49 protein-coding genes (2 of these 49 only partly in view) are annotated in these 57,204 nt (G+C 67.8%); 27 read left to right on the forward strand and 22 right to left on the reverse strand.

Features of this window, described 5'->3' with window-relative positions:
- The 12 genes from KIH07_RS08320 to KIH07_RS08375 form a co-directional block, all read left to right on the forward strand.
- Positions 1-1,248, forward strand: the 3' portion of a protein-coding gene (locus KIH07_RS08320; RefSeq protein WP_226491525.1) for a UDP-N-acetylmuramoyl-tripeptide--D-alanyl-D-alanine ligase. Its footprint begins 192 nt before the window's first position; only the last 1,248 of its 1,440 coding nucleotides appear in the window; its start codon lies beyond the left edge, outside the window; the stop codon is at positions 1,246-1,248.
- The gene (gene mraY, locus KIH07_RS08325) at positions 1,238-2,416 is read left to right on the forward strand and encodes a phospho-N-acetylmuramoyl-pentapeptide-transferase (RefSeq protein ID WP_226491526.1); all 1,179 of its coding nucleotides are present in this window, start codon (positions 1,238-1,240) and stop codon (positions 2,414-2,416) included. Before KIH07_RS08320 ends, mraY begins: the two co-directional genes overlap by 11 nt.
- A gap of 4 nt (positions 2,417-2,420) precedes the next feature.
- The gene (locus KIH07_RS08330) at positions 2,421-4,286 is read left to right on the forward strand and encodes a Mur ligase family protein (RefSeq protein WP_226491527.1); all 1,866 of its coding nucleotides are present in this window, start codon (positions 2,421-2,423) and stop codon (positions 4,284-4,286) included.
- Positions 4,287-4,339: 53 nt separating this feature from the next.
- Positions 4,340-5,593 carry a putative lipid II flippase FtsW gene (ftsW, locus tag KIH07_RS08335; RefSeq protein WP_226494652.1) on the forward strand — a complete coding sequence of 418 codons (1,254 nt, stop codon included), beginning with the start codon at positions 4,340-4,342 and terminating at the stop codon, positions 5,591-5,593.
- A 168-nt stretch (positions 5,594-5,761) separates the two neighbouring features.
- Positions 5,762-6,841, forward strand: a complete 1,080-nt coding sequence (gene murG / locus KIH07_RS08340) for an undecaprenyldiphospho-muramoylpentapeptide beta-N-acetylglucosaminyltransferase (protein WP_226491528.1) — start codon at positions 5,762-5,764, stop codon at positions 6,839-6,841.
- On the forward strand, positions 6,838-8,247 hold the full coding sequence (gene murC / locus KIH07_RS08345; RefSeq protein WP_226491529.1) for a UDP-N-acetylmuramate--L-alanine ligase: 1,410 nt from the start codon (positions 6,838-6,840) through the stop codon (positions 8,245-8,247). Before murG ends, murC begins: the two co-directional genes overlap by 4 nt.
- Complete coding sequence (locus KIH07_RS08350; protein WP_226491530.1) at positions 8,244-9,218, forward strand: D-alanine--D-alanine ligase; 975 nt, start codon at positions 8,244-8,246, stop codon at positions 9,216-9,218. The genes murC and KIH07_RS08350 overlap by 4 nt, the downstream gene beginning before the upstream one ends.
- Positions 9,219-9,228: 10 nt before the next feature.
- Entirely contained in the window at positions 9,229-10,023 is a 795-nt protein-coding gene (locus tag KIH07_RS08355) for a cell division protein FtsQ/DivIB (RefSeq protein WP_226491531.1), read from the forward strand.
- A gap of 13 nt (positions 10,024-10,036) precedes the next feature.
- On the forward strand, positions 10,037-11,266 hold the full coding sequence (gene ftsA, locus KIH07_RS08360) for a cell division protein FtsA (RefSeq protein WP_226491532.1): 1,230 nt from the start codon (positions 10,037-10,039) through the stop codon (positions 11,264-11,266).
- A 250-nt stretch (positions 11,267-11,516) separates the two neighbouring features.
- Positions 11,517-12,731, forward strand: a complete 1,215-nt coding sequence (gene ftsZ, locus KIH07_RS08365) for a cell division protein FtsZ (protein WP_226491533.1) — start codon at positions 11,517-11,519, stop codon at positions 12,729-12,731.
- Between the two features lie 196 nt (positions 12,732-12,927).
- Positions 12,928-13,851, forward strand: coding sequence for a UDP-3-O-acyl-N-acetylglucosamine deacetylase (gene lpxC, locus KIH07_RS08370; RefSeq protein ID WP_226491534.1), 924 nt, complete (start codon positions 12,928-12,930; stop codon positions 13,849-13,851).
- Positions 13,852-13,861: 10 nt separating this feature from the next.
- A complete protein-coding gene (locus tag KIH07_RS08375; protein WP_226491535.1) occupies positions 13,862-14,038 on the forward strand; it encodes a hypothetical protein in 177 nt (58 codons plus the stop codon).
- 121 nt (positions 14,039-14,159) lie between these two features.
- Here KIH07_RS08375 and ruvC read toward each other — a convergent pair whose 3' ends face one another.
- The 7 genes from ruvC to KIH07_RS08410 form a co-directional block, all read right to left on the reverse strand.
- Complete coding sequence (ruvC, locus tag KIH07_RS08380; RefSeq protein ID WP_226491536.1) at positions 14,160-14,708, reverse strand: crossover junction endodeoxyribonuclease RuvC; 549 nt, start codon at positions 14,706-14,708, stop codon at positions 14,160-14,162.
- Entirely contained in the window at positions 14,705-15,697 is a 993-nt protein-coding gene (locus tag KIH07_RS08385) for a phosphatidate cytidylyltransferase (RefSeq protein WP_226491537.1), read from the reverse strand. The genes ruvC and KIH07_RS08385 overlap by 4 nt, the downstream gene beginning before the upstream one ends.
- Positions 15,698-15,752: 55 nt before the next feature.
- Positions 15,753-16,370 carry a lysophospholipid acyltransferase family protein gene (locus KIH07_RS08390; RefSeq protein ID WP_226491538.1) on the reverse strand — a complete coding sequence of 206 codons (618 nt, stop codon included), beginning with the start codon at positions 16,368-16,370 and terminating at the stop codon, positions 15,753-15,755.
- 7 nt (positions 16,371-16,377) lie between these two features.
- Positions 16,378-17,163 (reverse strand): transglycosylase domain-containing protein, encoded by a 786-nt coding sequence (locus tag KIH07_RS08395; protein WP_226491539.1) that lies wholly within the window; start codon positions 17,161-17,163, stop codon positions 16,378-16,380.
- 119 nt (positions 17,164-17,282) lie between these two features.
- A complete protein-coding gene (locus KIH07_RS08400) occupies positions 17,283-18,152 on the reverse strand; it encodes an energy transducer TonB (protein WP_226491540.1) in 870 nt (289 codons plus the stop codon).
- A gap of 25 nt (positions 18,153-18,177) precedes the next feature.
- Positions 18,178-20,268, reverse strand: a complete 2,091-nt coding sequence (locus KIH07_RS08405) for a ribonuclease catalytic domain-containing protein (RefSeq protein ID WP_226491541.1) — start codon at positions 20,266-20,268, stop codon at positions 18,178-18,180.
- 41 nt (positions 20,269-20,309) lie between these two features.
- Positions 20,310-20,930, reverse strand: a complete 621-nt coding sequence (locus tag KIH07_RS08410) for a YqiA/YcfP family alpha/beta fold hydrolase (protein ID WP_226491542.1) — start codon at positions 20,928-20,930, stop codon at positions 20,310-20,312.
- A 23-nt stretch (positions 20,931-20,953) separates the two neighbouring features.
- Here KIH07_RS08410 and rodA point away from each other — a divergent pair, with 23 nt between their 5' ends.
- From rodA to KIH07_RS08440, 6 genes are all read left to right on the forward strand, one after another.
- The gene (gene rodA, locus KIH07_RS08415) at positions 20,954-22,108 is read left to right on the forward strand and encodes a rod shape-determining protein RodA (protein WP_226491543.1); all 1,155 of its coding nucleotides are present in this window, start codon (positions 20,954-20,956) and stop codon (positions 22,106-22,108) included.
- The gene (locus KIH07_RS08420; protein ID WP_226491544.1) at positions 22,105-23,127 is read left to right on the forward strand and encodes an NAD(P)-dependent oxidoreductase; all 1,023 of its coding nucleotides are present in this window, start codon (positions 22,105-22,107) and stop codon (positions 23,125-23,127) included. Before rodA ends, KIH07_RS08420 begins: the two co-directional genes overlap by 4 nt.
- A 101-nt stretch (positions 23,128-23,228) precedes the next feature.
- A complete protein-coding gene (gene tldD, locus KIH07_RS08425; RefSeq protein WP_226491545.1) occupies positions 23,229-24,689 on the forward strand; it encodes a metalloprotease TldD in 1,461 nt (486 codons plus the stop codon).
- 214 nt (positions 24,690-24,903) lie between these two features.
- A complete protein-coding gene (locus tag KIH07_RS08430; protein WP_226491546.1) occupies positions 24,904-26,037 on the forward strand; it encodes a 3-deoxy-7-phosphoheptulonate synthase in 1,134 nt (377 codons plus the stop codon).
- Between the two features lie 157 nt (positions 26,038-26,194).
- A complete protein-coding gene (locus KIH07_RS08435) occupies positions 26,195-27,253 on the forward strand; it encodes a hypothetical protein (protein WP_226491547.1) in 1,059 nt (352 codons plus the stop codon).
- Positions 27,254-27,335: 82 nt separating this feature from the next.
- The gene (locus KIH07_RS08440; RefSeq protein WP_226491548.1) at positions 27,336-27,656 is read left to right on the forward strand and encodes a hypothetical protein; all 321 of its coding nucleotides are present in this window, start codon (positions 27,336-27,338) and stop codon (positions 27,654-27,656) included.
- Positions 27,657-27,695: 39 nt separating this feature from the next.
- Here KIH07_RS08440 and mpl read toward each other — a convergent pair whose 3' ends face one another.
- Positions 27,696-29,195 carry a UDP-N-acetylmuramate:L-alanyl-gamma-D-glutamyl-meso-diaminopimelate ligase gene (gene mpl / locus KIH07_RS08445; RefSeq protein WP_226491549.1) on the reverse strand — a complete coding sequence of 500 codons (1,500 nt, stop codon included), beginning with the start codon at positions 29,193-29,195 and terminating at the stop codon, positions 27,696-27,698.
- 91 nt (positions 29,196-29,286) lie between these two features.
- Here mpl and KIH07_RS08450 point away from each other — a divergent pair, with 91 nt between their 5' ends.
- The 7 genes from KIH07_RS08450 (at position 29,287) to KIH07_RS08480 (ending at position 35,857) form a co-directional block, all read left to right on the forward strand.
- A complete protein-coding gene (locus tag KIH07_RS08450; protein WP_226491550.1) occupies positions 29,287-29,910 on the forward strand; it encodes a hypothetical protein in 624 nt (207 codons plus the stop codon).
- Positions 29,907-30,428 carry a TlpA family protein disulfide reductase gene (locus KIH07_RS08455; RefSeq protein ID WP_226491551.1) on the forward strand — a complete coding sequence of 174 codons (522 nt, stop codon included), beginning with the start codon at positions 29,907-29,909 and terminating at the stop codon, positions 30,426-30,428. The genes KIH07_RS08450 and KIH07_RS08455 overlap by 4 nt, the downstream gene beginning before the upstream one ends.
- 282 nt (positions 30,429-30,710) lie before the next feature.
- Positions 30,711-31,175 (forward strand): acetyl-CoA carboxylase biotin carboxyl carrier protein, encoded by a 465-nt coding sequence (gene accB, locus KIH07_RS08460; protein ID WP_226491552.1) that lies wholly within the window; start codon positions 30,711-30,713, stop codon positions 31,173-31,175.
- A 15-nt stretch (positions 31,176-31,190) separates the two neighbouring features.
- A complete protein-coding gene (gene accC / locus KIH07_RS08465; protein ID WP_226491553.1) occupies positions 31,191-32,540 on the forward strand; it encodes an acetyl-CoA carboxylase biotin carboxylase subunit in 1,350 nt (449 codons plus the stop codon).
- Positions 32,530-33,459, forward strand: a complete 930-nt coding sequence (gene prmA, locus KIH07_RS08470) for a 50S ribosomal protein L11 methyltransferase (RefSeq protein ID WP_226491554.1) — start codon at positions 32,530-32,532, stop codon at positions 33,457-33,459. The genes accC and prmA overlap by 11 nt, the downstream gene beginning before the upstream one ends.
- 107 nt (positions 33,460-33,566) lie before the next feature.
- The gene (locus tag KIH07_RS08475) at positions 33,567-34,943 is read left to right on the forward strand and encodes a DUF3426 domain-containing protein (protein WP_226491555.1); all 1,377 of its coding nucleotides are present in this window, start codon (positions 33,567-33,569) and stop codon (positions 34,941-34,943) included.
- A gap of 17 nt (positions 34,944-34,960) precedes the next feature.
- Positions 34,961-35,857 carry a carbohydrate kinase family protein gene (locus KIH07_RS08480; protein WP_226491556.1) on the forward strand — a complete coding sequence of 299 codons (897 nt, stop codon included), beginning with the start codon at positions 34,961-34,963 and terminating at the stop codon, positions 35,855-35,857.
- A gap of 104 nt (positions 35,858-35,961) precedes the next feature.
- Here the strand turns inward: KIH07_RS08480 and KIH07_RS08485 are convergent, their stop codons facing one another.
- The 8 genes from KIH07_RS08485 to KIH07_RS08520 form a co-directional block, all read right to left on the reverse strand.
- The gene (locus tag KIH07_RS08485; RefSeq protein ID WP_226494653.1) at positions 35,962-36,516 is read right to left on the reverse strand and encodes a histone; all 555 of its coding nucleotides are present in this window, start codon (positions 36,514-36,516) and stop codon (positions 35,962-35,964) included.
- Between the two features lie 229 nt (positions 36,517-36,745).
- Positions 36,746-37,900, reverse strand: a complete 1,155-nt coding sequence (locus KIH07_RS08490; RefSeq protein ID WP_226491557.1) for a ribonucleotide-diphosphate reductase subunit beta — start codon at positions 37,898-37,900, stop codon at positions 36,746-36,748.
- 142 nt (positions 37,901-38,042) lie between these two features.
- Positions 38,043-40,958 carry a ribonucleoside-diphosphate reductase subunit alpha gene (locus KIH07_RS08495; RefSeq protein WP_226491558.1) on the reverse strand — a complete coding sequence of 972 codons (2,916 nt, stop codon included), beginning with the start codon at positions 40,956-40,958 and terminating at the stop codon, positions 38,043-38,045.
- 450 nt (positions 40,959-41,408) lie between these two features.
- Positions 41,409-42,029 carry a 1,6-anhydro-N-acetylmuramyl-L-alanine amidase AmpD gene (gene ampD, locus KIH07_RS08500; protein WP_226491559.1) on the reverse strand — a complete coding sequence of 207 codons (621 nt, stop codon included), beginning with the start codon at positions 42,027-42,029 and terminating at the stop codon, positions 41,409-41,411.
- A complete protein-coding gene (locus KIH07_RS08505) occupies positions 42,019-43,527 on the reverse strand; it encodes a sigma-54-dependent transcriptional regulator (RefSeq protein ID WP_226491560.1) in 1,509 nt (502 codons plus the stop codon). The genes ampD and KIH07_RS08505 overlap by 11 nt, the downstream gene beginning before the upstream one ends.
- Before the next feature lie 15 nt (positions 43,528-43,542).
- Positions 43,543-45,342: a sensor histidine kinase gene (locus tag KIH07_RS08510; RefSeq protein WP_226491561.1), complete on the reverse strand. Its 1,800-nt coding sequence runs from the start codon at positions 45,340-45,342 to the stop codon at positions 43,543-43,545.
- A gap of 21 nt (positions 45,343-45,363) precedes the next feature.
- Positions 45,364-45,612: a PP0621 family protein gene (locus KIH07_RS08515; protein ID WP_226491562.1), complete on the reverse strand. Its 249-nt coding sequence runs from the start codon at positions 45,610-45,612 to the stop codon at positions 45,364-45,366.
- Between the two features lie 14 nt (positions 45,613-45,626).
- Entirely contained in the window at positions 45,627-46,427 is an 801-nt protein-coding gene (locus KIH07_RS08520) for an inner membrane protein YpjD (protein ID WP_226491563.1), read from the reverse strand.
- A gap of 178 nt (positions 46,428-46,605) precedes the next feature.
- On the opposite strand from KIH07_RS08520, the gene ffh reads away from it, so the two are divergent.
- Both ffh and KIH07_RS08530 read left to right on the forward strand, forming a co-directional pair.
- Positions 46,606-47,976: a signal recognition particle protein gene (gene ffh, locus KIH07_RS08525; protein ID WP_068167292.1), complete on the forward strand. Its 1,371-nt coding sequence runs from the start codon at positions 46,606-46,608 to the stop codon at positions 47,974-47,976.
- A 46-nt stretch (positions 47,977-48,022) separates the two neighbouring features.
- Positions 48,023-48,649 (forward strand): hypothetical protein, encoded by a 627-nt coding sequence (locus KIH07_RS08530; RefSeq protein ID WP_226491564.1) that lies wholly within the window; start codon positions 48,023-48,025, stop codon positions 48,647-48,649.
- 42 nt (positions 48,650-48,691) lie between these two features.
- On the opposite strand, the gene mdoH is transcribed toward KIH07_RS08530, so the two are convergent.
- From mdoH to miaB, 6 genes are all read right to left on the reverse strand, one after another.
- Positions 48,692-50,656, reverse strand: coding sequence for a glucans biosynthesis glucosyltransferase MdoH (mdoH, locus tag KIH07_RS08535; protein ID WP_226491565.1), 1,965 nt, complete (start codon positions 50,654-50,656; stop codon positions 48,692-48,694).
- Positions 50,653-52,224, reverse strand: a complete 1,572-nt coding sequence (locus KIH07_RS08540; protein ID WP_413465721.1) for a glucan biosynthesis protein G — start codon at positions 52,222-52,224, stop codon at positions 50,653-50,655. Before KIH07_RS08540 ends, mdoH begins: the two co-directional genes overlap by 4 nt.
- Positions 52,225-52,415: 191 nt before the next feature.
- Positions 52,416-53,837: a sigma 54-interacting transcriptional regulator gene (locus KIH07_RS08545; RefSeq protein WP_226491566.1), complete on the reverse strand. Its 1,422-nt coding sequence runs from the start codon at positions 53,835-53,837 to the stop codon at positions 52,416-52,418.
- 61 nt (positions 53,838-53,898) lie between these two features.
- On the reverse strand, positions 53,899-54,591 hold the full coding sequence (locus KIH07_RS08550; RefSeq protein ID WP_226491567.1) for a hypothetical protein: 693 nt from the start codon (positions 54,589-54,591) through the stop codon (positions 53,899-53,901).
- Positions 54,581-55,999 (reverse strand): sensor histidine kinase, encoded by a 1,419-nt coding sequence (locus KIH07_RS08555; RefSeq protein ID WP_226491568.1) that lies wholly within the window; start codon positions 55,997-55,999, stop codon positions 54,581-54,583. Before KIH07_RS08555 ends, KIH07_RS08550 begins: the two co-directional genes overlap by 11 nt.
- A gap of 49 nt (positions 56,000-56,048) precedes the next feature.
- A protein-coding gene (gene miaB, locus KIH07_RS08560) for a tRNA (N6-isopentenyl adenosine(37)-C2)-methylthiotransferase MiaB (RefSeq protein ID WP_226491569.1) crosses the window boundary here: on the reverse strand, positions 56,049-57,204 show its 3' portion. It continues 182 nt past the right edge of the window; the window shows 1,156 of its 1,338 coding nt (coding positions 183-1,338); its start codon lies off the right edge, out of view; it ends in the stop codon at positions 56,049-56,051.

Genomic DNA, 57,204 nt, shown 5'->3' on the forward strand with positions numbered 1-57,204 from the left:
GCCATCGCCCACACCGGGTTGGTGCAGGCCGGCCTGCCCGGCGTGGAAGTGCCCGACACGCGGCTCGCCCTGGGGGAACTGGCGCGCCTGTGGCGCGAGCAGTTCAGCCTGCCGCTGATCGCCGTGACCGGCAGCAACGGCAAGACCACGGTGACGCAGATGGTGGCGGCCATCCTGCGCGCGGCCGCGGGCGACGCCGCCCATGCCACGCAGGGCAATCTGAACAACGACATCGGCGTACCGCTCACGCTGCTGCGCCTGCGCCCGGACCACCGCCTCGCGGTGATCGAGCTGGGCATGAACCACCCCGGCGAAATCGCCTACCTCGCCGCGCTCACCCGGCCCACCGTGGCGCTGGTGAACAACGCCCAGCGCGAACACCAGGAATTCATGGCCACGGTGGAAGCGGTGGCGCGCGAAAACGGCCAAGTGATCGCGGCCCTGTCGGGGGACGGCGTGGCGGTGTTCCCCAGCGACGACGACCACACCGGGGTCTGGCGCGAACTGGCCGCGGGCCGGCGCGTGATGACCTTCAGCGACGGCGACGCGTCGGCCGACGTGCATGCCCTGCAGGCCGACTGGCGCGACGGCGCCTGGGCCCTGCGCCTGGCCTCCCCCGCCGGGGAGCTGGCCTGCCGCCTGCGCATCGCCGGGCGGCACAACGTGCGCAACGCGCTCGCGGCCACCGCGTGCGCCCTGGCTGCGGGCGTGGCGCTGGCCGACATCGGTCGTGGGCTCGACGCCTTCGAGCCGGTGGGCGGACGCTCGCGCGCGCTCTCGTTGCCGCTGGCCGACCGCGCCGTGACCCTGATCGACGACACCTACAACGCCAACCCGGACTCGGTGGTCGCGGCCATCAACGTGCTGGCCGAGCTGCCCGGCCCGCGCCTGCTGGTGCTGGGGGACATGGGCGAGGTCGGAGAGCAGGGCCTTGCGTTTCACCTCGAAGTGTTGCGCCATGCGCAGGCCTGCGGCATCGAGACCGTGCACTGCGCCGGCGACTGGATGCACAAGGCCTGCGCCGCGCTGCGCGCCGCGGGCGAGCCCGTGCCCACGCACTGGGACGACGTTGCCGCCCTGGCCGGCCATGTGAGCGCGGCCGTGGTTGCGCCCGGCGCATCGGCGCTGCGCAGCGTGCTCGTCAAAGGCTCGCGCTTCATGCGCATGGAGCGCGTGGTCCAGGCCCTGCAGGCGCTGGCCAGCGCACCCCCAACACAAGAACAAAAGGACGCATCGCATGCTGCTTAGCCTGGCCCTGTGGCTGCAAAGCCTGGGACCCGAGTTCGGGTTCCTGCGGGTATTCCAGTACCTCACCTTCCGTGCGGTCATGGCCGCCATGACGGCGCTCATCGTCGGTCTGGTGGCGGGTCCGTATTTCATCCGCCGCCTGGCCGCGCTCAAGATCGGCCAGCCGATCCGTGAGTACGCGATGCAGACCCACCTGAGCAAGGGGGGCACGCCCACCATGGGCGGGGTGCTGATCCTGTTCTCGATCGCGCTGTCCACCCTGCTGTGGTTCGACCTGTCCAACCGCTTCGTCTGGATCGTGCTGCTGGTCACCCTGGGCTTTGGCGCCATCGGCTGGGTGGACGACTGGCGCAAGGTGGTGCGCAAGGACCCGGAAGGCATGCGCTCGCGCGAAAAGTACCTCTGGCAATCCGTCATCGGGCTGGTGGCGGCGTTCTACCTCGTGTTCAGCGTGTCCGAAACCAGCAACCTGCGTGTGCTGGGCCTGTTCATCGACTGGGTGGCCTCGGGGTTCACCGTGGACCTGCCGCCCCAGGCCGGCCTGATGGTGCCGTTCTTCAAGGAAATCAGCTACCCGCTGGGGGTGTTCGGCTTCGTGCTCATGACCTACCTGGTGATCGTGGGTTCGAGCAACGCGGTCAACCTCACCGACGGCCTGGATGGCCTGGCCATCATGCCGGTGGTGATGGTGGGCTCGGCGCTGGGCGTGTTCGCCTACGCCACCGGCAGCGCCGTGTTCTCGCGCTACCTGCTGCTGCCGCACATCCCCGGGGCGGGGGAACTGCTGATCTTCTGCGCGGCCATGGCCGGCGCGGGCCTAGCCTTTTTGTGGTTCAACACCCACCCGGCCCAGGTCTTCATGGGCGACGTGGGCGCCCTCGCATTGGGCGGCGCGCTCGGCACCATCGCCGTGATCGTGCGCCAGGAAATCGTGCTCGCCATCATGGGCGGCATCTTCGTGGTCGAAGCCCTGTCGGTGATGCTGCAGGTGACGTATTTCAAGTACACCAAGCGCCGTTTCGGCCAGGGCCGCCGGCTGTTCCAGATGGCACCGCTGCACCACCACTTCGAGAAAAAGGGCTGGAAGGAAACGCAGGTCGTGGTGCGCTTCTGGATCATCACCATGCTGCTGTGCCTGATCGGCCTGTCGACCCTCAAGCTTCGTTGACCCCATGTTGAACCTGAAAGACCAACACGTTCTCATCCTGGGCCTGGGCATCTCCGGCCTGGCGATGGCGCGTTGGTGCGTGCGCCACGGCGCTCACGTGACCGTGGCCGACACGCGCGACAACCCGCCGCATCTGGCAGCGCTGGGCATCGAGTGTCCGCAGGCCAGCTTCGTGGCCGGCCCGTTCGACGAAGCGCTGATCGCGCGTGGCGCCTGGAACCTGATCGCCCGCAGCCCGGGGCTGGCCCCCGTTCAACTGACCACGCTGCGCGAATGGGCCCAGTCGCAGGCGGTGCCGTTCGTGGGCGAACTCGATCTGTTTGCCCGGGCGCTGCGCGACCTGTCGGTGCGCGAACCACGGCCCTACCAGCCCAAGGTGCTGGCAATCACCGGCACCAACGGCAAGACCACCGTGACCTCGCTCACCGGCCTGCTGCTGCAGCGCTGCGGCCTGCGCGTGGCCGTGGCCGGCAACATCGGCCCGGCCCTGCTGGACGTGCTGGCCGCGGCGCTGGAAGCCGAAGCAAAGGCCCAAGCCGAGGCTGCGGCGGCGGAGGAACCGCAGTCCATCGCCGTCGCGGCCGAGCCGGCGCCCGCGCCGGACGGGAGCGACGGGTCGACCGCCGAGGTCCAGGCTGAGCTGCAGCCCGCCGACGAAGACGAGCCGCTGCCGGTCGCCGAAGAGGACGACGCGCCTACCCAGCTGGTGCCACCACCCCCCGAGCCGCCCCAGCCACCGCATCTGCCGGCGGTGTGGGTGCTCGAACTCTCCAGCTTCCAGCTCGACGGCACGGCCGGTGGCGCCTGGGACGCCGTGCCCACGGCCGCCACGGTGCTCAACATCACCGAAGACCACCTGGACTGGCACGGTTCCCTCGCCGCCTACAGCCAGGCCAAGGCCGCCGTGTTCGGCAACCGTGCGCTGATGCTGCTCAACCGCGACGATGCCCAGGTTATGGGCATGAAGCCGGGCGACGTGACGGTGAAGATCGGTGGCCGCAACCGCCAGCAGCCGGCCCGGCCCTACGCCACGTTTGGGCTGGATGCGCCCACGCGCGCGGGCGACTGGGGCATCGAGTCGGTCAACGGCATGACCTGGCTGGTGCGCGCGCTCGCGCTCGACGAGACCCGCAAGCCGCGGCGCCGCGTCGCCGGGCCGCCCCAAGGCGCGGCAGCCCCCTCGGGGGGCAGCGCCGTACGCGAAGCGACCAGCGTGGGGGCCGGAGTCTCTGCCCAGGAAGAGGACGAGATCTATTACCAGCGCTTGATGCCGGTCGATGCGCTGCGCATCCGGGGCCGCCACAACGCGGCCAACGCGCTGGCCGCGCTGGCCCTGGCCACCTCCACCGGGGCCGCGCTGGCGCCCATGCTGCACGGGCTGCGCGAGTACCGCGGCGAGCCGCACCGGGTGGAGCCGGTGGCCATCATCGACGAGGTCGAGTATTTCGACGACAGCAAGGGCACCAACGTGGGTGCCACGCTGGCCGCCGTGCTCGGGCTCGGCGCCGAGCGGCGCCTGGTGGTGATCCTCGGGGGCGACGGCAAGGGGCAGGACTTTGCGCCACTGGCCGAGCCGCTGGCGCGCCACGCGCGCGCCGTGGTCTACATCGGCCGCGACGCGGCCCGCATCCGCGAAGCGGTGAGCGATGCGCTGGAGCAGGCCCAGGTGGCGCAGCTGGACGCGACCACCCTGCCCGAGGCGGTGGGCCTGGCTTGCGCGCAGGCCCGCCCGGGCGACGCGGTGCTGATGTCGCCCGCCTGCGCCAGCCTGGACATGTTCGACAACTACGTGCACCGCGCCCGGGTGTTTGTCGAAGCGGTGGCGCAGCTGGCCAGCGAACGCGGCATGAGCCTGGAGGGGGGCGTATGAAGGCGACATCGCTCACGCCCTGGCAGCGCCTGCGTGCCGGCCTGGTCTCGGCCATGCCGCGCCTGATCGGCCGCGACCTGGCCGGCGCCCTGGCTGGTGGGTCGGCGCGCGACGGCCTGCCGGTGCGCCTGTCCAACCGCACCTATGCCGGCACGCGCAACGTGGCGGTGCGCGAACTCGGTTTCGACCAGCCGCTGCTGTGGGTGGTGATGGCCCTGATGGCCTGGGGTCTGGTGATGGTGTATTCGGCCTCGATCGCCTTGCCCGACAACCCGCGCTTTGCCAACTACGCCCACACCCACTTCGTGTTGCGCCACGGCCTGTTCATCCTGATCGGGCTGGTGGCCTCATTGATCGTGTTCCAGGTGCCCATGCAGAGCTGGGAGCGGTTCGCGCCCTGGCTCTTTGCCCTGTCGCTGCTGCTGCTGGTGCTGGTGCTGCTGCCTTTCATCGGCAAGGGCGTCAACGGCGCCCGGCGGTGGTTCTCGCTCGGGCTCATCAGCTTCCAGCCCTCCGAGCTGGCCAAGCTCACCGTGTTGCTCTACGCCGCCAATTACATGGTGCGCAAGATGGAGGTCAAGGAGCGCTTCTTCCGCGCCGTGGCGCCGATGGCGGTGGCCCTGGGCGTGGTCGGCATGCTGCTGCTGGCCGAGCCCGACATGGGGGCTTTCATGGTGATCGTGGTGATCGCCATGGGCATCCTGTTCCTGGGCGGTGTGAACGCGCGCATGTTCTTCCTGATCGCGCTGGTGGTGGTGGGCGCGTTCGCGCTCATGGTCATGATGAGCGAGTGGCGCCGCGAGCGCATCTTCGCCTACCTCGATCCCTGGAGCGAGGCCTATGCGCTCGGCAAGGGCTACCAGCTTTCCCACTCGCTGATCGCCTTTGGCCGTGGCGAAATCTTCGGTGTCGGCCTGGGCGGCAGCGTGGAAAAGCTGCACTGGCTGCCCGAGGCCCACACCGACTTCCTGCTCGCGGTGATCGGTGAAGAGTTCGGCCTGATCGGGGTGCTGATCGTGATCGGTCTCTTCCTCTGGCTCACGCGCCGCATCATGCACATCGGCCGCCAGGCCATTGCCCTGGACCAGGTGTTCGCCGGCCTCGTGGCCCAGGGGGTCGGGCTGTGGATCGGCTTTCAGGCCTTCATCAACATCGGCGTGAACCTGGGTGCCCTGCCCACCAAGGGCCTGACCCTGCCCCTGATGAGCTACGGCGGCTCAGCCATCCTGCTCGAACTCGTCGCCCTGGCCATCGTGCTGCGCGTGGACTATGAAAACCGCCAGATGATGAAAGGGGGCCGTGCATGAAGCAGCGGTTTCACCAAAACCGCCAGGCAGACGCGCAGCGGCTGCAGATGCGGAACGCATCGATGATGAAAGGGGGCCGTGCATGAAGCAGCGGTTTCACCAAAACCGCCAGGCAGACGCGCAGCGGCTGCAGATGCGGAACGCATCGATGATGAAAGGGGGCCGCGCATGAGCAAGACTCCCTGTGCCCTCATCATGGCCGGCGGCACCGGCGGCCACATCTTTCCCGGTCTGGCCGTGGCCGAAGCGCTGCGTGAGCGCGGCTGGCGCGTGCACTGGCTGGGCGCGCCCGACAGCATGGAGAGCCGGCTCGTGCCACCGCGTGGCTTCACGCTGGAGACCATCGCCTTCGGTGGCGTGCGCGGCAAGGGCGTGCTCACGCTGGCCCTGCTGCCGTTGCGCCTGCTGCGCGCGTTCTGGCAGGCGCTGCAGGTGGTGCGCCGCGTGAAGCCCGATGTGCTGGTGGGCCTGGGGGGCTACATCAGCTTCCCGGGCGGCATGATGGGCGTGCTCGCGGGCAAGGCCCTGGTGCTGCACGAGCAGAACTCGGTGGCGGGCATGGCCAACAAGGTGCTCGCGGGGGTGGCCGATCGCGTGTTCACCGCTTTCCCCAAGGTGTTCAGGAAAGCCGAGTGGGTGGGCAACCCGCTGCGCGCGCCGTTCCTGCGGCAGCCGCCACCCGAAGCGCGGTTCGCCGGGCGCAGCGGGCCGCTGCGCCTGCTGGTCGTGGGCGGCAGCCTGGGCGCACGGGCGCTCAACGACACCGTGCCGCAGGCGCTGGCCCTGATCCCCTCGGCGCAGCGCCCGCAGGTGATCCACCAGAGCGGGGAAAAGCAGATCGAAGCGCTGCGCGCGAATTACGCCGCGGCCGGGGTGCGGGCCGAGCTCACGCCCTTCATCGACGACACGGCCCAGGCCTTCGCCGACGCCGACCTGATCGTCTGCCGCGCCGGCGCCAGCACCGTGACCGAGATCGCCGCCGTGGGCGCGGCCGCGCTGTTCGTGCCCTTTCCGTCGGCGGTGGACGACCACCAGACCACCAACGCGCGCTTTCTGGTCGACGCGGGCGCGGCCTGGCTGGTGCCGCAAAACGAACTCACACCGCTGCAGCTGGCGCAGACGCTGCAGACCGTGCGGCGAGAAACCTTGATGGAGATGGCGAACAAGGCCAAGACGATGGAAAAAACAGAAGCCGTGGCGGCCGTGGTGTCCGCCTGCGAAACCCTGGCAAAGGTGGGTCAACCATGAAACACGCCATTCGCCACATCCATTTCGTCGGCATCGGTGGCAGCGGCATGAGCGGCATCGCCGAGGTGCTGCTCAACCAGGGCTTCCGCATCTCGGGCAGCGACCTGGGCGAGAGCACGGTCACGCGCCGGCTGGTGGCGCTGGGAGCCGAGGTCTTCATCGGCCACGATGCGGCCCACATCGAAGGCGCCGACGCCATCGTCACCTCCACCGCGGTGAAGGACGACAACCCCGAAGTGATCGCCGCGCACGCCAGGCTGGTGCCGGTGGTGCCGCGCGCGGTGATGTTGGCCGAGCTGATGCGCATGAAAAAGGGCGTGGCGATCGCCGGCACACACGGCAAGACCACGACCACCAGCCTGGTGGCCAGCGTGCTGGCCGCGGCCAACCTGGACCCGACCTTCGTGATCGGCGGGCGCCTCAACAGCGCGGGCGCCAACGCGCAGCTGGGTTCGGGCGAGTACATCGTGGTCGAGGCCGACGAGTCCGACGCCTCGTTCCTGAACCTGCTGCCGGTGCTCTCGGTCGTGACCAACATCGACGCCGACCACATGGACACCTACGGCCACGACTTCGGCCGCCTCAAGGCCGCCTTCGTGGAGTTCCTGCACCGCATGCCGTTCTACGGCGCTGCGGTGGTCTGCGTGGACGATGCCTCGATCCGCGAGATCCTGCCGCAGATCGCGCGCCCCATCACCAGCTACGGCTTTGCCGAAGACGCGCAGGTGCGCGCCACCCAGGTGCGCGCGGTGGGCGGGCAGATGCACTTCACCGTGCAGCGCCGCAACGGCGTGCAGTTGCCCGACCTGGACGTGGTGCTGAACCTGCCGGGCGAACACAACGTGCTCAACGCGCTGGCGGCCATCGGCATCGCGGTGGAGCTGGGCGTGCCGGACGCGGCCGTGCTGCAGGCGCTGGCCGAGTTCAAGGGCGTGGGCCGGCGCTTCCAGCGCTACGGCGAGGCCGCGCTGCCCGGTGGCGGGCACTGCACCGTGGTGGACGACTACGGCCACCACCCGGTGGAGATGGCGGCCACGCTGGCCGCGGCGCGTGGGGCCTTCCCGGGCCGCCGGCTGGTGCTGGCCTTCCAGCCCCACCGCTACAGCCGCACCCGCGACTGTTTCGAGGATTTCGTGAAGGTGATCAACCAGGCCGACGCCGTGCTGCTGGCCGAGGTGTACGCCGCGGGCGAGGCGCCGATCGTGGCGGCCGACGGGCGTTCTCTGGCCCGTGCGCTGCGCGTGTCGGGCAAGCTCGAACCGGTGTTCGTGGACGACATCGCCGCCATGCCGCAGGCGATTCTGGACAACGCGCGCGACGGCGATGTGGTGCTGTGCATGGGCGCGGGGTCCATCGGCGCGGTGGCGGGGCGGGTGGTGGAAATGGCTCAGGAGGTTCGGACATGAATGCGATGGTGAACACGGCCCTGGCGGCGCAGGCCCTGGGCAAGGTGGCGGTGCTGATGGGCGGGCGCTCGGCCGAGCGCGAGGTCTCGCTGATGTCGGGCACCGGCGTGCTGGCCGCGCTGCGCTCCAAGGGCGTCGACGCGCACGCCTTCGACCCGGCCGAGCGCGACCTGGACGAGCTCAAGCGCGAAGGCTTCGCGCGCTGCTTCATCGCGTTGCACGGCCGCTTTGGCGAAGACGGCACGGTGCAGGGCGCGCTGGAGTTGCTGGGCATTCCCTACACCGGGCCGGGCGTGATGGCCTCGGCGGTGGCCATGGACAAGCTCATGACCAAGCGCATCTGGATGGCCGAAGGCCTGTCCACCCCGGCCTGGCGCCAGGTGCACAGCGTGGAAGAAACGCAGGCGGCGTTTGCCACGCTGGGCTCGCCCATGATCGTCAAACCCGTGCGAGAGGGCTCCACCATCGGCCTGACCAAGGTGACCGAGCTCGCCCAATGCGCCGCCGCCTACGAACTGGCCGCGCGGCAGGACCCGCTGGTGATGTGCGAGCAGTTCATCGCGGGCGACGAGGTCACGATCCCGGTGCTCGGCACCGGTGCCGAGGCGCGGGCGCTGCCGGTGATCCGCATCGTGGCGCCCGACGGCAACTACGACTACCAGCACAAATACTTCACCGACGACACCCAGTACCTGGTGCCCTGCGGTCTGCCCGCGGGCGAGGAAGAGCGCATCCAGGCCCTGGTGCTCAAGGCCTACCTCACGCTGGGCTGCCGCGGCTGGGCCCGCGCCGACGTGATGATCGACGCGACCACGCGCCGGCCCTACCTGCTGGAGATCAACACCTCGCCGGGCATGACCGGGCACTCGCTGGTGCCCATGTCGGCCCGCGCCACCGGTCTCTCGTACGAAGACCTGTGCGTGACCGTGCTCGCCAGCGCCGCGCTGGACAACCCGGCCGGGAAAGCCTGAGCGCCTCACCATGCCGCACACCGACCTGCCCCTGGACGTCAAGCTCATGACCGTGGTCACCCACGTCCTGGTCGTGCTGTTTGCCGCCCTGTGCCTGGGCGCGCTCGGAACCTGGCTGGTGCGCCACCCGGTGTGGACGGTCCGGGCGATCACGGTGCACGGTGACGTGGCGCACCAGAACGCGGTGACCTACCGTGCGCAGCTCGCTTCGCAGATGAAGAGCAGTCTCTCGGGCAGTTTCCTCACACTGGACCTGCAGCAGGTGCGCCGCCTGTTCGAGTCCGTGCCCTGGGTGCGCCAGGCGGTGGTGCAGCGCGAGTTCCCCAACCGCCTGCGCGTCACGATCGAGGAGCACCAGCCCGTGGCCTGGTGGGGGCCTTCAGGTTCGGGGCAGCTGGTCAGCCGGCTGGGCGAGGTGTTCGAGGCCAGCCCGGACGACAGCGATGGGCTGCCCGAGCTGATCGGCCCGGCGGACCACGCGCCCCAGGTCTGGGCGCTGTACCAGTTGCTCAGCGCCGAGTTCTCGCGTCTGGAGCTGGTGGTGGAGCGGCTCGAACTCAACGAGCGCGGCAGCTGGCGCGCGGTGCTCGACAGCGGTGCGCGCATCGAGCTCGGGCGCGGCAGCCCGGACGAACTGCTGGAGCGCGCGCGGCGTTTCACCGGCACCCTGAGCCAGCTCACCGAGCGCTACCCCGGCGCGCTGCAGTCCGTGGACCTGCGCTACCCCAACGGCTACGCGCTGCGCATGCGGGGCGTGACCACGCTCTCCGAAGACAGCCCCGGCACAGTCACCAACACAAGGTAATCAAGAAGCAATCATGGCCAAGGAATACAAGGATTTGGTGGTCGGACTCGACATTGGCACCGCCAAGATCATGGTGGTGGTGGCCGAGGTCCAAGCCAACGGCGAACTCAAGCTCGCGGGCCTGGGCGTGTCGGCCAGCCACGGCCTCAAGCGCGGCGTGGTGGTCAACATCGACGCCACCGTGCAGAGCATCCAGCAGGCGTTGAAAGAAGCCGAGCTGATGGCCGATTGCCGCATCGCCCGCGTCTACACCGGCATCACCGGCAGCCACATCCGCGGCATCAATTCCAGCGGCATGGTGGCCATCAAGGACCGTGAGGTCACGCCGGCCGACGTGGCGCGTGTGATCGAAACCGCCAAGGCCATCAACATCTCGACCGACCAGCGCCTGCTGCTGGTCGAGCCGCAGGAATTCGTGATCGACGGCCAGGAAGTGAAAGAGCCGATCGGCATGAGCGGCATCCGGCTCGAAGCCAAGGTGCACATCGTTACCGGCGCGCAGAGCGCGGCCGAAAACATCATCAAGTGCGTGCGCCGCTGCGGCCTGGAGGTGGACCAGCTCATGCTCAACCCGCTGGCGTCGAGCCAGGCGGTGCTGACCGACGACGAAAAGGAGCTGGGCGTGGCGCTGGTGGACATCGGCGCGGGCACCACCGACGTGGCGATCTTCGCTGGCGGCGCGATCCGCCACACGGCGGTGATCCCGATCGCGGGCGACCTGATCACCAGCGACATCGCCATGGCGCTGCGCACGCCGACCAAGGACGCCGAGGACATCAAGGTCGAACACGGCTGCGCCAAGCAGCTGCTGGCCGACCCGGACCAGCAGGTCGAGGTGCCCGGTCTGGGCGATCGTGGCCCACGCATGCTCAGCCGCCAGGCGCTGGCTGGCGTGATCGAACCGCGGGTGGAGGAGATCTTTGCGCTGGTGCAGCAGGTGGTGCGCGACTCCGGCCACGAGGAGGTGTTGTCCTCGGGCATCGTGCTCACCGGTGGCAGCGCCGTCATGCCCGGCATGGTGGAACTGGGGGAAGACATCTTCCTGAAACCGGTGCGCCGGGGCATTCCGAACTACGCCAGCGCGCTCTCGGACATGGTGGCGCAGACGCGCGCCGCCACGGTCATGGGTCTGCTGGAGGAGGCGCGCATGGCGCGTGTGCGTGGCCACAAGGTGGCCCAGAAAGCGGGTTCCATGCAAAGCGCACTGGAACGCATCAAAAACTGGTTTGTGGGGACCTTCTGATGAAGCCATTGATCACCCCTGCACCGCGCCTTCGGCGCGTCTCCACCCCAGAGGGGCGCCAGCTGTCGCTTGGCGGAGCCAGTTCGCTGGTGCCCTTGACCCCGCGCACCCGGCCCAGACCGCGGTCCCGATGTCGGGTCTGCACCGGACCGCCTGGCTGAGGCACCTCACAGCGCAACGAACCGAATCTGATTTTTTGAATGAAAACCGCCCCGAACCTCGGGTTCAAGGGCAACAACAGGAGAGAGCCATGAGCATCGAAATGATTGAAGTGGAAGAATTCAACCAGGGCACCCAGATCAAGGTCATCGGCGTTGGCGGTGGCGGCAGCAACGCGGTGGAACACATGATCTCGCGTGCCGTGCAAGGCGTGGAGTTCATCTGCGCCAACACCGACGCGCAGTCCCTCGCCCGCAGCGCGGCCACCCGCACCATTCAGCTCGGCACCACCGGCCTGGGCGCTGGCAGCAAGCCTGAAAAGGGGCGCGAGGCCGCCGAGCTCGCCGTCGACGAGATCCGCACCGCCATCGACGGCGCGCACATGCTCTTCATCACCGCCGGCATGGGTGGCGGCACCGGCACCGGCGCGGCGCCCGTGATCGCCCGCGTGGCCAAGGAGATGGGCATTCTCACCGTGGGCGTGGTCACCAAACCCTTCGACTGGGAAGGTGGCCGCCGCATGACCAACGCCGACAACGGCCTGGCCGAGCTTGAAGCCAACGTGGACTCGCTGATCGTGGTGCTCAACGAGAAGCTGCTCGAAGTGCTGGGCGACGACGTGACGCAGGACGAGGCCTTTGCCCACGCCAACGACGTGTTGAAGAACGCCGTGGGCGGCATCGCCGAGATCATCAACGAGTACGGCAACGTCAACGTCGACTTCGAAGACGTGCGCACCGTGATGGGCGAACCCGGCAAGGCCATGATGGGCACCGCGGTCGCCGCCGGCCCGGACCGCGCGCGCATCGCCGCCGAGCAGGCCGTGGCCTGCCCGCTGCTTGAAGGCATCGACCTCTCCGGTGCCAAGGGCGTGCTGGTGCTGGTGACCGCGGCCAAGGGATCGCTCAAGCTGTCCGAATCGAAGCTGGCCATGAACACCATCCGCGCCTACGCTTCGCCGGACGCGCACGTGATCTACGGCGCCGCCTACGACGACAGCCTGGGCGACGAGATGCGCGTCACGGTGGTGGCCACGGGTCTGAGCCGCCAGGGCGTGCGCCGCACCGCGCCGCCGCTGCAGGTGCTGCGCACCGGCACCGACAACGTGCCGTTCAACGTGCCCACCGTCAACGCCGCCGTGGGTGGCCCGGGCGCGGGCATGGCCCAGCCCGACTACAACTCCATGGCCGTGCCCAGCGTCTGGCGCACCAACCGCACCCAGGCCGCGGCCAAGGTGGATGCGTTGGCCTCGGGCGGCATGGACGATTTCGAGATCCCGGCCTTTCTGCGCAAACAGGCGGATTGACTCCCCCCGCGCCGCCTGCGGCGTCACCCCCCAGGGGGCAACACCTGCGGCCCGGCGAAGCCGGTTCCGCGGTGTTCCCGACGGGGGGCACTTCTCGCGTGGGGCGTCGTGGCTCGCGGGTGGATCTTGTTTTCGGATATCGCCGGGATAGTTTTCCTGGTCAGCACGAAATCGCCCGGAAAATTAAAATCGACCCATGCTTGCGCAACGTACCCTCAAATCCCTGACCAAAGCCGTCGGCGTGGGCCTGCACAGCGGTCAGCGGGTGGAGCTGACGCTGCGCCCGGCCGCGCCGGACACGGGCATCGTGTTCCGCCGCGTCGACCTGCCCGAACCGGTGGACATCGCCGTGACGGCCGAGTCGGTGTCGGACACCCGGCTTGCTTCCACCATCTCCAACGGCGGCGTCAAGGTGCACACGGTGGAGCACCTGATGAGCGCCTGCGCCGGCCTGGGGCTGGACAACCTGTACGTTGACATCACCGCCGAAGAGGTGCCCATTCTCGACGGCTCGTCGGCCTCGTTCGTCTACCTGCTGCAAAGCGCCGGCATCGTGATGCAGAAGGCGCCCAAGCGCTTCATCCGGGTGATCAAACCGGTGGAGGTGCGCGAAGGCGAGGGGCGCAGCCTGAAGTGGGCGCGGCTGGAGCCGTACCACGGCTACAAGCTCAGCTTCGAGATCGAGTTCGACCACCCCGCCGTGAGCTCCACCGGCCAGCGGGTCGAATTCGATTTCGGCAGTGGCCAGTACGCGCGCGAGATCGCGCGTGCACGCACCTTCGGCTTCACCCGCGACGTGGAGATGATGCGTTCGCACGGGCTGGCCATGGGCGGCGGGCTGGACAACGCCATCGTGATGGACGATGTGAAGGTGCTCAACGCCGACGGCCTGCGCTACCAGGACGAATTCGTCAAACACAAGATCCTTGACGCCATCGGCGACCTGTACATCGTGGGCAAACCGCTGCTGGCGGCCTACACCGCGTTTCGCAGCGGCCACGCCTTGAACAACCAGCTGCTGCGGGCCCTGCTGGCCCGACCCGATGCCTACGAGGTGGTGAGCTTTGAGCACGAGCGCGAGGCCCCGAAAGGCTTCGCCCAGCTCGCCCCGGCCTGGTAGGCGCGCGCCCATGCTGTTGTTCCGCTTCGCCGTCTTCTTTCTCTTGCTCGCGGCCGGCGTGTGTTTCGCCTTCTACATCGGCACCGGCCAGCAACGCTACAGAACCTGGGGCATCAAGATCCTCAAATGGACCCTGATCGCCGCACTGGGCTTCTTTGGCGTCCTGATCCTTGAACGCATTCTTTAGCAGTTCCCCTCCGCCCAGCGCAGCCGAGGCGCGTGACTTCACCGAGGATGCCGTGGAACCGGCTTCGCCGGGCCACTCGCATCGCCCCCTGAGGGGTGACGCCGCAGGCGGCGCGGGGGGGTCAATAACTCCTGCCGCTCTTGTACGCAGCGTGTGTGCGCGCCTGCAGCGGACTCACTTTGTTGATGGCCGCCACCGAGCGTGCCACCTGCGCATGGGTGATGGCCAGGCCCAGGGCGTCGGCGGCGTCCTTGCCGGGCAGGCCCGGCAGCTGCAGCAGCCGCTTCACCATCTCCTGCATCTGGGCCTTGTCGGCCCGACCGTAGCCGACCACGGCCTTCTTCAACTGCAGCGCGGTGTATTCGGCCACGGGCAGCCCGTTGGCCACCAGCGCGGTCAGGCAGCAACCACGCGCCTGGCCCAGCAGCAGCGTGGCCTGCGGGTTGACGTTGACGAACACGATCTCGCAGGCCGAGGTCTCGGGCTGGTAGCGCTTGACCACCGCGGAGATGCCGTCGAACAGGATCTTCAGCCGCTCGGGCAGCAGGGCGCCGTCTTTCGGGCTGGTCTGGATGGTGCCGCTGGCCACATAGTGCAGCGCCGCGCCGTCGGTGTCGATCACGCCAAAGCCGGTGCATTGCAGGCCGGGGTCGATGCCGAGGATTCTCATAGGTTGAAGGTCCAGCGCACCGAATGGAAGAACACCGGCGCGGCGAAACACAGCGCGTCCACGCGGTCGAGCAGGCCGCTGGCCCCGGTGACCGAGCGGCTGGCCGATCCCCAGTGGGTCACGCCGCGGTCGCGTTTGATGGCCTTCATGACCAGGTGCCCGAACGAGCCGGCCGCGCAGGCCACCAGCGCCATGGCCATGGCCGGCAGAGGCTTGAACGGTGTCAGGCCCGCCAGCGCCGCCCCCAGCAGACCGCCGGCGGCGAGCCCCAGGGCCCAGCTGCGCCAATGAAAGCTGCCGCTGATGGCCGGGGCCACGGGCCGGTGCGGGCGCCGCGCCGTCAGGTGCTGCACCAGCATGCAGGTCTGCACCACCAGCACCAGGAAGAACACGAGGAACGCGGTCTTGCCGGCGAAGCGCGGGAAATTCAGCAGCAGCAGGGCCGGCACATGGCTCATGCCGTAGACGCAGACCATGATGCCCCACTGCAGCTTGGCGTTGCGCTCCAGGAAGCGCTGCGGGTCGTTGCCCAGTGCACTCACCACCGGGATCGCCAGGAAGACATAGACCGGGATGAACACGGTGAAGAGGTTGAAGCGTTCGGTCCACACCAGCGCGTATTGCAGGGGCAGCACGGTGAAGAAGGCCAGCACCAGGCTGCGATGGTCGCCGCGGCGCGTGGGCGAGAGGCTGATGAACTCGCGCAGGATGAAAAACGACACCAGGCCGAACAACACGATGGCCACGCCTTCGCCCATGACCCAGCCGACCCAGAACACCAGCGCCATCACCCACGAACTGCGCAGCAGCGCCTGGTTGTCCCGCAACCGCAGGGCGCGCGCGGTCTGGGTGTCGTCATCGCCCGCGCGGCGTTCGCGCAGCGACAGCAGCACCCCCACACCGCTGGCGATCAGCAGCAGGCCAAACAGCAGCACGAACACCAGGCTGACCTGCTGATCGGCGCTGAGGCTGCGCAGGAAAGACGTCATCCGCGTGCCCTCCGGGACACGAACCGTGGGCGGGTGCAGGCGGCGGCGTGGCGGTTCATACGTCCCTCAGCGCCATGACGGCGTCGCGCGCGCGGGTCAGGAAGGCGGTGCGCGGTTCGTCCACCCCCAGCGCCAAGGGGGCGCCAAAGGTGACGGAGCACAGCACCGGCACCGGCACCACCTCGCCCTTGGGCATCACGCGCTGCACGTTGTGGATCCAGGCCGGCACCAGCACCACGCCGGGAAAGCGTTGGGCCAGGTTGTACAGGCCCGACTTGAACGGTTGCGGGTCTTCGTCGTGGCCGCGCGTGCCTTCGGGGAACAGGATCAGCGAGTCGCCGCTGTCCAACGCGTTGATGAGCGGCTGCAGCGGGTCCTCGTCGCCCTTGCGCTCGCGTTCCACATACACCGCGTTGAACACCTCGGTGGTGATCCAGCGTTTGAACGGCGAGGCGGTCCAGTAATCGCGCGCGGCGATCGGGCGGGTGATGCTGCGCAGCTCCTGGGGCAGCGCGGCCCAGATCAGCACCAGATCGGCGTGGCTCTGGTGGTTGGCGAAATAGATGCGCTGTTCGGCCTTGGGCGGGCAGCCGTACCAGCGTGCCTGGGCGCCGGTGAGCAGACGCACCAGCCAGAGCAGGAAGGTGCTCATGGCTTGGGCACGCCAGTTCATGGAAACCTCATGGAGCGCTCACGGCGCCCATGCGTGCAACGATGGTGCCGGCACGCCGCGCGAGATAGGCCGAACCCTGACGAGTCTCGAAAAACTTCGGCGACGGCAGCATCACCGCCAGCCGGGCCGCTTCATAGGCGCTGAGTTTGGCGGCGGGCTTCTTGAAGTAACGCTGCGCCGCGGCCTCCGCGCCGAACACGCCTTCGCCCCACTCCACGCTGTTGAGATAGATCTCCAGGATGCGTTCCTTGCTCAGCAGGGCTTCGAGCGTGAGCGTGAGCACCAGTTCCTGCCCCTTGCGCATCAGATTGCGTTCGCCCGAGAGCAGCAGGTTTTTGGCCAGCTGCTGGGTGATGGTGGAGCCACCGATGATCTTGGGGGGCTTGACGGCCTTGAGCGCGGCTTCGGCCACCTCGGGCTTTTTGGCCAGACGGCGTTCGAGCTCTTCGATGCGCTTTTCGGCCAGTTGCTGGCGGCGTTCGTTCTTGGTCCAGGCCGACTCGATGGCCTCCCAGTCGACACCGCCGTGGTCGGCGAACCCTGCGTCCTCGGACGCCATCACCGCGCGCTTGAGGTGCGGGCTGATCTGGTCGTAGTCCACCCACTGGGCCGACCAGCGCCAGTTCTTGTCCGTGGTCAGGCTCCCGCGGGCGACCTGCCAGGCCTCGGAGCGCATGAACGCCGTGCTCTGGGGATCGATCACCACCATGAGCGCGATGCGCAGCACGAAAAACAGCTGCAGCGCCAGACCGGCGAGCAGCACCCACAACAACCAACGACCGATGGATTTCATGCCAGGAACCGATCCAGTGCAGAGGGGGAGCTCAGCCAGAACACCGCGGAACCGGCTTCGCCGGGCCGCAGGTGTTGCCCGCTTGAGGGGGTGGCGCGAAGCGACGCGGGGGTGGTCATTTACTGACTGGTCATTTGTGTCTGCAAGGTCGCGTCGCGCGTGAAGCGAAAACGCGACACCACCACGATCTGGTCGGCCCGGCGGCGCATGGCCTCGTTGAAGCGCCCGAAGCCCAGGCTGCGCACGATGGCCTGGGCCCGGCGGTCCAGCGTCGGGGTGCCCGAGGACTGCACCACCTCGGTGTCGAGCACGGCGCCGGTGTGGTTGACGGTGATGACCATGGTCAGATCTCCGTAGAGTTTGCGCCCGCCGGACTCGGGAAAGTTGCTGGTGCCCCGGTCCTCGATCTTGCGGCGCAGCTCGTCGTAATAGATCGCGTACACCTCTTCGCGCGTGGCCGGGCTGATGTAGCGCTTCTTGGGCCGGTTGTTCTCTTCGTTGATGCGCTTTTCGATCTCGGCCAGGATCTTCACCAGGGCCTGGCGCTTCTGTTCGCGCTCGATCGCCGCCTGGCTGGGGTTGAGCGCCTCCAGATCGGGCGGGGGCAGGTTGGCCAGCTGCTGCCGCACCTGGGCCAGGATCTGTTGTTGTTTTTCTTTGAGCGCCTCGATCCGTCGCTCGTCTTCCTCGGGCGTGTCGCCCACGCGCGCCACCATGTTGGGGGGCAATGGCGAGGTGGCGCGGATTTTCTTGTCGGATTCGCCGCCACCGGCCAGCGAGGCCTGGGCGATCGCCAGCGCCTTGTCGGGACGCTGGTCGCTGCGGGCGTTGACCAGGATGACCTCCAGCGGCGAATCCTGGAACACCCGGTCAAAGCTCTGCGGGTCGACGAAGCGCACGGTCAGCAGCGCCGCGTGCACGGCCACCGACACGCCCAGCGCCAGCTGCAGCGTGCTCAGGTTCTTGAAGAAGGTCAGGGCGGTTTTCACGCGCGCATTATCCGGGCTGTGCGGCTCATGCCGCCGGAGCGGTCCCGGCCGGCTCGGCGCTCTCGGCGGCCGGCCCCCCGGGCGCGTCCGCACCGTCGTCCAGATCGATCGCCAGAGCCAGCGGTGCCACCAGGTCGCCCTCGTCGCCATCGCCCTCGTCCGCGCTGTCGTCGCTCACTTCGTCCACCGGCAGGTCCAGCCGCTCGATCACCGTGCCGCCCACCTCCAGCGTCATTTCGTCGATGTCACCCAGGCGCACCCGCACGTGCGCACCGCGCGGCAGGCCCTCGGTGCCCAGCACCGGCAGCACCAGCGGCAGGCTGTCGGCGCGCACCAGGTTGTCCTTGATCAGGGTGGCGGTCAACTCGGAGATTCCCGCTTGCTGCAGGTGCTTGAGCGTCCAGTAGCGTTCCATGCCGTTCTGGAAACCGTTGTAGGCGGTGTAGGCGGCGTCGAAGCTGCTGATGATGGCAAACAGGTTGGCGTCCTTGGGCTTGAACGGCGCGGCGAGCGCGGCGGTCTTGCCGTGGCGCGCGCAGGCGATGATCTGCCACTGGTTGACCATGTCCACGTAGCGGCGCAGGGGCGAGGTGCTCCAGGCGTAGCTCTTGACGCCGATGCCCGCGTGCGGCTGCGCCTTGGTGCCCATGCGCACCTTCACGCCGGGCGCCAGGCTGGCCTGGCTGCGGTAGATGCCGGGCACGCCGCATTCGGCCAGCCACTGGCCCCAGCTGCTGTTGGCCAGGATCATGGCCTCGGCCACCATCAGGTCCAGCGGCGCGCCGCGCGAACGCGTGCCGATCACCACGGTTTCGCTGCCGTCGGGCTCGCTGCCAGTCACACCGGTGAGCTTGAAGGTGTAGTCGGGCCGGTTGAAGTTCTCCGGCTTGCCGCGCACCACCTCGCGCTGCGCCTTCAGGTGGCGCGCCAGGCGGAAGATGAAGGCCAGTGTGGGCTGCAGCGCGGCAATCTCGGGGGCCGCATCGCCAGCGGTGGCACCGTCGCTCAGCCAGTCTTCGGTGATCACGGTGTCGAGCTGGTCGTGGCGCAGGTTCAGCGCGATCGGCACACGCTCCAGCACGGTGCGGCTGTCCTTGGGTTCGAGCGTGGCTTCGTCGAACGTGACGTAGAGCGACACGGCCGGGCAGTCGCGCCCGGCCATCAGGGTGTAGGTCTGCACCACCTCGTCGGGCAACATGGTGATCTTGTGGCCCGGCATGTAGACCGTGGACAGGCGGTGGCGCGCCACCTGGTCGATGGCGCTGTCGGGCACGATGGCCAGGCCGGGCGCGGCGATGTGCACGCCCAGCGTGACGGTGCCGCTGCCCAGGCCCTGCAGCGAGAGCGCGTCGTCGATCTCGGTGGTGTGCGAGTCGTCGATGGAAAAGGCCTGCACGGTGGCCAGCGGCAGCTCGTCGGCGATGGCGGGCGCCTGCAGCGCCGGGAAGCCCGTGCCTTTGGGGAACTGGTCGAACAGGAAACGCTGCCAGTGGAACTGGTAGGCGCTGGTGATGGCACCGGCGTTGCGCAGCAGCGCCAGCGGCGCGGTGTGGCTGTTGCGCGCGGCCTCCACCACGGCCTTGTATTCGGGACCGTTCTTGTCGGGCTTGAACAGGATCTTGTAGAGCTGCTCGCGCACGGGTTGCGGGCACTGGCCGCTGGCCAGCTCGGCGGCCCAGGCCTCGATCTGCGCCTGCACCTGCTTTTTCTTTTCGATCGCGGCCAGCGCCTGCGCCAGGATCTCGGGCGGCGCTTTCTTGTAGCGCCCCTTGCCGGCGCGGCGGAAATAGTGCGGTGCACCCTGCAGGCAGAGCAGGGCGGCGACCTGTTCGGCGGTGCCCGCGCTGGTGCTGAAGTACTCGCGCGCCAGCTCGGCAAAGCCGAACTCGTCCTCGGGCGCGAACTCGTAGGCCAACTCCAACTCCATGCTCTCGGCCAGCGCGCTGGCGGCGGGCATGAGCTGGGCGGGGGCGGGTTTGTCAAAGCGCAGCAAGGCGTTGGTGGCCTTGACCTTCACGCGTTTGCCCGATTCGAGCTCCACCTGCAGGGAACTTTCGGCTTCGGACAGCAGGCGGCCGGTCATCAATTTGCCGGCTTCATCGAACAGAATGTGCATGGGCGCGATTGTCCCATGCGCACGGATGGGCGCCGCCAGGTTCAGGTCGCCAGGGCCAGGAAGTCGAAGAGCGCGTCGATGTGCGCATCGAAGTCGCTGATGGCGTGGTCGCTCCCGGGCAACAGGCGAAGCTCGCCACCGGCGCAGAAAGCCCGCATCTCGCGCCAGTCCAGCACCTCGTCGCCCTGCGCCACGATGGCGAACTGCCGCCCGGGCGAGGCCGGGTGCGGCGGCGACAGGCGCGCGATGTCGGCTTCCAGCGTGCGGAGTTCGTTCACGAAACCGGGCTGGAAGAAAAAGCGCTCCTGCGGGTCGTGCCAGGCGGTCTGTTCGCCGATGTATTTCGCCAGATCGCGCGCCGGGAACACCGCCGGGTTCAGCAGCGCGGCGCGGCAACCGGTTTGCAGTGCCAGCCAGCGGGCGTAAAACCCGCCCAGCGAAGACCCCACCACGGCCATGGTGGTCCGGGGCCAGTCGGCGGTGCCCTCGGTCACCAGGGCCATGGCTTCGCGCGGCGAGGGCGGCAACTGGGGGCACCACCAGGTCACGCCCGGGTGCCGCTGCCGCACGCGCGCCGCCACTTTCTGCGCCTTCATGGATCGGGGCGACGAACGGAAGCCGTGCAGGTAGAGCAGGTGGGTGGTGGCAGCAGGGGGAATCATGGGGCGAAGGATAATCGGGCTTCATGGCCGCGACTTTCGACAAACCCACCCTGCTGCAACGCATCGCCCCGATTTTTCAGGGTTTTGACGGCCCGCTCGCGCTGGCCGTGCTGCTCATGGCCGCGGCCGGCCTCGTGACCATGTATTCGGTGGGCTTCGACCACGGAACCCGTTTTGCCAACCACGGCCGCAACATGCTGCTGGCCGCGGGCGTGCTGTTCCTCGTGGCCCAGGTGCCTCCGCAGCGGCTGATGGCGCTGGCCGTGCCGCTGTACACGGTGGGCGTGTTGCTGCTGCTGGCGGTGTTTCTGTTCGGCATTGAAAAGAAGGGCGCGCAGCGCTGGCTCAACGTGGGTGTCGTCATCCAGCCCAGCGAACTCATGAAGATCGCCATGCCGCTGATGCTGGCCTGGTGGTTCCAGCGCCGCGAGGGCCTGCTCAAACCATTGGACTTCGTGGTGGCCGTGGTGCTGCTGGCGGTGCCCGCCGCGCTCATCCTCAAGCAACCCGATCTGGGCACCGCCCTGCTGGTGCTGGCCTCAGGCGTTTTCGTCATCTTCTTTGCCGGCCTGAGCTGGAAGCTGATCCTGCCCCCGGTGGTCGTTGGCGTCATCGGCATCGTCACGCTGATCGCGATGGAGCCGCAATGGTGCGCCCCCGGGGTGGACTGGCAGGTGTTGCACGAGTACCAGCGCCAGCGGATCTGCACCCTGCTGGACCCGTCCAAGGACCCGCTGGGCAAGGGTTTTCACATCATCCAGGGCATGATCGCCATCGGCTCGGGCGGGGTCTGGGGCAAGGGTTTCATGCAGGGCACACAGACCCACCTGGAATTCATCCCCGAGCGCACCACGGACTTCATCTACGCGGCGTTCTCGGAAGAGTTCGGCCTGGTCGGCACCTTGGGCCTGATGGCGGGCTTCATTTTCCTGGTCGTGCGCGGGCTGCTGATCGCGGTGGAGGCGCCCACGCTGTTCGCCCGGCTGCTGGCCGGGGCCATCACGCTCAACATCTTCGTCTACGCCTTCGTCAACATGGGCATGGTCAGCGGCATCCTGCCGGTGGTGGGCGTGCCGCTGCCGTTCGTGAGCTATGGAGGTACCGCCATGGTGACGCTGGGGGTGGGGCTGGGCATTCTGATGTCGATCGCCAAGTCCAAGCGCTTGATGCAATCATGAGTGCGAGTACGGGCCCCCACGCTCCGCCACTGCGCGGGTCGCTGCCCCCCGAGGGGGCTGATCCGGCTGGGGGCGGCCCGGCGCCGGATCGTCAGAGCTCCCACGCTCCGCCGCTGCGCGGGTCGCTGCCCCTGGTTCAGGTGGCCGTGGTCGGTGCTGGGAACATGGGCGGCGCCATGGCGGCGCGGCTGTGTGAACAGGGTTGGACCGTGGTGGTGTGCGACATCGACCCGTTGCGGCAGCAACAAGCGCTGGATGCCGGCGCCCACCTGGCCGACACGCCCGAGACCGCCGCTCGCGCGTTGGCGCCCGACGGCGTGCTGATCGTCTGCGTGGTCGATGCCGGGCAGTCGTCCGAGGTGCTGCTGGGTGCGCAGGGGGCTGCGCCGGCGTTGCGCGCGGGTCAGGCCGTGATGCTGTGCCCGACCATCGCCCCGCAGGACGCCGAAAGCCTGGCCTCGGCGCTTTCCGCACGGGGAGTGGACTGCATCGACGCCCCCATGTCCGGCGGCCCGGCGCGGGCGCGCGACGGCGGCATGAGCCTGATGCTGGCCGCGCCGGACGCCGTGCTCGCGCGCCACGCCGGCCTGCTCGACGCCCTGTCATCGAAGCAGTTTCGCGTCAGCGAGCGGGTGGGCGATGGCGCGCGCACCAAGCTGGTCAACAACCTGCTGGCGGGCATCAACCTGGTGGGCGCGGCCGAGGTGCTGGCGCTGGCCGAGCGCCTGGGGCTGGACCTGGGCACCACCTTGTCGGTGATCGAGCAGTCCAGCGGCCAGAGCTGGATCGGTTCGGACCGCATGCGCCGGGCCCTGGCGGACGACTTCGCGCCGCGCGCCCACGTGACGCTGCTGGAAAAAGACACCCGGCTGGCGGTGGAAGCCGCCACGGCGGCCGGCTTCACGGGCCCCTTGGGCGCGCGCGCCGCCACCGTGTTCGCCCAGGCCCATGCGGCCGGGCTGGCCGAGCAGGACGATGCGGCGCTGTTGACCCTGCTGCGCCGGCCGGCCAGCGCCTGACGCAGCCGCCCACGCCGAGGGGGCGCCGACCACCGGTCGCTTGCCGCGGGCCCATGACCTTGCCGCCAGCGCGCGGACCCGCTCCTTCTTACAATGTCCTCATGATTGCTCGCGAACCCACCCTGGCCCGTCTGGCCACCGCACAGACCCTGCTGCTCGAACCCTTTGGTCTGAGTCCGTCCCACCTGCAGCGTGCGCTCGGCGAGATCATGTCGCACGGCGTGGACGACGCCGACCTGTATTTCCAGACCACCCGCAGCGAGGGCTGGAGCCTGGAAGAGGGCATCGTCAAGACCGGCAGTTTCAGCATCGACCAAGGCGTGGGCGTGCGCGCCGTCAGCGGCGAAAAGACCGCGTTTGCCTATTCGGACGACCTGTCCTGGGACTCGTTGATCGACGCCGCCCACACGGTGCGCTCCATCTCGGCGCAAGGGCAGGGCCGCAAGGTGCGGGTGCCCGCGGTCAAGGTGTCGAAATCGCGCTCGCTCTACCCGGGCCTGGACCCCATCGGCACCATGGACAGCACCGCCAAAGTCGCGTTGCTGGAAAAGGTGGAGCGCCTGGCCAAGGCCAAGGACCCCCGCGTGGTGCAGGTCATGGCCGGTCTGGCGGCCGAACACGATGTGGTGCTGGTGGCCCGCGCCGACGGCACCCTGGCCGCCGATGTGCGCCCCCTGATCCGCTTGTCGGTCACCGTCATCGCTGAGCAGAAAGGTCGGCGCGAAATCGGCTCCTCCGGCGGTGGTGGCCGTTTCGGGCTGGCGTATTTCGACGACGCCATGGTGCAGTCCTATGTGGACGAAGCGGTGTCCGCGGCACTCACCAACCTCGATGCGCGCCCGGCACCCGCGGGCGAGATGACGGTGGTGCTCGGCCCCGGCTGGCCCGGTGTGCTGCTGCACGAGGCCGTGGGCCATGGCCTTGAAGGTGATTTCAACCGCAAGGGCTCGAGCGCGTTCGCGGGCCGCATCGGCCAGCGCGTGGCCGCCAAGGGCGTGACCGTGCTCGACGATGGCACCATTGCCGACCGCCGCGGCTCGCTCAACGTGGACGACGAAGGCCATACCTCGCAGAAGAACGTGCTGATCGAAGACGGCATCCTGCGTGGCTACATCCAGGACGCCATGAACGCCCGTCTGATGGGGGTGAAGCCCACCGGCAACGGCCGGCGCGAGAGTTATGCCCACGTGCCCATGCCGCGCATGACCAACACCTACATGCTCGGTGGCGACAAGAGCGCGGACGAGATCGTGGCCAGCATCAAGAAGGGCCTGTACGCCACCAACTTCGGTGGCGGCCAGGTGGACATCACCAGTGGCAAGTTCGTCTTCTCCGCCAGCCAGGCCTACTGGGTGGAAAACGGCCAGATCCAGTACCCCGTGAAGGGCGCCACGCTGGTGGGCAGTGGTCCAGAGTCGCTCAAGAAGGTGAGCATGATCGGCAACGACATGCGCCTGGACAGCGGCGTGGGCACCTGCGGCAAGGAAGGCCAGAGCGTGCCGGTGGGTGTGGGCCAGCCCACGCTGCGCATCGACGGTCTGACCGTCGGCGGCACGGCTTGAAGTGCGGCACCCTCGCCGCCCTGTGCTACATTTCGATCCCATGTCTTCGCGCTTCGCCTTCTTTGCCTTTTATTTTTGGTTCTCTGTCCCTGGCGGACGAGAGGCGAGGCTGTAAGCGCATCACCGAATCTCGAACAAACCGCCGGAGCCCAAAGCCCGGCGGTTTTTTTTGGCCCTGTCGTTCCACTGCAACCCACTTCCGAGGAGCCCCGCGATGAATGCCCAGACCCACCCCGCCAGCAGCGATGCCTGGCATGCGCGTCCTGTCGACAAAACCAGCCAGACCGACGACGAACGCATCAAGGACATCACCGTGCTCCCGCCTCCCGAACACCTGATCCGTTTTTTCCCCATCGGCGGCACGCCGGTGGAAGCCCTGATCACCCAGACCCGCCAGCGCATTCACAACATCCTGCGCGGGCAGGACGACCGCCTGCTGGTGGTGATCGGTCCCTGCTCCATCCACGACCCGGCCGCGGCCGTGGACTACGCACGGCGCCTGCAGCCCATGCGCGAACGCTACGCCGACACGCTGGAGATCGTCATGCGCGTGTATTTCGAGAAGCCGCGCACCACGGTGGGCTGGAAGGGGCTGATCAACGACCCCTACCTCGATGAAAGCTACCGCATCGACGAGGGGCTGCGCATCGCGCGCCAGCTGCTGATCGAGATCAACCGCCTGGGCATGCCCGCCGGCAGCGAGTTCCTGGACGTGATCTCGCCGCAATACATCGGGGACCTGATCGCCTGGGGCGCGATCGGCGCACGCACCACCGAGAGCCAGGTGCACCGCGAACTGGCCTCGGGGCTGTCGGCACCGATCGGTTTCAAGAACGGTACCGATGGCAACATCCGCATCGCCACCGACGCCATCCAGGCCGCCGCGCGCGGCCACCATTTCCTCTCGGTGCACAAGAACGGCCAGGTCGCCATCGTGCAGACCAACGGCAACAAGGACTGCCACGTGATCCTGCGCGGGGGCAAGGCGCCCAATTACGACGCCACCCATGTGGCCGCGGCCGTGAAAGACCTGGAGGCGGCCGGGCTGGTCCCCCGTTTGATGGTGGACTGCAGCCACGCCAACAGCAGCAAGCAGCACGAAAAGCAGCTGGAGGTGGCGCGCGACATCGCCGCACAGATCGCGGGCGGATCCCGCAGTGTGTTTGGCGTGATGATCGAAAGCCACATCGAGGCCGGCGCCCAGAAGTTCACGCCGGGCAAGGACCGGGTGGACCAGCTCGCTTACGGCAAGAGCATCACCGATGCCTGCCTGGGCTGGACCGATTCGTTGCAGGCACTGGAAGTGCTGTCCCAGGCGGTGCAGGCTGCACGCCAGCGCGGCAAATAGGGCTCTGCGGCTGCGGCCCGCTCCGCAAATCGGTGCTTCATAATCTGTAACAGAGGCCGATACCACTGCGGTGGCGGTCTGGCGTGTCCACGGTCGTCGTGGGCACGGTGCACTGGATTGGTCGCTGACCGCTGGAGTGTGTGTGGAGCAACCTGTATTGCGTTTGGGTTTGCTGGGTTTTTCCGAGCCGGATCAATCGCGCCTGCTGGCCTGGGCCGGGCAGGTCCAAGCCGGCTGGCCCGAGTGGCGCGGCTGCGACCCCCATCTGGCCGATGCCTGGATGATCTGCGGGGAGTCGGTCGAGGTGCTGGGGCGGGATGCGGTGGTGATCCGCCATCCGCACGGCGGTGACGAGCGTCTGGCGCTCAACCGCGCCGAGGTGGATCGTCCGCTGGCGTTTGCCACACCGCTGCCTGAGGGGTTTGCGTCGGCCGAGTTTTTCGAATCGGACGACGAGAACAGTGTGCGCCAGCGGCTGCAGCGGTTTGAGGCCTGGCTGCGCCCGCTGCGCAGCCAGTTTGCGCTGGGCTCGCTGCTGCTGGAGCGCGTGGGGCAGTTCAAGGGGGGCGTGATCCATGTGACCCACGAGGGGCGTTTGCTGGCCGTGATTGACCTGGACCGCTGGCAGTCCGGCCTGTTCATCCCCGCGCGCCCCGTGGACCTGGCGATGGCCGAATGGGTGCGCCGCCCGCCGGGCGCGGCCGACATCCCGTCCTCGTTCATGCGCCTGCCCCTGCACCGGGTCATGTGGACCTACGCCGTGCGCACCCTGCGCGACGTGCTGCCCGCGCGCTACCGCGAACGCACGGTGTATCTGCGGCGTGTCCCGCGCGTGCCCGCTCGCTGGTTCGACGAAGTGCACCTGAGCCTGATGCGCGAATTGATGGTGCGTCCCGCCGTCTTCGACAGCCTGTGTCGCCGCACCGGCATTGCCGAAAGCGAGTTGGCGCACCACCTGGCCTCGCTGTACCACGCCGGCGGCCTGACCACCGATGCCGACAGCGCCCGGCGCGCCGAGCCCGCGGTCAGGCGCGCGCTGGTGGCGCTGCATTTTGACCAGGCCGACCCGAACCCCGACGCCCTGTTGCGCACCGGTCACTCCGATCAGTCCGACCCGATGGTGCCGCCGTCGAGCATCCTGCGCGAAATGCCGCACTCGCCGCTGCGCACGGTTGCGGGGAAATCCGCCGGGCCGTCGGTGGTCGACGAAGGATGACGCGGGGGGCGGCACTGGCAACCGCGCAGGGCCCGATGCACAATGGTCAGGTACCCACTACCGTATCCAAGGAGTCCGCAAGATGCGCAGCCATGTCACCGTGAGTTGGGGTGAACCGTCCATCTACCGCTTTGACCTGGAGGAGGTGCAGCCCATGCCGCACGAGCTGGCGCGCTCCTGGCTGGACGAGCAGTTCACGTTCTTCGGCTGTGAGCCCATCCGCCTGACCGGCAAGGTGCTTACCGCGGACAAGATTCTCGGGGTTGCGCAGGCCGCGGGCGAAGAGCGTTTCCGCGACCCGGCCCACCGCGCCTGGGCGTTGGCGTTTGCCCGCGCCACCAGCGCCGCACTGGCCAAGCCCGTGGTCACGGTGGACATTCCCACGCAGACCCTGGGCTACTGAAGCGACCCGGCGCGCCGCGTCTGCGGCCGTCAGGCGCGGTCAATCGTTGGGGGACCGCAGTTCCAGAGCGGCCAGCAGCCGCGCGTGCACGCCGCCGAACCCGCCGTTGCTCATGCAGACAATATGGTCACCGCCGCGAGCGGCCGCGCTGACCTGTGCCACCAGCTCGTCGATGGAGCGGGCCACGCTGGCCCGTTCACCCATGGGTCGCAGAGCCTCGACCGCGTCCCAGTCGAGCCCCCCGGTGTGGCAGAACGCCAGATCGGCCGCTTCCAGGCTCCAGGGCAGTTGCGATTTCATGGTGCCCAGTTTCATTGTGTTGCTGCGGGGTTCGAACACCGCCAGGATGCGCCCGCCCTTGCCGGTGGAGGGAGCGCCCAGACGCCGGCGCAGACCATCCAGCGTGGTGCGGATGGCGGTCGGGTGGTGGGCGAAATCGTCGTAGACCGTGATCGGTTCTCCGTTGCGCTGTACCGTGCCCCGGACCTCCATGCGGCGGCGCACGTTCTCGAACCGTGCCAGCGCCCGCGCCGCGTCGGCGGGTGAAACCCCCACGTGCTCGGCCGCCGCGATGGCGGCCAGGGCGTTCAGCTGGTTGTGCACGCCGGTGAGCGCCCACTCCACGCGCGCGACCGGCTGACCGCGCTCCAGCACATCAAAGGCATGGGGTTCGCCCACGGCGGTGAAATCGCTGACGGCCGCGCCGAAGCTGCGCAGCTCGCTCCACAGGCCCTGGTGCAGCACGCGCTCCAGGCTCTCCTCCAGGCCGTTGACCACCACCCGGCCGGTGCCGGGCACGGTGCGGATCAGGTGGTGGAACTGGCGTTCGATGGCCTTGAGGTCGTCGAAGATGTCTGCGTGGTCGAACTCGAGGTTGTTGAGGACGGCGGTGCGGGGTCGGTAGTGGACGAACTTGCTGCGTTTGTCGAAAAACGCCGTGTCGTATTCATCCGCTTCAATCACGAAGAGTGGTGGGCTGCGGGGCGGCTGCGCGCCCTGCTCCGTGTCCCCCGCCCGCTGCGCGGGCTCCTCCTTGACCTGCGCAGAGCGCGCAGCCGCCCCGCAGCCCAGTCTTGCCGACACCCCGAAGTTCATGGGCACACCGCCGACCAGAAAACCCGGGTTCAGGCCGTTGGCTTCCAGGATCCAGGTCAGCATGGCGGTGGTGGTGGTCTTGCCGTGGGTGCCGGCCACGGCCAGCACATGGCGACCCAGCAGCACGTGTTCGGCCAGCCATTGCGGGCCGCTGGTGTAAGCGGCGCCCGCGTCCAGAATGGCCTCCATCAACGGAAACTTGGGTGTGCCGTCGGTCAGCCGGGCGCGGCTGACCACATTGCCGACCACGAACACGTCGGGCTTCAGCGCCATCTGGTCGGCGCCGTAGCCTTCGATCAGATCGATGCCCAGGGCGCGCAACTGGTCGCTCATCGGAGGGTAGACGCCGGCATCGCAGCCGGTGACGCGGTGGCCGGCCTCGCGGGCGAGCGCGGCCAGACCGCCCATGAAGGTGCCGCAAATGCCCAGAATGTGTATATGCATCGGGTGATTTTAGGCGGGGCTCCGGTCCTCAGCCCTGTGCCCATGGCGGACTCTGACCGGACGGGCGAATGGCCCGGTGCACAATCGCCCGATGGATGTCTTACGAGCGAACCAGAGCGCCGAGATCGCTGCCACCGCCGCCCGTTTCGTGGTGGAGGAGGGGTTGGAATACGCCGCGGCCAAGCGACGGGCCGGCCGCCAGCTGGGCCTGTCGGCGCGCGTTTCCTGGCCCGACAACGCCGCCATGGACGAGGCGGTGCGTGAATACATCGACATCTTCTGCCCCGATACCCAGGCCGTGGAATTGCGTGCCTTGCGCGAAGTGGCCTTGCTGTGGTTGGAGCGGCTGGCGGATTTCCACCCACACCTGGGCGGCGCGGTCTGGCACGGCACGGCCACCCGCCACAGCGACATCTATATCCAGTTGTTCTGCGAGGACCCCAAGGCGGCGGAGTGGGCCTTGCTGGACCGCAAGGTGGATTACCACCCGGGCACGGTGACTGGCTGGCGTGGCGACCCGGTGGATGCACTGAGCTTGCGGGTGCGTTGCGAGGCCTTGAACGGCTGGGTGCTGGTGCACTTGATGGTGCACGACCTGGACGATCTGCGCGGTGCCCTCAAACCCGACAGCCAAGGCCGCAGGCCGCGTGGGGACGCCCAGGCCCTGCGGACCTTGCTGAGCGCCGACAGCACACACCCGGACGACCGAGCATGAAACGACGCACGCTGTGGATGGGAGGCGTCGCGGCGGCGGCGGGTGTTGCCGGTGCCGGCGTGGCCTGGTGGCGGCTGCGGCCCGGCGACCTTGCCAGCGAAGCCGAGGCGGCGTTCTGGGCGGGCCGGTACCAAGGGCCCGGTGGGGAGCCCGTGGCGCTGGAACCGTTTCGGGGCCGGCCGCTGCTGGTCAACTTCTGGGCCACCTGGTGCCCTCCCTGTGTGGAGGAACTGCCGCTGCTCAACGCTTTTTACCAGGCCCATGCCAGCGAAGGCTGGCAGGTGCTGGGGATGGCGGTGGACCAGCCGGGTGCGGTGCAGGACTTTCTGCGCAAGCTGCCCCTGGCGTTTCCGGTGGCCATGGCCGGATTCGCGGGCATCGAAATCAGTCGGTCACTGGGCAACCTCGGTGGTGGGCTGCCGTTCACGGTGGTTTTTGGCCGCGACGGGACGGTGCTGCATCGAAAAATCGGGCAATTGTCCGACGCCGATCTGTCCCAGTGGTCCGGGCTCGGATGAATCTGCAGGGGTGTCTCTCAGCGATTTTGGGTTAGGAATGTGGCGTCCAGCGCCGTTGATCCCATCGCAGGGAACAACGTGAAAAACCGGGTAAAGTTCGCCCATCTTGCGTCAGGTGGCGGGTTTTTAGCCGCAGAGCGACTGCTCACGGGGCGGGCCATTTCAACGCACAAAACGCCCGCGCCATCGTGTACACTGCGCACCCCGGCGGGTTGGCGCGCCTCGACTTCAATGAAGTTGTCTGCATTTGAGTCAATTTGACCGATATTCGTTGGAGAAATCATGGATTTGAGAAAACTGAAGACCCTGATCGACCTGGTATCCGAGTCGAACGTGTCCGAGCTGGAAATCACCGAGGCCGAGGGCAAGGTTCGCATCGTCAAGAGCGCACCCGTGGGCATGGCCGCTCCGGTGACCTACACGATGGCGCCGAGCCCGGCACCCATGGCCGCGCCCGCCGCGGTGCCTGCGGTGGAAACCACGCCGGTGGCGGCCGCTCCTGCCGGCCCGGTCGGGCACACCGTCAAATCGCCCATGGTGGGCACCTTCTACCGCGCGGCCAGTCCCGGCGCCAAGCCGTTCGTGGAGGTGGGTGACACCATCAAGGAAGGGGAGACCATCTGCATCGTCGAGGCGATGAAGATCCTCAACGAGATCGAGGCCGACAAGTCCGGCACGGTGACCCAGATCCTGGTGCAGAACGGCCAGGCGGTGGAATACGGCCAGCCTCTCTACGTCATCGAATAACCAGCACAGTCCTCCATGTTCAAAAAAATCCTGATCGCCAACCGGGGGGAGATCGCGTTGCGTGTGCAGCGCGCCTGCCGCGAAATGGGCATCAAGGCGGTGATGGTGTATTCCGAAGCCGACCGCGACGCCAAATACGTGCGGCTGGCCGACGAGTCGGTCTGCATCGGGCCGGCGCAGTCGTCCCTCAGTTACCTCAACATGCCGGCCATCATTTCGGCGGCCGAGGTGACCGATGCCGAGGCGATCCACCCGGGGTACGGATTTCTGTCGGAGAACGCCGACTTTGCCGAGCGGGTGGAAAAGAGCGGGTTCACCTTTATTGGTCCCACGCCCGAGTCGATCCGCCTCATGGGCGACAAGGTTTCGGCCAAGCAGGCCATGATCCGCGCGGGCGTGCCGTGCGTGCCCGGCTCCGAGGGGGCGCTGCCGGACGATCCGGCGCTCATCAAACGCACCGCCAAGGCCGTGGGGTATCCGGTGATCATCAAGGCCGCGGGTGGTGGCGGCGGGCGTGGCATGCGCGTGGTGCACACCGAAGCGGCTTTGCTGCACGCGGTGCAGACCACCAAGGCGGAGGCGGGCGCTGCGTTCGGCAACCCCGAGGTGTACATGGAGAAGTTTCTCCAGAACCCGCGCCACATCGAGATCCAGATCCTCGCCGACACCCACCGCAACGCGGTCTACCTGGGCGAGCGCGACTGCTCCATGCAGCGTCGCCACCAGAAGGTGATCGAGGAAGCGCCGGCGCCGGGTATCCCGCGTCGCCTGATCGAGAAGATCGGCGAGCGCTGCGCCACCGCCTGCAAGAAGATCGGCTACCGGGGTGCCGGCACCTTCGAGTTCCTGTTTGAGAACGGCGAGTTCTATTTCATCGAGATGAACACCCGTGTGCAGGTGGAGCACCCGGTGACGGAATGGATCTCGGGCGTGGACATCGTGCGCACCCAGATCGCGGTGGCGGCGGGCGAAAAACTGCCGTTCACGCAACGCCAGATCCAGCTGCGTGGCCATGCCATCGAGTGCCGCATCAACGCGGAAGACGCCTACAAGTTCACGCCTTCGCCCGGGCGCATCACCACCTGGCACGCGCCAGGCGGTCCCGGGGTGCGCGTGGACTCGCACGCCTACGCCAACTATTTCGTGCCGCCCCACTACGACTCGATGATCGGGAAGATCATCGTGCACGGCGACACGCGCGAACAGGCGCTGGCCCGCATGCGCACCGCGCTCGCCGAGACGGTGATCGAGGGCATCAAGACCAACATCCCGCTGCACCGCGAGTTGATGGTGGATGCCAGCTTTGTCGCCGGTGGCACCAACATCCACTACCTTGAAGAGTGGCTTTCCCAACGTGAACGCTGATCTTGCCTCCCAGACCCAGCCGCCGGCTGGGTCTCTTTTTGAGCTGGTGCTGCTGGTGCCCGAAGTGGCCGTGGAGCCGGTGAGCGACGCCCTGGACGCGCTCGATGCGCTGAGCACCTCGGTCGAAGACGCCGATGCCCTGACGCCGGCCGAGCAGGCGCTGTTTGGCGAGCCCGGCATGCCGCCGCCCAAAGAGGGCTGGCAGCGTTCGCGGGTGGTGGCGCTGTTTTCTGCCGAGGCGGCCGCGCGCGAAGCGGCCAATCTGTTGGCGGCGCAGGATTTCTTCGAAGGCTGTGAGGTGCTGGGCGTGCAGGCTGTGCCCGAGCAGGACTGGGTGCGGCTGACACAGTCGCAGTTTGCGCCGGTGGAGATCACGCCCAGTTTCTGGATCGTGCCGAGCTGGCACGAGCCGCCCCCGGCTGCTCGGCAAGTGATACGGCTCGACCCGGGGCTGGCCTTTGGCACCGGAACCCACCCGACCACCCGCATGTGCCTGCGCTGGACCGCTTCCCACCCCGTGGCCGGCCAGCGCGTGCTGGACTACGGCTGCGGATCGGGCATCCTGGCCATCGGCGCGGCCAAGTTCGGCGCGGGCGAGATCGTCGCGGTGGACATCGATCCCGCCGCGGTGGAGTCGACCCGGCTCAACGCCGCGGCCAACCACGTGGACCTGCAGACCGGCCTGCCGGAGCTGGCCCAGGGTGTTTTCGACCTGGTGCTGGCCAACATCCTGGCCACGCCGCTCAAGGTGCTGGCGCCCTTGCTCTGCGCCCATGTCGGCCAGGGGGGGCATCTGGTGATGGCGGGCATCCTGGCGCGTCAGGCGGACGAGCTGCGCGAGGCCTATGCGCCCTGGCTGGCGCTGGAGGTCAGCGATGAAGAAGACGGCTGGATCCTGATGACCGCCGCCCGGGTCTGAGCGGCTGTTCGACCCGTGGGCGATGCCGTATCGCTGTCTCTGTTGCCATGGGCTGAGCGTCCTGCGGGCCGCCTGGGGGCGGCCCGACGGCCTGCAATAATCGCCGCATGAGTTTCACCACCCGCTGTCCAGCCTGCGGAACGATGTTCAAGGTCGTTCCCGACCAGCTCAAGATTTCCGATGGCTGGGTGCGTTGTGGTCACTGCGCCGACGTGTTCGACGCCACCTTGTACCTGGACACCTGGAAACCCCCGGTGTCCACGCCGCAGCAGGCGAATGGTGAGCCATCGGATCTGCGGGCGCCAGCGCCTGGAGCGGCCTCGGTCGGTACCGGCGCATCGTTTGAGGATGCCGTCCGCCCGCCACTGGCCGGCCCGGACCGTGCCGTGCAAACGTCGGCCATCCGCGACCCAAAGCGACCCGCGGGTGGCGCAGCGCCGGCGGCCACCGATGCGCGTCGTGCCGCTGAACCGCCGGCCCTGCCTGCGGAAGATCGGGCTGAGGACGATGAGAAGGGTGACTGGCTCTCGGGCCCGGCGCCTTCGGAGGAACCGATGGGCGAGGAGGTGCGCGGCCCAGGGCCGGGCGAGGGGCTGCCAACGCCGGCCATCGCTTCCGCCGGGCGCACGATCCGGACGGATCGGGTGGTTGCTCCACGGCCCAGAGGCGGTCTGGTGGCCGGTTCGCATTCCTTGTTGCTCAACACGGAGGAGGACGAAGAGGCCGATTTTCATGCCGAGTTGCGGCGCTTTGCCGCCGCATCCGCTGCGGCCGCGGTTGAGTCGGCGGTGGCACCGGCACCTGCTCAAGCGCCTGCGTCGGAGGCGATGCCAAAGCCGAAACCCGCCCGTGTCCCAACGCGCCCCGCGGTGCCTGCCCCACCACCGGTCAGCAAACCGCTCGCGCCCAAACCGGAAGCCTCGGCCGACGAGGACGAGGACGAGGAGGTTGCGGAGGTGCCTCTCGAGCCCGGTTTCATGCGGCAGGCGCGGCGGCGCGCGTTCTGGCACACGCCGGGCATGCGCGCCCTACTGGCGACGCTGGTCGTGCTGCTGGCGACGGCCCTGGTGGTGCAATGGTCCTTGCACAACCGGGACCAGTTGGCCGCGCGGCAGCCGGCATTGGCGCCGCTGCTGTCCCTGCTGTGCGAGCCGCTCGGCTGCGAGGTGGGGCCGGTGCGGCAGATCGATGCCGTGGTGATCGACAGCTCGACCCTGGTGCGCCGGCTCGGCAACTTCTATTCCTTTGATCTGGTGCTCAAGAACAACGCGTCCATGCCCGTGGCCGTGCCGGCGCTGGAGCTCAGTCTCACCGACGCGCGCGATGCCGTGTTGTCCCGGCGGGTGTTCCTGCCCGAAGAACTGCCCGGCGGGCCCACACTGCTGCCCGCCCAGGGCTCCCTGCCGTTGAGCCTGCGCCTGTCCATCAACGACGCGGGCGCTTCCCCCATGGCCGGATACCGCGCGCTGGTTTTTTATCCTTGACTGTTTGAAACACACCCATGTCCATCCTCATTTGCGGTTCCCTGGCGTTTGACACCATCATGACCTTCGAGGGTCGCTTCGCCGAGCAGATCCTGCCCAGCCAGTTGCACATCCTCAATGTGTCGTTCCTGGTGCCGGGCCTGCGTCGCGAGTACGGGGGGTGTGCGGGCAACATCGCCTACGGCCTGCGTCAGCTGGGTGCTCAGGCCGTGCCACTGGCCACGCTGGGCAGCGATGGGCAGGAGTACCTTGCGCGGCTCCAGTCGCTGGGGGTGGACACCCGGCATGTGTCCACGTCGGCCGACAGCTACACCGCCCAGGCCATGATCATGACCGACCGCGACAACAACCAGATCACCGCGTTCCACCCGGGGGCCATGTCCCAGGCGCACGAGAACCCGGTACCCCAGCGCGAGGACATCGCCCTGGCCATCATCGCGCCCGATGGCCGCGAGGCCATGCTGTCCCATGCCCGGCAACTGCATGCGGCGGGCGTGCCGTTTGTGTTTGACCCGGGGCAGGGGCTGCCCATGTTCAATGGGGAAGAGCTGACCCAGTTCATCGAGCTGGCCAGCTGGGTCGCGGTCAACGACTACGAGGCGCGGATGCTGTCGGACCGCACCGGGCTCACGCTGCAAGCGGTGGCGGCCAAGGTGCGCGGCCTCATCGTCACCCTGGGCGAACAGGGTTGCGAAGTCTGGAGCGACGGGCAGAAGACCGTTGTCCCCGGGGTGTCCGCGACCGAGGTGCTGGATCCCACCGGCTGTGGGGATGCGTTTCGGGCGGCCCTGCTGCACGGCCTGGAACAAGGCTGGTCATTGCAGCGTTGCGCCGAGCTGGGCAACCGCATGGGTGCCACCAAGATCGCCAGCCGCGGGGGACAGAACTACACGCTGCCGGCGGCCAACAACTGAACGTACAGGGTCCGCTGCGGCTCGTCGGGCGCTGTCGAGAGCGGACGTAAAAAAGCCCGACGCTTGCGCGTCGGGCTTGCCAAGTCATCGCCGCGAGGGCGATTTCAGGGCTTGCTGGACGTCGGAAACGGCCAGGCAGCCTGTGGGTTGAGCTTGGTTTGGGCCGCAGGGGCAGCTGGGGCTGCCGGCGTTTTAGCCGGCTCAGCTTTTTTTGCGGGGGCTGCCTTCTTGGCCGGAGCTGCGGCTTTCTTGGCAGGAGCTGCCTTCTTCGCAGGAGCTGCCTTCTTCGCAGGAGCTGCCTTCTTCGCAGGAGCAGCCTTCTTCGCAGGTGCAGCCTTCTTCGCAGGAGCTGCCTTCTTCGCAGGAGCTGCCTTCTTCGCAGGCGCTGCCTTCTTCGCAGGCGCTGCCTTCTTCGCAGGCGCTGCCTTCTTCGCAGGTGCAGCCTTCTTCGCAGGTGCAGCCTTCTTCGCAGGTGCAGCCTTCTTCGCAGGTGCTGCCTTCTTCGCAGGCGCTGCCTTCTTCGCAGGTGCTGCCTTCTTCGCAGGTGCTGCCTTCTTCGCAGGTGCTGCCTTCTTCGCAGGTGCTGCCTTCTTCGCAGGTGCGGCGGCCTTCTTGGCCGGGGCGGCTTTTTTAGCCGGGGCTTTTTTCGCAGTTGCCATTGTTTTCTCCTTGATCAAGTTGCAAAGAGCACTTCATCCGATCTTGATGCCGGTGAAGTGATTCAGCGCCTTGGGGTCGTGTGGATGCATCCACGGCTGGCCCCAAGGAGTTGAATCCTGTGACAAAGTCCTCCCCGCGGTGCCGAGGCATCGGGAAGAGGACTTTGAATGCTTGAAACGCATGTGATGGTTTGTCGGTGTGCAACGCGTGGCCCCGGGCCTGGGAACATCAGTCCCAGGAGAGCGCCCCGCCGGACTGGTACTCGATCACGCGGGTCTCGAAGAAATTGCGCTCCTTCTTGAGGTCGATCATTTCGCTCATCCAGGGGAACGGGTTCTCTTCGTTCGGGAACATGGGCTCCAGGCCGATCTGCGTGGCGCGCCGGTTGGCGATGTAGCGCAGGTAGCCCTTGAACATGGAAGCGTTGAGGCCCAGCACGCCGCGCGGCATGGTGTCTTCGGCGTAGCGGTATTCGAGCTCCACGGCCTTGATGAACAAGGCCTTGATCTCGGCCTTGAATTCCGGCGTCCACAGCATCGGATTTTCCAGCTTGATCGCGTTGATCAGGTCGATGCCGAAATTGCAGTGCATGGACTCGTCGCGCAGGATGTACTGGTACTGCTCAGCGGCACCCGTCATCTTGTTCTGGCGACCGAGCGCGAGAATCTGTGTGAACCCGACGTAGAAGAACAGGCCTTCCATGAGACAGGCAAACACGATCAGGCTCTTGAGCAGGGTCTGGTCGTCCTTCTCTGTGCCGGTCTTGAACGCCGGGTCCATGATCGCTTCGATGAAGGGGATCAGGAACTCGTCCTTGTCTCGGATCGACTGGACCTCGTTGTAGGCGTTGAAGATCTCGGACTCGTCCAGACCCAGCGACTCCACGATGTACTGGTAGGCGTGGGTGTGGATGGCCTCTTCAAACGCCTGGCGCAGCAGGAATTGGCGGCACTCGGGCGCCGTGATGTGGCGGTAGGTGCCCAGCACGATGTTGTTGGCGGCCAGCGAATCGGCGGTCACGAAGAAGCCGAGGTTGCGCTTGACGATGCGGCGCTCGTCTTCGGTCAGACCATTGGGATCTTTCCAGAGCGCGATGTCGCGGCTCATGTTCACTTCCTGCGGCATCCAGTGGTTGGCGCAGGTGGCGAGGTATTTTTCCCAGGCCCACTTGTACTTGAACGGCACGAGCTGGTTGACGTCGGTCTTGCCGTTGATGATGCGCTTGTCGGCCACGTTGATGCGGCGCGCGCCTGGCGTGCCTGCGCTGGCGGAAGAAGAGAGGGGGGCGTCAGACAGTGACACTGGCACACCCGGCATGCTGGTTGCCAGGGGAAGAGGTGCGGGCTTCGATGAGGGAGTGACTTGTTCGTCCCAGGTCAACATATGTGTGTCCAATTCTGCGGATTATCGAAGTGTCGGCATGAAATGCAAAGGACTCATGCGCGACGGGTGTGCTTTGTGTTGCGGTGTCGCATCGAACGCGCGAGCTTCGACACCACAACACATTGGCACGGACGGGTTCACATCACTGACAGGCTTCACAACCGGGGTCGTCGATGGCGCAGAACTTGATGTCGGTGGCGGGCTCCACCATCGCTTCACTGGTCGCGACCGGCGCACCCAAAGCGGTGTCGTTGCTGGTCATCGAAACGGCGTTGAGTTGACCCGTGCGACCGGTCGATTTTTCGACCTGGGTCGCCGATGTGGTGCGCAGGTAGTAGGTGGTCTTGAGACCACGCAGCCATGCGAGCTTGTAGGTGTCATCGAGCTTCTTGCCCGAGGCGCCGGCCATGTAGATGTTCAGGCTCTGTGCCTGGTCGATCCATTTCTGGCGCCGCGCGGCGGCTTCCACCAGCCACAGCGGTTCCACTTCGAACGCGGTGGCGTAGAGCGCCTTCACTTCTTGTGGCACGCGGTCGATGGGGCGCAAGGAACCGTCGAAGTGCTTGAGGTCCATGACCATCACGTCGTCCCACAGGCCCAGGCGCTTGAGGTCTTTCACAAGGTAGCTGTTGATGACGGTGAACTCGCCCGAGAGGTTGGACTTCACCGAGAGGTTGCCGAAGCAGGGTTCGATGGAGGCGTCCACACCGATGATGTTGGAGATGGTCGCGGTCGGTGCGATGGCCACACAGTTGGAGTTGCGCATGCCGTCCTGCGCGATCTTCTGGCGCAGCGCGTCCCAGTCCAGGCTGCTGGAGCGGTCCACGTCCACATAGCCACCGCGCTCGCACGCCAGCAGGTCCAGCGTGTCGGGAGGCAGGATGCCCTGGTCCCACAGCGATCCCTTGAAGCTGCTGTAGCGACCGCGTTCGCGGGCGAGTTCGGTGGAGGCCCAGTACGCGTAGTAGCAAACGGCTTCCATGGATCGATCGGCGAACTCCACCGCCTCGTTGGAGGCGTACGGGATGCGCAGCTCGTACAGGGCGTCCTGGAAGCCCATGACACCCAGGCCCACCGGGCGATGGCGCATGTTGGAGTCGCGTGCCTTCTTGACCGCGTAGTAGTTGATGTCGATCACGTTGTCGAGCATGCGCATCGCGGTCTTGATCGTGCGCTGCAGCTTGTCGTGGTCCAGCTGACGGGAGCCTTCGGTGGACCCGCTCTTGACGTGGTTGAGCAGGTTGACCGAACCCAGGTTGCAGACGGCGGTTTCGGTGTCGCTGGTGTTGAGCGTGATCTCGGTGCAGAGGTTGGAGCTGTGCACCACGCCGGTCTGCTGCTGTGGCGAGCGCACATTGCAGGCGTCCTTGAAGGTGATCCAGGGGTGGCCGGTTTCGAACAGCATCGAGAGCATCTTGCGCCACAGGTCGGTGGCGGGCAGCTTGCGGTAGGGCTTGATCTCGCCGCGCGCGGCCTTCTCTTCGTAGGCCACATAGGCGCGCTCGAAGTCGGCGCCAAAGCGGTCGTGCAGGTCGGGCACGTCGTTGGGCGAGAACAGGCTCCACTCGCCCTTTTCCATCACGCGCTTCATGAACAGATCGGGGATCCAGTTCGCCGTGTTCATGTCGTGCGTGCGGCGGCGGTCGTCGCCGGTGTTCTTGCGCAGCTCCAGAAATTCTTCGATATCCAGGTGCCAGGTTTCCAGGTAGGTGCAGACCGCGCCCTTGCGCTTGCCACCCTGGTTCACCGCGACGGCGGTGTCGTTGACGACCTTGAGGAAGGGCACGACCCCCTGGGATTCGCCGTTGGTGCCCTTGATGTGGCTGCCCAGGGCGCGCACGCGGGTCCAGTCGTTGCCCAGGCCGCCGGCGAACTTGGAGAGCAGCGCGTTTTCCTTGATGGATTCGTAGATGCCATCGAGGTCGTCGGGCACGGTGGTCAGGTAGCAGCTGGAGAGCTGCGAGCGCAGCGTACCGCTGTTGAACAGGGTGGGCGTGGACGACATGAAGTCGAACGAGGACAGCACCTCGTAGAACTCGATGGCGCGCGCTTCGCGGTCGATCTCATTGAGCGACAGACCCATGGCCACGCGCATGAAGAAAGCCTGTGGCAGTTCGATACGGCTCTTGCGCACATGCAGGAAGTAGCGGTCGTACAGGGTCTGCAGGCCGAGGTAGTCGAACTGCAGATCGCGCTCGGGCTTGAGCGCGGCACCCAGGCGGGCCAGGTCGAACTGCTGCAGCCGCTCGTCGAGCAGTTCGTTCTGCACACCTTTCTTGATGAACTGCGGGAAGTAGTCGGCGTAGCGTGCGCCCATGTCGCTGGAGGGCACTTCTTCGCCGATCACTTCCTTCACGATGGTGTGCAGCAGCAGGCGCGCGGTGGCGTAGGTGTAGTCGGGGTCTTTTTCGATCAGGGTGCGCGCGGCCAGGATGGAGGCCTTGTAGACCTCTTCGATCGGCACGCCGTCGTACAGGTTGCGCTTGGTCTCGGCGACGATGGGGTCGGCCTTGACGTCTTTGCCCAGGCCCTTGCACGCGTCTTCGATCAGGTGTTGCAGGCGGTTCAGGTCTAGGGGGACCCGCTGGCCGCCATCCATCACGTGCAGCAGGGCTTCGGCGGGTTTGGCTTCCTCGGCCTGGTGGGCACGTTCCTGGGTGCGGCGCTCTCGGTACAGCACGTAGGCGCGGGCGACTTCGTGGTGACCGCTGCGCATCAGGCCGAGCTCCACGTGGTCTTGCACGTCTTCGATGTGGAAGGTGCCGCCGCCCGGGCGCGAACGCATCAGCGCGCGCACCACCGTCTGCGTCAGCGCGTCCACGGTTTCGCGCACGCTGGCCGATGCAGCGCCCTGGGTGCCGTGCACCGCCAGGAAAGCTTTCATCAGGGCCACGGCGATCTTGCTGGGCTCGAAGGGGACGACCGCGCCATTGCGGCGAATGATCTGGTAGTTGGCGAAAACCGGGCTGGCGGTGGCATGCGCCGCGGTGCCGAAGGCGCCAGCGGCGGGTGCGGCAGAAGCGGTGCTCAAAGGGGAGTGGGATTGGGCTGTCAGCATGGGTCCTCTTTCATTTGTTGTTGGTGGCCTGCCCCGGTGCCGTGCGGCTGGGCAGGTGTTGGGCGGGCCGGTTTCAGGGCCGTGTCGGGCGGTGTGCGGAGGCTGCGGACCGGGGTCGGCGTGCCACGGCAGAAGGCCGTCAGCGTGAAATGCGCTGGTGCCGCGAAAGCACAGGGCACACTATATCTGGTGTGTCGGTGCCATTCAAGCCACTACCGGTAGCGTTTGAAAAAAAATATGGGTGCACCCGATTGGGGCTTTTCGGTGGGCGAAAAAACGCCCGAGAGCCCACTTGCCTGTCGCCGGTTCCATGGTCCGGAACGCCCCGGATTTTCTGGAACCTTGTTGGGAGAACCCAGTGATTTCGAACCCTCTGGGCGGATTCGGGTCTGAAAGCCGCGTCGATGCGGGCGGTGAAGAATCGGCTGCGGTTGCCGATGCGCGGGCGGCTCAATCGTCGGCGGTGAAAACCCGGTCTGTGTCTTCGGGAAAACACCGACGTGGCCAACCCAGGCCCCGCCGCAGCTGCGACCAGTCAAAGCCCGGCCCCGGGTCCTGCTTGCGTCCGGGCGCAATGTGCTCGTGGCCCGCCACATGGGCCACCGGATAACGTGTGCGCAGGCTGGCACACAAGCGGATCAGCGCGAGGTACTGCGCCGTCTCGAAGCGGTCGCCCTCCAGGCCCTCGAGCTCGATGCCGATGGAGTCGTCGTTGCAGTTGTCGCGTCCCCGCCAGCACGACGCGCCGGCGTGCCAGGCGCGGGCGCCGGCGTCGACGAACTGCACCAGCTCGCCATCGCGCCGGATGAAGAAATGCGAGGACACTTCCATGCCCCGGATCTGTTCGAAGTAGGGATGGGCTTGCCAGTCGAGCTGGTTGGTGAAGAGCTGTTCCACCTCGGGGCCGCCATAGACGCCGGGGGGCAGGCTGATGGAGTGGATGACGATCAGGTCGATGTGTGCGCCGTGGGGGCGTGGCCCGAAATTGGGCGAGGGGCAATGCCGGGCCGCATCCAGCCAGCCGCCGTTCCAGTGCCAGCGGGGGGCTGCGTGCCTGGTTTCAGCCCGCATCGTTGTCGTCCGAGGGCATGGCAATGCCGAGCCGCTGGATGCGGTAGCGCATCTGGCGCAGGTTGAGCCCCAGCCGGGCCGCCGCGGCGGTGCGGTTGTAGTCGGTTTCCTTGAGGGCCTGGAGCAGCACCTGGCGCTCCTGCTGGTCCAGGTAGGTCTGCAGATCGGCCGGAATGCCGGGGCACGGCGGAGGGGCCGCTGTGTCGGCGTCGGTCGGTGGCAAGGGCTCGATGCTGGCCGGGATCGTGTCCAGTACGGTGTCGCCGAAGTCGTCGGGCTCGATGGTGTGGCCGCTGCTCAGCGCCAGGGCGCGCTGCAGCAGGTTTTCGAGCTCGCGCACATTGCCCGGCAGGTCCCGCGACTGAAGCCATTGCAGCGCCGCGCCGGACAATCCGGGCACGGCTTGCCCGGTCTCGTTGCAGATGCGTTGCAGCAGCGCGTGGGCCAGCTCGGGCAGGTCTTCGCGTCGGTCGCGCAGCGCGGGGGTGCGCAGTTCGATCACGTTGAGCCGGTAGAACAGGTCTTGCCGGAATTCCCCGGTCTTGACCAGCGCACCGAGATCGCGGTGGGTGGCACTGACCAGACGCACGTCCACCGCCTCGTCCTGCACGCCGCCGAGCGGGCGCACGCGCCGTTCCTGGATCACGCGCAGCAGCTTGGCCTGCATGGCCAGCGGGAGATCGCCGATCTCGTCGAGAAACAGGGTGCCGCCCTTGGCCGCCTGGAAGTAGCCTTCGCGGTCTTGCGTGGCGCCGGTGTAGGCGCCCTTGCGCACGCCGAAGAACTCGGCCTCGATCAGACTTTCCGGGATGGCGCCGCAGTTGACCGCGACGAGCGGGCCCGCGGCGCGGTGGCTGCATTCGTGCACCGCGCGCGCCACCAGTTCCTTGCCCGTGCCCGACTCGCCCAGGATCAATACCGGGGCCATGCTGGTGGCCACCTTTTCAATGCGGCCCTTGATCTGCGCGATGCTGGGCGCGTCGCCCACGATGCGCGTCAGGGCGCGCACGCCATCGGGCGGCGGTGGGGCGCTGCGCAGCTCGGCGATGGACGACGCGATCGCCGCGCGCGGACCGTCGGTTGGGGTGCGTTGCTGCAGCACCGCGGGCACATGGCGCTGGCTTTGCAGCGCGGCCAACACCGCGGCGCGCAGCTGCTTGAGATCAACCGGTTTGGTCAGGTAGTCGAACGCGCCGGTCTTGAGCGCTTCCACGGCGTTTTCGGCCGAACCGTAGGCGGTGATGACGATGCACCTTTCGGTGCGCTGGCTGGTGCTGAGTTCTCGCAGCAGCTCCAGGCCCAGGCCGTCGGGCAGGCGCATGTCGGTGATGAGCACATCAAACCGCTGCTGGGCCAGCCATTCGCGGGCCTGGGCCAGGTCCTGGGCCGAGACCACCTGGTGGCCTTCGCGCAGCAGTGTCAGCTCGTATAGCGTGCGCAGATCGGGCTCGTCGTCGACGACCAACACGGAGGCGGTGACGGGGGTGGGGGTGGGCATCTTGTGGCTCGGGCGTCAGCGGGGCGAACGGGGCAGATCACCCGGCAGGAGCGAGCCGGGGCGCGTGAGGCTGGGGATCGAGTCGCCTGGGGGGTACGAGAGGCTTTGCTGGACCGGTTGGCGTGGCGCGTTGGCCGACGACGCCATGAGCACGTAGAACTCGTTGCCTTCGCGCTGGTCCAGCCGGCTGCGCTGGTAGGCGATCTGGGCGCCATACCGTTCGCACAGCTCGCGGCAGATGTAGAGACCCAGACCGCTGGAACGGCTCTCGGAGGAGAAGAACGGTTCGAACAGGTGGCGCAGCACGCCGGCTTCCAGCGGTGCGCCATCGCTCCAGACCGACAGACGGATGCGGTCGTTTCCGCTGGGCTGGGTGATGACACGGATCGACGACGCGGTGCGGCTGGCGTGGTGCAGCGCGTTGTCGAGCAGGTTGATCAGCAGGCGGCGCAGGTGCTCGGGGTCGAAGCCGACGTGGGCCGTGGCTGCGTGGGTGTGTACCCCGAGCACGCGCTGGGCCTGGTTCTGCCGGATCCATTCGTGCGTGATCTGTCGCACCGTGTGGTCCAGCGGCAGCACCGGGGGGGCGCCATCGCCCCGGGTGGGCTGGACGCGTGCGACGTTGAGAATGTCGTCCACGATGCGCGAAAGCCGTTGCGCGTTCTGTTCGATCATGCGGGTGAGCCGTTTCTGTCCGGGTTCCTGCACTTCTTCGTCCAGCAGCGCGTTGGCTTGGGTGATGGCCGATAGCGGGTTGCGGATCTCGTGCGCCACGGCGGCCGACATGCGGCCCATGGAGGCCAGTTTTTCGGTGCGCACCTGGGCCTCGACCTCGCGCAGGTCTTCGAGAAACAGCACGCACAGCCCGGCGCGACGCCCGCCCTGCGCACTGGTCAACCGTGTGCGCGCGAACAGCCGGTGGGTGGTGAGCTCATCAAGGTCGATGCGGACTTCCGACTCCATCGGATGTCCGACCGCAAAGGTTTCGCTCACCAGGTTGGCCAGCCCTTCCCAAGCCGGCCGGGCCGAGAGCAGCAGCTTGGCGCCACGTGGGTAGTCCTCGCCCATCAGCATGAACTGGGCGGCCGGGTTGGCGTTGCGCACCACACTGTGCGGATCGACCACCAGCACACCTTCGCTCAGGCTCTCGATCACGAGTTCGTTGACCTGCGCCTGCGTGCGCGCAGCGGCCTGGCTGCTCAAGGCCAGGGCTTCCTCGCGCGCCAGGCGCAGCGCCAGCTGGTTGGCCAGCACCGCCACCAGGAAGAAGCCGGTGCCGGTCAGGCCCGACTGCAGGAAGCGCGAGGTGGACACCTCGCTGAGTACCGTGGCACTCAGGGCGGCCTCGCCCAGCATGTACAGCGTGATGCTGGCCGCGGTCGCCAGTGCCAGCGTCAAGGACCCGAGGATGGCGGCCAGCAGCACCGGCAGCGCAAACAGCGGCGTGTAGTTGATGCCGCCTTGCTGGAAGTGCTGCAGCAGGGCGAAGGCCAGCAGATCGACGCCGATGGTCAGCAGCCACTGGAACTGGAAGGGTTTGCCCAGCTCGGTCGGGTGCGACCAGATCAGCACCGCCAGGGTGGCGCTCAGGTGCACGGCGCAGACCAGGATGAGCCAGTCGGGGCCGCCTGAGCCGGTGACCACCACGAAGACCTGCAGCGCCAGCAGCACCACCGCGATGAACACCCGCGCCCGCATGAAGGCGCGCCAGAGCCGGAAGAAGGCGTGTTGCCGCTTTTCGCGGTTGTGCGCGCTGTTGCCCTCGAAGGCGGAAAACCAGGAGGGCGCAAACTGGGAGGTGACGTCCCTGGCCATGTCAGTGGACGGTGTGGGGCGTCACCGCGACGCCCCCTCGTGCTGCTGGCGGTGTTCGGGGCAGCAATACGCGCCCAATCGGCCGGTGAGCGCTTCGCTTTCGGGCAGGTGCGTGCCACAGTGCTGGCACGCCACCATGACCATCGGCGTGCGTGACGCACGGGGTTGGGGGGGCTTGGGCGAAGTGCCCTCGTCCGGCCCGATCTGGCGGTTGTTGCGCCAGATCCAGAAGGCCACGACCAGCACGGCCAGAACGAGCAGGAATTTCATGGACAGATACCCGTTCAGGTCCGTGACAACACGACTTCGAGCACGAAGCGCGATCCGACGTAGCCCAGCAGCAGAAAGCCCGCGGCCAGGTACAGCGTGCGCACGGCGACGCGCCCGCGCCAGCCCAAGCGCCAGCGGCCCCACAGCAGCACCCCCATGGTCAGCCAGGAAAGCACGGAAAACACGGTCTTGTGGTCCCAGGTCCAACGGTGGTTGAGCGTCTCGGAAAACCACCCGCCCGCCAGCAGCGTGGCGCTGAGCAGGGCAAAACCGGCGGCCACGAAACGGAACGTCAGCCGCTCCAGCGTCAGCAGCGGCACGGGGGTCTCGGTGGCGGCGCCACTGCGCATCGATTTTTCCGCCCGCTGCATCAACCAGGCGTGCACCACCGCGGCGCCGATCAGGCCGTAGGAGGCGATGCCCAGGGCCCAGTGCAGTGGCAACCAGTTCGAGCGCAGGGCCGGGTAGGGGGAGCCGGGAAACACCAGGGCGAGCAACACGGCGAGGGTTCCCAGCACGGCCAGCGTCCAGCGCGCCCGCAGTTCGGGGTACAGGCGGCTCTCGATCAGGTAGACCGTGAGCACCAGCCAGGCGGTGACGGAGAGTGCCGGCGCAAAGCCGAAACGCACCGGTTGTTCGAGCAGGCCCGAGGCCAGCACCAGCAGGTGCAGCAGCCAGGCCGTGGCCAGCACGAAACGGGTCTGCCCCGGCGTCATGCGGGGGTGCGCCCAGGCCAGGACGGCATACGACAGCGCCGCCACGGCCGAGAGCAGCGCAGCGGGGGGATTCGTCGCAAGGGCGGGCAGCAGGTTCATTGGGTCGGCGTCGGACGCAACGTGTGGGCGCAGGGCGCAGCTAAAATCAGCACCACAGTTTAACGGCCTTGCCCGCAGCAGCCCCGAGGGGCTGCGGCCCACCCCCCAGACACGCAGACCCCGCGGCCCGAGCCCGCAGCCTGCGCCACGGCGGCCTTTTTCACCACCCGAGCGCACCATGGCATCAGCCCTCTCCGACCGTCTCTCACGCATCGTCAAGGAAATGCGCGGCCAGGCCCGCATCACCGAGGCCAATGTCACCGACATGCTGCGCGAGGTGCGCATGGCCCTGCTGGAGGCCGACGTGGCCCTGCCCGTGGTGCGCGACTTCATCGCCCGCGTGAAGGAAAAAGCGCTGGGCCAGGAGGTGGTGGGCTCGCTCACGCCGGGCCAGGTGCTGGTGAGCGTGGTCAACCGCGAGCTCGCGGCCACCATGGGCGACGGCGTGGCTGACATCAACCTCGCGGCGCAGCCGCCCGCTGTCATCCTGATGGCCGGCCTGCAGGGTGCCGGTAAAACCACCACCACCGCCAAGCTGGCCAAGCACCTGATCGAGAAGCGCAAGAAGAAGGTGCTCACGGTCTCGGGCGACGTCTACCGCCCTGCCGCGATCGAGCAGCTCAAGACCGTGACCGCGCAGGCCGGGGCCGAGTGGTTTCCCAGCACGCCCGATCAGAAGCCGGTGGACATTGCGCGCGCCGCCATCGACTACGCGCGCAAGCACTATTTCGATGTGCTGCTGGTGGACACGGCCGGCCGCCTCGCCATCGACGAAGCGCTGATGCGCGAGATCCAGGAGCTGCACGCGGTGCTAAAGCCGGTGGAGACCCTGTTCGTGGTGGACGCGATGCAGGGCCAGGACGCGATCAACACCGCCAAGGCCTTCAGCGCCGCGCTGCCGCTGACCGGCATCGTGCTCACCAAGCTCGACGGCGACTCGCGCGGAGGCGCGGCGCTGTCGGTGCGGCAGGTGACGGGGGCGCCGATCAAGTTTGCCGGCGTGTCCGAAAAGCTCGATGGCCTGGAGGTGTTCGACGCCGAGCGCCACGCCGGGCGCATCCTGGGCATGGGCGACATCCTCGCGCTGGTGGAGCAGGTCACGGCTGGGGTCGACATGGCCGCGGCCCAGAAGCTGGCGGCCAAGGTCAAGAGCGGGGAAGGCTTCGATCTGAACGACTTCCTGGACCAGATCCGCCAGATGAAGCAGATGGGCGGACTCTCCAGTTTCATGGACAAGCTGCCCAGCGCGATGGCGGCCAAGGCCAGCGAGGCCGATCTGAGCCGTGCCGAAAAGGACATCAAGCGCAAGGAAGGCATCATCTGCAGCATGACGCTCAAGGAGCGCAGCCGCCCCGAGATCATCAAGGCCACGCGCAAGCGCCGCATCGCCGCCGGTGCGGGCGTGCATGTGCAGGAGGTCAACCGGCTGCTCAAGGAATTCGAGCAGATGCAGGGCATGATGAAAAAGATGAAGGGTGGCGGCCTCATGAAGATGATGAAGCGCATGGGCGGCATGAAAGGCATGCCCAAGTTGCCCGGCATGGGTTGATCGAAGTCAAACCCGATCATGGGGGCGCGGCCCATACTCGCGCCGCATGTTGTTTGCCCTAGAACTGTCGCTGGCCCTCCTGTCCCTGGGTGTGGCCCTGTGGCTGCGGCCCTGGCGCATGCTCCGCGGGCCCTTGCTGACACCTGCGCTGGCCGCGGTGGCGCTGTTGCCCTGGCTCTGGCTGCTGCCGCAGAAAATGCCTCAGGGTCTGCAGGTGCAGCTCTCGGGCGCCTGTCTGCTGGTGCTCATGCTGGGTTGGCCGTTGGCGGTGCTGGTGCTGGCGCTGGTGGCGCTGGCGGTGGGTCTGATCGGTCAGTCGGGTCTTGCCGCGACGCTCTCCCAGTGGGTCTGGATCGGGCTGGTGCCGGCCACGCTCGCGTTGGGCATTGGCGCGGTGCTGCGTCGCTGGTTGCCACCCAACCCCTTCGTCTACACCCTGGGCCGAGGTTTTCTGGGCACCGCCGCCGCCATGTTTCTGGCGGGCATGGTGCGGGAGTTCGGTTACCGCCTGGCCGGCGGTGTGGCGCTGGAGCAGGCGCTGGTCGCGCGCTGGCTCATGGCCTGGGGCGATGCCTTCCTCACCGGCATGTTCACCGCGATCTTCGTGGCCTTTGTGCCGAGCTGGCTGGCCACCTGGTCCGATGAGCGCTACCTGAAGCCGCCTCCTGAATGAAATGAAACACCCCGCAGCGCTTCACGCGGCGGGGTGTTTCATTCAAGCCGCGGCCAGCCGGCTGGCGTGGCGCCAGGCGCGGCGCAACACCGCTGGGGACCAGGACTCTTCCGGGATCAACAGCACGCCGCGCGAACGCATCCAGGTGCCCAGGTCCACGTGGCTGGTCGCCACGGTCAGCGGCACCGACAGCAGCAGCGGCAGGGCCACGGGGGCGAGCCAGATCAGCGCCTCGGCGTTGATGGCGGCGACACCCAGGGCCAGCAGGCCGATCACGGCGCTCATGGGGGCCAGACGCACCGTGGCGTCGCGCCAGGTCACGCCGGCCGCTTCGCGCGGGGGCGACTTCCATTCCAGCTTCAGGCCGGTGATCGCCACCAGCACGAACAGCGAATGCGCCAGCATGCGGATGGGCGCCTGCAGCAGGGCCAGCAGGGTTTCCACCGCGGCGCTGCCCAGCAGGCCGGCGGCCCCGCCAAAGGACCTCTGCTCGCCCTTGAGGAACACCGCCAGCAGGCCCAGCACACGCGGCAGGAACAGCATGGACAGGGTCCAGGCCCACAGGCCACGCAGTTCGGCCGGCACGGCGTGCCAGAGCGACGGCGCGCTGGAGTCCGACATCCACAGCGCGGTGCCGAAGGTCAGGAAGGCCAGCCACAGCGGCGCCGACAGGTAGGACATGGCGCCAATGGCGAACATGGTGCGGTGCACGCGGTGGATGCCGGGCTCGGCCATCAGGCGGGCGTTCTGCAGGTTGCCCTGGCACCAGCGACGGTCGCGCTGCAGCTCGCTCAGCAGGTCGGGCGGCTGCTGTTCGTAGCTGCCGGTGAGGTCGGAGACCAGCCAGACGTGGTAGCCGGCGCGGCGCATCAGCGCGGCTTCCACGAAGTCGTGGCTCATGATGCCGCCGGACATGCCGCCCGTGCCCTTGATCGGGGCCAGCGCGCAGTGCCGCATGAAGGGTTCGACGCGGATGATGGCGTTGTGGCCCCAGTAGTGGGACTCACCCAGTTGCCAGAACTGCATGCCCAGCGTGAACAGGCGGCCGGTCACGCGCGAGGCGAACTGCTGCGCCCGTGCGTGCAGGGTGGCGTGGCCGATGGCCTGCGTGGCCGTCTGCACGATGCCCGCGCGGGGGTTGGCTTCCATCAGCTTGACCATGGAGACCAGGCAGCTGCCGCTCATGACGCTGTCGGCGTCGAGCACCACCATGTAGCGGTAGTCCTTGCCCCAGCGGCGGCAGAAGTCGGCCACGTTGCCGGCCTTGCGGTGGGTGCGGCGCGTGCGCAGGCGGTAGTACACCTCGATCTGCGGCAGGTCGGGCTGGGCGGCGAGTGCGGCGCGCAGGTCTTCCCAGGCGCCGCGTTCGGCCGCGGCGATGGCCGGGTCGTAGCTGTCGGAGAGCACGAACACGTCGAACTGTCGCGCGTGGCCGGTGCCGGCGAGCGATTCGCAGGTGGCGCGCAGACCGGCGAACACGGTGGACACGTCTTCGTTACAGATCGGCATGATGATCGCCGTGCGCGCGTCGGGGTTCATGGGGTGGTGTCGCACCGTGGCGGCCGAGAGCGTGTGGGCGTCGCCGCGCAGCGAGACCCAGAAGCCCATCAGTGCGGTCACGAAGCCCGTGACCACCCAGGCCGAAAGCACCACGAACAACACCAGCTGGCCGGTCTGCAGCCAGGTGTTCTCGTGCACGGGCTGGGCGTCGGCGAACAGGCTGGCCGCCAGCGCCGTGCTCAGCACGGTGAGCAGCACGAACACGCCGCGGCGCAGGTTGGCGGCCCGTTCCCAGGCCATGGGGGCGGGGGCCTCCACGGCCGGCGTGGCGGGCGTGCGCGGGGGCAGCACGCTGCTGGCCGCGCTCAGCAGGGCCGTGCCGATGCTGTTCCAGAACCCCCGCCAGGGGCGCGGCACCATGGAGCCACGGTTGATCGGTGGCGCGGTGACGGCGTTCGGGTGGCGTTCCTCGCGCAGCAGGCTGCGCGCCGACGGTGTGGCGCTCATTCGGGAAGCAGTAGATGTGTCCATGTTTCGCTCACGGTGTCGTTGTTGTGTTGGAGAAAGGCGCGCAGCTCGACCGGCTGGGCCGGGTCGATGCGCTGCACGCGCAGGGTCACGCGCCAGCTGCGCGTGGCGGGGTTGGGGTAGGCCAGCTGTTCGAGCACCCGGCCGTTGGCGTTGCTGCTCACCACGGCGCGCACCGGCGCGTCGGCGGGCAGGGCGTCCAGGGCGGGGCCGGCGAAGTCGATCACGTACTGCGGCTGGCCGATCTGCTCGGCCGCGCTGAGCTTGGTGTAGCCGTAGCCGCGGCGGGTCTGCGTGACCCAGGACGAGGGTGGGCGCTGCTGCGTCTCGCCCTGCCAGTGCAGTTCGTAGGCCCATTCCAGCGGTTGCCCGGGCGCGGGCAGGCGGGCCGGCACCCAGTACGCCACGATGTTGTCGTGTGTCTCGTCGGGCGTGGGCAGTTGCATCAGTTCGACCCGGCCGGGGCCCCAGTCACCCAGGGGTTTGACCCAGGCGCTGGGGCGGCGCTCGTAGCGGGCCTCCACGTCCTGGAAGCTGGCGAAGTTGCGGTCGCGCTGCATCAGGCCGAAGCCGCGCGGGTTGCTCATGGTGAAGGAGCTCACCGCCGGCGACTTGGGGCGCTGCAGCGGGCGCCAGAGCCACTCGCCCTCGCCCGTGACCATCATCAGGCCGTCGGAGTCGTGCACCTCGGGGCGGAAGTCGCCGGGCATGGGCTGGTTTTCACCCGAGAGGAACATACTGGTCAGCGGCGCCAGACCCAGCGTGGCCACCGGGCCCGCACCCTGGCGCAGGAACACCCGGGCGGTCACGGTGGTGACGGTTTCCGTGCCCGGGCGCACCACGAAGCGGTAGGCACCGGTGCTGCGCGGCGATTCCAACAGCGCGTAGATCGTCAGTTCCTTGGCGTCTGGCGTCGGGCGCACCAGCCAGAACTCGGTGAAACGCGGGAACTCCTCGCCGCTGCCGCCCACCGTGTCGATGGCCAGGCCGCGGGCCGACAGGCCGTACTGCTGGTCCATACCCAGGGCGCGGAAGTAGCTCGCGCCCTGGAACACGATCAGTTCGTCCTTGTAGGCGGTCGAATTCAGCGGGTAGTGCACGCGAAAACCGGCGTGGCCGAGGTCGCCCCAGGCCTTGGTGTCGAGGGTGTTGTGGCCGAAGTGGAAGTCTTCGCTGCGGTAGGGCAGGTGACGCACCGTGCCGTCGGGCGCGATTTCGTGGATGCGCACCGGGGCGGTCTGGTACAGGCCGAGGTGGAAATACTGGGCCTCGAAGGGCAATGCTTCGGCGCGCCAGGTTCCTCGGTCGGGCCGGAACCGGATGTCGCGCACCTGGTCGTAGTCCAGGGCGGCGAGGTCGGCGGGCAGCTTGTCGCCATTTGACTGAAAGGGTTTCTGGGCGCGGGTCTGGGCCAACACGGTCAGGCTGTCCCAGTTGATGCGTTGGGCATGGGCGCAAGCCCCGGCCAGCATGAACAACAGGGCGCCCAGGGTGTTGCGCGCGCTCAGGCGTCGACGGGTGGGAATCGGGTGAATATCCAGGGGCATGCCTGAATAAGGGCAAACCCTGTGCCAGCCTGAGAAAATCCTTTTAAATCAAAGGCTTGTTCTCTGGGTGGTGATTTTTGGGGCCTGAACGGGTCTCCGAAGCGATCCAAACCCCGGGTTTTTGTCGCCGTTCGGCGACAGCTTCCCTCTGTTGATGGAAAAACTCCAGGGAAAACAAGGACTTGCAGCTGTCACTCATCGGCGACAGCATCACCGCCGGAACCCGCGGACCCGGGCGCCGCGTCGCTCTTGAACAGGCCGGGCGTGAGGGCGTGTTTCTGCAGCAGGCGGTAGAACTCGGTGCGGTTGCGTTGCGCCAGGCGGGCCGCGTCGGCCACGTTTCCGTCGGTCATCTTGAGCAGCCCCACCAGGTATTCGCGCTCGAAGCGCTGTTTGGCGTCGGCAAAACTCAGCACCTCCACCGAGGGCGTGCGCAGCGCGCGCTGCACCAGAGCCAGCGAGACCAGGGGCGTGGTGGACAGGGCACAGACCTGCTCGACCACGTTGTAGAGCTGGCGCACATTGCCGGGCCAGGCCGCCATGGTGAGCGCCTTGAGGGCCTCGGGCGCGAAGCCCGAGCTGCGCTTGCCGTATTTGGCGGCCAGCTTGGCCAGGAAATGGTTGGCCAGCAGGGCGATGTCCTCGCGCCGCTCGGCCAGCGTGGGCAGGGTCAGCGTCACCACGTTGAGGCGGTAATACAGGTCTTCGCGAAACTGGGCCGAGGCCATGGCGACTTCCAGGTCGCGGTGGGTGGCCGAAATGATGCGCACGTTCACCGGCACCGACTGGCTCGACCCCAGGGGGCGCACCGCGCGTTCCTGCAGCACGCGCAGCAGCTTGACCTGCAGGGCGGGAGGCATGTCCCCGATCTCGTCGAGCAGCAGGGTGCCGCCGTCGGCGGCCTGGAACAGGCCCTTGTGGTTGGCCACGGCGTCGGTGAAGGCGCCCTTGACGTGCCCGAACAGCTCGGATTCGAGCAGGGCCTCGGGAATGGCGCCGCAGTTGACCGCGATGAACGGCTTGTTCGCGCGTGGGCTGGCCCGGTGGATGGCGCGCGCCAGCATTTCCTTGCCGGTGCCCGAGTCGCCGCGCAGCAGCACGCTGGCGTCGGACTGCGCCACCATGCGGGCCTCGGCCAGCAGGTCGGCCATGCGGTTGGAGCGGCTCACGATCTCGCTGCGCCAGGCCTCGTCAGCGAGCGAACTCGGGCTGGCCGGGGCGCCCAGCGCCAGCGCCTGGGCGATCTTGTCCAGCAGCTCTTTCGCGTCGTAGGGTTTGGTGAGGTAGGTGAACACGCCGCGCGCGGTGGCTTCCACCGCGTCGGGAATGGTGCCGTGCGCGGTCAGCAGGATGACCGGCAGCGACGGGTGGCGGGCGCGGATTTCGTCGAACAGCGCCAGGCCGTCGCGCCCGGGCAGGCGCACGTCGGAGAGCACGAGCTGAGGGCGTTCGATGTCGAGCTGGGCGAGCGCGGCCTCGGCCGAGCCGACCGAGGTGACCTGGTAGCCCGCCGACCCCAGCCGCATGGCCAGCAGCCGCAGCATGTCGGCGTCGTCGTCCACCACGAGCAGCCGCGCGCGCGGTGTGGCATGGCGGCCAGGCTCCTGGCTCACTGGACCACCCTCCGTGCTGCGCACTGCGGGGCTGAGCGTATTCGGAACAGCCAGGCGGCGCTCATGGCGCGGCGGGGCGGCTGCCCGGAGGGGGTGGTGGGGGGCGCGTGGTCAGGCTGCGCTCGATCGCGCGCATGGCCTCCAGGCGTTCGTTGAGCTGCTCGATGCGGCGCTGGCTGTCGCGCAGATGCTGGCCCTGGCGCTCCACCGTGTCCTCCAGCCGGCGCAGGTCCTGCAGGCGTGCGGCGAGCAGGCGGGCCAGGGGCTTGAGCGGCGTGCTTTCGGGCGAGTTCTGGTTGACGACCCGTTGCAGCAGGCCCAGCGCACGGGCGGTGTCCACGGCTTGGTGCGTGTGCATCAGGGCCAGCGCCAGCTGCATCTGGCGCGGGGCCGATGCGCCCGGATCGGCCAGCGCGGCGATCTCGCCCGCCACTTCGGCGGCATTCATGGAGCGCAGGCGCTCGGTGTAGACCAGCAGCGAGGCCAGCGTGTCGGATTCGGCGGCGGTGCTGGTGCACAGCCCGGTCTGCGGAGCCGGTGGCGAATCCACCGTGGGCACCGCCGGCGCGGCGCAAACCCGCTCGGGCGCGCCGGTGCTCAGCGGGGGCGTGGTCGGCGCAGGCACCGCGCTGGGGGGCGGCGTCGTGCCGCAGGCTCCGAGGCCCAGTGCGAGGGCGAAAGGCAGCCCATGGCGGCCCGCACCCGCGAGAAAACGGGTGTGGCCATTCGTGGGGCGGAAACGATCAGGTGGCATGGGGAAGCTCGATGCGGAAGTGGGCGCCGTTGCGGTAAGGCAGCAATTCGATGCGACCACCGTGGGCCAGAATGTACTCGTGCACGATGGACAGGCCGATGCCGGTGCCGCGCACGGCGTCCAGCGGCTGACGCTCGCCCCGGTAGAAGGGCTCGAAGATGCGGTCGCGGTCCACCTCCGCCACGCCGGGGCCCTGGTCGGCGATGTCGATCGAGGCCCGGCCCGGCAGGTCCAGCAGCCGCAGCTGGATACGCCCGCCGTGGGGCGAATAGCGGATGGCGTTGGACAGCAGGTTGCCCACCGCGGAGGCGATCTTTTCGCGGTCGATGTGCAGGAACACCGGCTCGCCCTCCACCTCCACCGTGAGCTGGTGGGCTTGCCAGTGCAGGCGCTGGGCGTCGACCTGGTCCTCCAACAGCACCAGCAGATTGGTGTGTTCCCGTTTGAGCTGGCGCGCTTCGAAGGCCGCCGCGTTGAAGCGCAGCAGGGCCTCGATCTGGTGCTGCAGCAACTGCGTGTTGTGCTGCAGGATGTTCACAACCTCGGCCTGGCTGGTGTTCAGCGCGCCGGCCACGCCGTCGCCCAGCACCGCCACGCCCTCGTGCAGCGAGGCCAGCGGTGTCTTGAGTTCGTGGGAGATGTGGCGCAGAAAGCGCGCCTTGTCGGCGTCGAGTTCGGTCAGACGCAGGCGCAGCCAGTCGAGCTGCTGGCTCACGCGGCGCACGTCCGACGGCCCCTGGATGTCGATCGGCGTGTCCAGCCGGTTCTCCCCCAGGCCGACGATGGCCTTCTCCAGCCGCTGGAATGGCCGCGCCAGCCAGACGCCAAAGGCCAGCGCCATCACCGCCGCCAGGCCGATGGAGCCCACCACCTGCTGGGTGAGCTGTTGGCGGCTGGTTTCGAAGCCGGCCTGCAGCGCGTCGTTGCGGTTGCCGATGATGGTCTGCACCTTTTGTGCGATCACCGTGCTGTGGCCGTCGAGCTCCCGAAAGGCCAGTGCCACGTCGCGCTCGCGCTCCAGTGCGGTCTCGGGCTCACCATCGAGCAGCCCCGCGATGTGGGTGAGCTGTTCGCGCCAGGGGGTCGAGAACTCGGGCGGCAGCTCGTTGTCTTCCAGCCGGTGCAGGATGTCCCGGGCGTTGCCCGCGGCCTCGTCGAAACGCTTGCGCAGCTGGTTGTCGCGCAGCACCAGCGACTGGCGCGCCGCGCGCTCCATGGTCAGGCTGCGTTCGCTCAGCGACTGCGCCGCCGTGGACAGGGCGATCGCCTGCGCCGCGCTCTCGCGGCTCTGAGCCATCAGGCTTTCGAGCGAAAACAGGGCCCGAAGGGCGGCCGCACCCAGCAGGGCGCCAATCAGCAGAAAGGCCACCAGCAGCAGTTGCTGGAATGAGAAGCGCAGCGTTTTCACGGCTGTGCGTGACCCATCTTGACCGGGCGCCCTGGGCGCCGCGGGGTGGTCATGCCACCTCGCCGCGCAGCGAGTGCGGGAAGGCTTCGGTGATGCGCAGGTCGATCATCTGGCCCACCAGACGTGCGGCGTTCGGACCGGCGTCGAAGTTCACCACCCGGTTGCACTCGGTGCGGCCCATGAGCTCGGGCGCCTCGGGGGTGGATTTGCGCGACGGGCCTTCGACCAGGATGCGCTGCACCGTGCCCTGGCGGCTGGCGCTGATGCGGCGCACGTTGTCCTCGATCGTGGCCTGCAGGTGCTGCAGGCGCTTGAGCTTCACGTCGTGCGGTGTGTCGTCGGGCAGGTTGGCCGCAGGCGTGCCCGGGCGCGGGCTGAAGATGAAGCTGAAGCTGGTGTCGAACCCCACGTCGGTGATGAGCTTCATCATCTTCTGGAAGTCGTCTTCGGTTTCGCCGGGGAAGCCGACGATGAAGTCGCTGCTCATGGCGATGTCGGGCCGGATCGCGCGCAGCTTGCGCACCGTGCTCTTGTATTCCATGGCCGTGTAGCCGCGTTTCATGGCCATGAGGATGCGGTCGCTGCCGTGTTGCACCGGCAGGTGCAGGTGGTTGGCGAGCTTGGGGATCTTGCCGTAGGCCTCGATCAGGCGCGGCGTGAACTCGTTGGGGTGGCTGGTGGTGTAGCGGATGCGCTCGATGCCGGGGATGTCGGCCACGTATTCGAGCAGCAGGGCGAAGTCGGCGATCTCGGCGGTGTCGCCCATCTTGCCGCGGTAGGCGTTAACGTTCTGGCCCAGCAGGTTGACCTCGCGCACGCCCTGGTCGGCCAGGCCGGCGATCTCCACCAGCACGTCCTCGAACGGCCGGCTCACCTCTTCACCGCGCGTGTAGGGCACCACGCAGTAGCTGCAGTATTTGGAGCAGCCTTCCATGATGGAGACGAAGGCGGACGCGCCGTCCACGCGCGCGGGCGGCAGGTGGTCGAACTTCTCGATCTCGGGAAAGCTGATGTCCACCTGCGGCAGCGACTGGCGCTCGCGCTGGTTCAGCAGCTCGGGCAGGCGGTGCAGGGTCTGCGGGCCGAACACCACGTCCACATAGGGCGCGCGCTTGATGATCTCGGCGCCTTCCTGGCTGGCGACGCAGCCCCCCACGCCGATCAGAACGCCTTTTTTCTTCAGGTGCTGTACGCGGCCGAGGTCG

This window comes from Hydrogenophaga taeniospiralis (assembly GCF_020510445.1).
Taxonomy (GTDB): domain Bacteria; phylum Pseudomonadota; class Gammaproteobacteria; order Burkholderiales; family Burkholderiaceae_C; genus Hydrogenophaga.

Bases quoted from the DNA above. Each gene is read 5' to 3' on its own strand.
- mraY (WP_226491526.1), top strand. From the start codon at position 1,238: ATGCTGCTTAGCCTGGCCCTGTGGCTGCAAAGCCTGGGACCCGAGTTC.
- KIH07_RS08330 (WP_226491527.1), top strand. From the start codon at position 2,421: ATGTTGAACCTGAAAGACCAACACGTTCTCATCCTGGGCCTGGGCATC.
- ftsW (WP_226494652.1), top strand. From the start codon at position 4,340: ATGCCGCGCCTGATCGGCCGCGACCTGGCCGGCGCCCTGGCTGGTGGG.
- murG (WP_226491528.1), top strand. From the start codon at position 5,762: ATGAGCAAGACTCCCTGTGCCCTCATCATGGCCGGCGGCACCGGCGGC.
- murC (WP_226491529.1), top strand. From the start codon at position 6,838: ATGAAACACGCCATTCGCCACATCCATTTCGTCGGCATCGGTGGCAGC.
- KIH07_RS08350 (WP_226491530.1), top strand. From the start codon at position 8,244: ATGAATGCGATGGTGAACACGGCCCTGGCGGCGCAGGCCCTGGGCAAG.
- KIH07_RS08355 (WP_226491531.1), top strand. From the start codon at position 9,229: ATGCCGCACACCGACCTGCCCCTGGACGTCAAGCTCATGACCGTGGTC.
- ftsA (WP_226491532.1), top strand. From the start codon at position 10,037: ATGGCCAAGGAATACAAGGATTTGGTGGTCGGACTCGACATTGGCACC.
- ftsZ (WP_226491533.1), top strand. From the start codon at position 11,517: ATGAGCATCGAAATGATTGAAGTGGAAGAATTCAACCAGGGCACCCAG.
- lpxC (WP_226491534.1), top strand. From the start codon at position 12,928: ATGCTTGCGCAACGTACCCTCAAATCCCTGACCAAAGCCGTCGGCGTG.
- KIH07_RS08375 (WP_226491535.1), top strand. From the start codon at position 13,862: ATGCTGTTGTTCCGCTTCGCCGTCTTCTTTCTCTTGCTCGCGGCCGGC.
- ruvC (WP_226491536.1), bottom strand. From the start codon at position 14,708: ATGAGAATCCTCGGCATCGACCCCGGCCTGCAATGCACCGGCTTTGGC.
- KIH07_RS08385 (WP_226491537.1), bottom strand. From the start codon at position 15,697: ATGACGTCTTTCCTGCGCAGCCTCAGCGCCGATCAGCAGGTCAGCCTG.
- KIH07_RS08390 (WP_226491538.1), bottom strand. From the start codon at position 16,370: ATGAACTGGCGTGCCCAAGCCATGAGCACCTTCCTGCTCTGGCTGGTG.
- KIH07_RS08395 (WP_226491539.1), bottom strand. From the start codon at position 17,163: ATGAAATCCATCGGTCGTTGGTTGTTGTGGGTGCTGCTCGCCGGTCTG.
- KIH07_RS08405 (WP_226491541.1), bottom strand. From the start codon at position 20,268: ATGCACATTCTGTTCGATGAAGCCGGCAAATTGATGACCGGCCGCCTG.
- KIH07_RS08410 (WP_226491542.1), bottom strand. From the start codon at position 20,930: ATGATTCCCCCTGCTGCCACCACCCACCTGCTCTACCTGCACGGCTTC.
- rodA (WP_226491543.1), top strand. From the start codon at position 20,954: ATGGCCGCGACTTTCGACAAACCCACCCTGCTGCAACGCATCGCCCCG.
- KIH07_RS08420 (WP_226491544.1), top strand. From the start codon at position 22,105: ATGAGTGCGAGTACGGGCCCCCACGCTCCGCCACTGCGCGGGTCGCTG.
- tldD (WP_226491545.1), top strand. From the start codon at position 23,229: ATGATTGCTCGCGAACCCACCCTGGCCCGTCTGGCCACCGCACAGACC.
- KIH07_RS08430 (WP_226491546.1), top strand. From the start codon at position 24,904: ATGAATGCCCAGACCCACCCCGCCAGCAGCGATGCCTGGCATGCGCGT.
- KIH07_RS08440 (WP_226491548.1), top strand. From the start codon at position 27,336: ATGCGCAGCCATGTCACCGTGAGTTGGGGTGAACCGTCCATCTACCGC.
- mpl (WP_226491549.1), bottom strand. From the start codon at position 29,195: ATGCATATACACATTCTGGGCATTTGCGGCACCTTCATGGGCGGTCTG.
- KIH07_RS08450 (WP_226491550.1), top strand. From the start codon at position 29,287: ATGGATGTCTTACGAGCGAACCAGAGCGCCGAGATCGCTGCCACCGCC.
- KIH07_RS08455 (WP_226491551.1), top strand. From the start codon at position 29,907: ATGAAACGACGCACGCTGTGGATGGGAGGCGTCGCGGCGGCGGCGGGT.
- accB (WP_226491552.1), top strand. From the start codon at position 30,711: ATGGATTTGAGAAAACTGAAGACCCTGATCGACCTGGTATCCGAGTCG.
- accC (WP_226491553.1), top strand. From the start codon at position 31,191: ATGTTCAAAAAAATCCTGATCGCCAACCGGGGGGAGATCGCGTTGCGT.
- KIH07_RS08475 (WP_226491555.1), top strand. From the start codon at position 33,567: ATGAGTTTCACCACCCGCTGTCCAGCCTGCGGAACGATGTTCAAGGTC.
- KIH07_RS08480 (WP_226491556.1), top strand. From the start codon at position 34,961: ATGTCCATCCTCATTTGCGGTTCCCTGGCGTTTGACACCATCATGACC.
- KIH07_RS08485 (WP_226494653.1), bottom strand. From the start codon at position 36,516: ATGGCAACTGCGAAAAAAGCCCCGGCTAAAAAAGCCGCCCCGGCCAAG.
- KIH07_RS08490 (WP_226491557.1), bottom strand. From the start codon at position 37,900: ATGTTGACCTGGGACGAACAAGTCACTCCCTCATCGAAGCCCGCACCT.
- KIH07_RS08495 (WP_226491558.1), bottom strand. From the start codon at position 40,958: ATGCTGACAGCCCAATCCCACTCCCCTTTGAGCACCGCTTCTGCCGCA.
- ampD (WP_226491559.1), bottom strand. From the start codon at position 42,029: ATGCGGGCTGAAACCAGGCACGCAGCCCCCCGCTGGCACTGGAACGGC.
- KIH07_RS08505 (WP_226491560.1), bottom strand. From the start codon at position 43,527: ATGCCCACCCCCACCCCCGTCACCGCCTCCGTGTTGGTCGTCGACGAC.
- KIH07_RS08510 (WP_226491561.1), bottom strand. From the start codon at position 45,342: ATGGCCAGGGACGTCACCTCCCAGTTTGCGCCCTCCTGGTTTTCCGCC.
- KIH07_RS08515 (WP_226491562.1), bottom strand. From the start codon at position 45,612: ATGAAATTCCTGCTCGTTCTGGCCGTGCTGGTCGTGGCCTTCTGGATC.
- KIH07_RS08520 (WP_226491563.1), bottom strand. From the start codon at position 46,427: ATGAACCTGCTGCCCGCCCTTGCGACGAATCCCCCCGCTGCGCTGCTC.
- ffh (WP_068167292.1), top strand. From the start codon at position 46,606: ATGGCATCAGCCCTCTCCGACCGTCTCTCACGCATCGTCAAGGAAATG.
- KIH07_RS08530 (WP_226491564.1), top strand. From the start codon at position 48,023: ATGTTGTTTGCCCTAGAACTGTCGCTGGCCCTCCTGTCCCTGGGTGTG.
- mdoH (WP_226491565.1), bottom strand. From the start codon at position 50,656: ATGAGCGCCACACCGTCGGCGCGCAGCCTGCTGCGCGAGGAACGCCAC.
- KIH07_RS08540 (WP_413465721.1), bottom strand. From the start codon at position 52,224: ATGCCCCTGGATATTCACCCGATTCCCACCCGTCGACGCCTGAGCGCG.
- KIH07_RS08550 (WP_226491567.1), bottom strand. From the start codon at position 54,591: ATGCCACCTGATCGTTTCCGCCCCACGAATGGCCACACCCGTTTTCTC.